The sequence below is a fragment of the Desulfobaculum xiamenense genome (assembly GCF_011927665.1).
Classification (GTDB): domain Bacteria; phylum Desulfobacterota; class Desulfovibrionia; order Desulfovibrionales; family Desulfovibrionaceae; genus Desulfobaculum; species Desulfobaculum xiamenense.
Genome location: NZ_JAATJA010000005.1, coordinates 1 through 56,343 on the forward strand (window position 1 = coordinate 1; position 56,343 = coordinate 56,343).

The 56,343-nt window shown below is 63.6% G+C and carries 54 protein-coding genes and 3 tRNA genes; 23 read left to right on the forward strand and 34 right to left on the reverse strand.

Features of this window, described 5'->3' with window-relative positions:
• Positions 1-235: 235 nt before the first annotated feature.
• Positions 236-1,045: a pseudouridine synthase family protein gene (locus GGQ74_RS15095; protein ID WP_245168328.1), complete on the reverse strand. Its 810-nt coding sequence runs from the start codon at positions 1,043-1,045 to the stop codon at positions 236-238.
• A gap of 386 nt (positions 1,046-1,431) precedes the next feature.
• Between GGQ74_RS15095 and GGQ74_RS15100 the strand changes: the two genes are divergently transcribed.
• Positions 1,432-1,677, forward strand: coding sequence for a hypothetical protein (locus tag GGQ74_RS15100; RefSeq protein WP_167942438.1), 246 nt, complete (start codon positions 1,432-1,434; stop codon positions 1,675-1,677).
• On the opposite strand, the gene GGQ74_RS15105 is transcribed toward GGQ74_RS15100, so the two are convergent.
• Both GGQ74_RS15105 and GGQ74_RS15110 read right to left on the reverse strand, forming a co-directional pair.
• On the reverse strand, positions 1,674-2,282 hold the full coding sequence (locus GGQ74_RS15105) for a DUF8043 domain-containing protein (RefSeq protein ID WP_167942439.1): 609 nt from the start codon (positions 2,280-2,282) through the stop codon (positions 1,674-1,676). The genes GGQ74_RS15100 and GGQ74_RS15105 overlap by 4 nt on opposite strands.
• 46 nt (positions 2,283-2,328) lie before the next feature.
• Positions 2,329-3,954 (reverse strand): glycosyltransferase family 9 protein, encoded by a 1,626-nt coding sequence (locus tag GGQ74_RS15110; RefSeq protein ID WP_167942440.1) that lies wholly within the window; start codon positions 3,952-3,954, stop codon positions 2,329-2,331.
• A 375-nt stretch (positions 3,955-4,329) separates the two neighbouring features.
• On the opposite strand from GGQ74_RS15110, the gene GGQ74_RS15115 reads away from it, so the two are divergent.
• Positions 4,330-5,646, forward strand: coding sequence for a malic enzyme-like NAD(P)-binding protein (locus GGQ74_RS15115; protein WP_167942441.1), 1,317 nt, complete (start codon positions 4,330-4,332; stop codon positions 5,644-5,646).
• A 166-nt stretch (positions 5,647-5,812) separates the two neighbouring features.
• On the opposite strand, the gene GGQ74_RS15120 is transcribed toward GGQ74_RS15115, so the two are convergent.
• Together GGQ74_RS15120 and GGQ74_RS15125 are read right to left on the reverse strand one after the other, a co-directional pair.
• Positions 5,813-7,180: an amidohydrolase gene (locus GGQ74_RS15120; RefSeq protein WP_167942442.1), complete on the reverse strand. Its 1,368-nt coding sequence runs from the start codon at positions 7,178-7,180 to the stop codon at positions 5,813-5,815.
• Between the two features lie 43 nt (positions 7,181-7,223).
• Positions 7,224-8,531 (reverse strand): nucleobase:cation symporter-2 family protein, encoded by a 1,308-nt coding sequence (locus GGQ74_RS15125; RefSeq protein WP_167942443.1) that lies wholly within the window; start codon positions 8,529-8,531, stop codon positions 7,224-7,226.
• Between the two features lie 267 nt (positions 8,532-8,798).
• Here GGQ74_RS15125 and GGQ74_RS15130 point away from each other — a divergent pair, with 267 nt between their 5' ends.
• Together GGQ74_RS15130 and GGQ74_RS15135 are read left to right on the forward strand one after the other, a co-directional pair.
• On the forward strand, positions 8,799-10,763 hold the full coding sequence (locus tag GGQ74_RS15130; RefSeq protein WP_167942444.1) for a hypothetical protein: 1,965 nt from the start codon (positions 8,799-8,801) through the stop codon (positions 10,761-10,763).
• A 123-nt stretch (positions 10,764-10,886) separates the two neighbouring features.
• On the forward strand, positions 10,887-11,045 hold the full coding sequence (locus tag GGQ74_RS15135; RefSeq protein WP_167942445.1) for a transport-associated protein: 159 nt from the start codon (positions 10,887-10,889) through the stop codon (positions 11,043-11,045).
• A gap of 110 nt (positions 11,046-11,155) precedes the next feature.
• Here GGQ74_RS15135 and GGQ74_RS15140 read toward each other — a convergent pair whose 3' ends face one another.
• The 8 genes from GGQ74_RS15140 to GGQ74_RS15175 form a co-directional block, all read right to left on the reverse strand.
• Complete coding sequence (locus GGQ74_RS15140; protein WP_167942446.1) at positions 11,156-11,692, reverse strand: GNAT family N-acetyltransferase; 537 nt, start codon at positions 11,690-11,692, stop codon at positions 11,156-11,158.
• A gap of 59 nt (positions 11,693-11,751) precedes the next feature.
• Positions 11,752-12,309: a Fe-S-containing hydro-lyase gene (locus tag GGQ74_RS15145; protein ID WP_167942447.1), complete on the reverse strand. Its 558-nt coding sequence runs from the start codon at positions 12,307-12,309 to the stop codon at positions 11,752-11,754.
• Positions 12,309-13,145 carry a fumarate hydratase gene (locus GGQ74_RS15150; RefSeq protein ID WP_167942448.1) on the reverse strand — a complete coding sequence of 279 codons (837 nt, stop codon included), beginning with the start codon at positions 13,143-13,145 and terminating at the stop codon, positions 12,309-12,311. The genes GGQ74_RS15145 and GGQ74_RS15150 overlap by 1 nt, the downstream gene beginning before the upstream one ends.
• A gap of 16 nt (positions 13,146-13,161) precedes the next feature.
• Complete coding sequence (locus tag GGQ74_RS15155) at positions 13,162-13,905, reverse strand: fumarate reductase iron-sulfur subunit (RefSeq protein WP_167942449.1); 744 nt, start codon at positions 13,903-13,905, stop codon at positions 13,162-13,164.
• The gene (locus tag GGQ74_RS15160) at positions 13,902-15,743 is read right to left on the reverse strand and encodes a fumarate reductase flavoprotein subunit (RefSeq protein ID WP_167942450.1); all 1,842 of its coding nucleotides are present in this window, start codon (positions 15,741-15,743) and stop codon (positions 13,902-13,904) included. The genes GGQ74_RS15155 and GGQ74_RS15160 overlap by 4 nt, the downstream gene beginning before the upstream one ends.
• 18 nt (positions 15,744-15,761) lie before the next feature.
• Complete coding sequence (locus GGQ74_RS15165; protein WP_167942451.1) at positions 15,762-16,418, reverse strand: succinate dehydrogenase/fumarate reductase transmembrane subunit; 657 nt, start codon at positions 16,416-16,418, stop codon at positions 15,762-15,764.
• A 367-nt stretch (positions 16,419-16,785) separates the two neighbouring features.
• Positions 16,786-17,550 (reverse strand): exodeoxyribonuclease III, encoded by a 765-nt coding sequence (locus tag GGQ74_RS15170; RefSeq protein WP_167942581.1) that lies wholly within the window; start codon positions 17,548-17,550, stop codon positions 16,786-16,788.
• Positions 17,551-17,566: 16 nt separating this feature from the next.
• Entirely contained in the window at positions 17,567-18,241 is a 675-nt protein-coding gene (locus GGQ74_RS15175; RefSeq protein ID WP_167942452.1) for a metallophosphoesterase family protein, read from the reverse strand.
• 127 nt (positions 18,242-18,368) lie between these two features.
• Between GGQ74_RS15175 and GGQ74_RS15180 the strand changes: the two genes are divergently transcribed.
• Positions 18,369-18,956 carry a 5-formyltetrahydrofolate cyclo-ligase gene (locus tag GGQ74_RS15180; protein ID WP_167942453.1) on the forward strand — a complete coding sequence of 196 codons (588 nt, stop codon included), beginning with the start codon at positions 18,369-18,371 and terminating at the stop codon, positions 18,954-18,956.
• The gene (locus GGQ74_RS15185; protein ID WP_167942454.1) at positions 18,947-19,693 is read left to right on the forward strand and encodes a purine nucleoside phosphorylase YfiH/LACC1 family protein; all 747 of its coding nucleotides are present in this window, start codon (positions 18,947-18,949) and stop codon (positions 19,691-19,693) included. Before GGQ74_RS15180 ends, GGQ74_RS15185 begins: the two co-directional genes overlap by 10 nt.
• A 145-nt stretch (positions 19,694-19,838) precedes the next feature.
• On the opposite strand, the gene GGQ74_RS15190 is transcribed toward GGQ74_RS15185, so the two are convergent.
• Genes GGQ74_RS15190 through GGQ74_RS15210 form a run of 5 tightly spaced genes read right to left on the reverse strand, consistent with a single transcriptional unit; the run spans position 19,839 to position 26,434 of the window.
• Positions 19,839-21,224 (reverse strand): sigma 54-interacting transcriptional regulator, encoded by a 1,386-nt coding sequence (locus GGQ74_RS15190; protein ID WP_167942455.1) that lies wholly within the window; start codon positions 21,222-21,224, stop codon positions 19,839-19,841.
• The gene (locus GGQ74_RS15195) at positions 21,221-22,636 is read right to left on the reverse strand and encodes an HD domain-containing phosphohydrolase (RefSeq protein ID WP_167942456.1); all 1,416 of its coding nucleotides are present in this window, start codon (positions 22,634-22,636) and stop codon (positions 21,221-21,223) included. Before GGQ74_RS15195 ends, GGQ74_RS15190 begins: the two co-directional genes overlap by 4 nt.
• Before the next feature lie 53 nt (positions 22,637-22,689).
• The gene (locus GGQ74_RS15200; protein WP_167942457.1) at positions 22,690-23,625 is read right to left on the reverse strand and encodes a TIGR01777 family oxidoreductase; all 936 of its coding nucleotides are present in this window, start codon (positions 23,623-23,625) and stop codon (positions 22,690-22,692) included.
• 44 nt (positions 23,626-23,669) lie between these two features.
• Positions 23,670-25,919, reverse strand: coding sequence for a sensor histidine kinase NtrY-like (locus GGQ74_RS15205; protein WP_167942582.1), 2,250 nt, complete (start codon positions 25,917-25,919; stop codon positions 23,670-23,672).
• 8 nt (positions 25,920-25,927) lie between these two features.
• Positions 25,928-26,434 carry a DUF4390 domain-containing protein gene (locus GGQ74_RS15210; protein WP_167942458.1) on the reverse strand — a complete coding sequence of 169 codons (507 nt, stop codon included), beginning with the start codon at positions 26,432-26,434 and terminating at the stop codon, positions 25,928-25,930.
• Positions 26,435-26,702: 268 nt separating this feature from the next.
• On the opposite strand from GGQ74_RS15210, the gene GGQ74_RS15215 reads away from it, so the two are divergent.
• From GGQ74_RS15215 to GGQ74_RS15230, 4 genes are all read left to right on the forward strand, one after another.
• Complete coding sequence (locus GGQ74_RS15215) at positions 26,703-27,173, forward strand: 23S rRNA (pseudouridine(1915)-N(3))-methyltransferase RlmH (RefSeq protein WP_167942459.1); 471 nt, start codon at positions 26,703-26,705, stop codon at positions 27,171-27,173.
• Positions 27,174-27,267: 94 nt separating this feature from the next.
• Positions 27,268-27,648, forward strand: a complete 381-nt coding sequence (locus GGQ74_RS15220; protein WP_167942460.1) for a hypothetical protein — start codon at positions 27,268-27,270, stop codon at positions 27,646-27,648.
• Between the two features lie 15 nt (positions 27,649-27,663).
• Positions 27,664-28,095, forward strand: a complete 432-nt coding sequence (locus GGQ74_RS15225) for a phosphate-starvation-inducible PsiE family protein (RefSeq protein ID WP_167942461.1) — start codon at positions 27,664-27,666, stop codon at positions 28,093-28,095.
• Positions 28,096-28,158: 63 nt separating this feature from the next.
• The gene (locus GGQ74_RS15230; RefSeq protein WP_167942462.1) at positions 28,159-28,383 is read left to right on the forward strand and encodes a hypothetical protein; all 225 of its coding nucleotides are present in this window, start codon (positions 28,159-28,161) and stop codon (positions 28,381-28,383) included.
• Here the strand turns inward: GGQ74_RS15230 and GGQ74_RS15235 are convergent.
• Positions 28,344-28,997, reverse strand: coding sequence for a 16S rRNA (guanine(527)-N(7))-methyltransferase RsmG (locus GGQ74_RS15235; protein ID WP_167942463.1), 654 nt, complete (start codon positions 28,995-28,997; stop codon positions 28,344-28,346). The two genes, GGQ74_RS15230 and GGQ74_RS15235, sit on opposite strands and share 40 nt — an antisense overlap.
• 147 nt (positions 28,998-29,144) lie before the next feature.
• Here GGQ74_RS15235 and GGQ74_RS15240 point away from each other — a divergent pair, with 147 nt between their 5' ends.
• From GGQ74_RS15240 to GGQ74_RS15255, 4 genes are all read left to right on the forward strand, one after another.
• Positions 29,145-30,095 carry an ACP S-malonyltransferase gene (locus GGQ74_RS15240; RefSeq protein ID WP_167942464.1) on the forward strand — a complete coding sequence of 317 codons (951 nt, stop codon included), beginning with the start codon at positions 29,145-29,147 and terminating at the stop codon, positions 30,093-30,095.
• A 64-nt stretch (positions 30,096-30,159) separates the two neighbouring features.
• Positions 30,160-31,815: an arginine--tRNA ligase gene (argS, locus tag GGQ74_RS15245; RefSeq protein WP_167942465.1), complete on the forward strand. Its 1,656-nt coding sequence runs from the start codon at positions 30,160-30,162 to the stop codon at positions 31,813-31,815.
• A gap of 55 nt (positions 31,816-31,870) precedes the next feature.
• Positions 31,871-32,587, forward strand: a complete 717-nt coding sequence (locus tag GGQ74_RS15250) for an SPOR domain-containing protein (protein ID WP_167942466.1) — start codon at positions 31,871-31,873, stop codon at positions 32,585-32,587.
• 272 nt (positions 32,588-32,859) lie between these two features.
• Positions 32,860-34,650, forward strand: coding sequence for a long-chain-fatty-acid--CoA ligase (locus GGQ74_RS15255; RefSeq protein WP_167942467.1), 1,791 nt, complete (start codon positions 32,860-32,862; stop codon positions 34,648-34,650).
• 107 nt (positions 34,651-34,757) lie between these two features.
• Here GGQ74_RS15255 and GGQ74_RS15260 read toward each other — a convergent pair whose 3' ends face one another.
• On the reverse strand, positions 34,758-35,387 hold the full coding sequence (locus tag GGQ74_RS15260; protein ID WP_167942468.1) for an FMN-dependent NADH-azoreductase: 630 nt from the start codon (positions 35,385-35,387) through the stop codon (positions 34,758-34,760).
• Positions 35,388-35,507: 120 nt separating this feature from the next.
• On the opposite strand from GGQ74_RS15260, the gene GGQ74_RS16545 reads away from it, so the two are divergent.
• Entirely contained in the window at positions 35,508-37,883 is a 2,376-nt protein-coding gene (locus tag GGQ74_RS16545) for an ATP-binding protein (protein ID WP_167942469.1), read from the forward strand.
• Positions 37,884-37,943: 60 nt separating this feature from the next.
• On the opposite strand, the gene dxs is transcribed toward GGQ74_RS16545, so the two are convergent.
• The 9 genes from dxs to GGQ74_RS15310 all read right to left on the reverse strand — a co-directional run bounded on the left by dxs (position 37,944) and on the right by GGQ74_RS15310 (position 47,647).
• Positions 37,944-39,854: a 1-deoxy-D-xylulose-5-phosphate synthase gene (gene dxs, locus GGQ74_RS15270; protein ID WP_167942470.1), complete on the reverse strand. Its 1,911-nt coding sequence runs from the start codon at positions 39,852-39,854 to the stop codon at positions 37,944-37,946.
• A 51-nt stretch (positions 39,855-39,905) separates the two neighbouring features.
• Entirely contained in the window at positions 39,906-40,808 is a 903-nt protein-coding gene (locus GGQ74_RS15275) for a polyprenyl synthetase family protein (RefSeq protein WP_425338096.1), read from the reverse strand.
• Positions 40,795-41,028, reverse strand: coding sequence for an exodeoxyribonuclease VII small subunit (xseB, locus tag GGQ74_RS15280; RefSeq protein WP_167942471.1), 234 nt, complete (start codon positions 41,026-41,028; stop codon positions 40,795-40,797). The genes GGQ74_RS15275 and xseB overlap by 14 nt, the downstream gene beginning before the upstream one ends.
• Positions 41,029-41,032: 4 nt before the next feature.
• Complete coding sequence (locus GGQ74_RS16445) at positions 41,033-41,929, reverse strand: M23 family metallopeptidase (protein WP_167942472.1); 897 nt, start codon at positions 41,927-41,929, stop codon at positions 41,033-41,035.
• Positions 41,929-43,329: an exodeoxyribonuclease VII large subunit gene (gene xseA / locus GGQ74_RS15290; RefSeq protein ID WP_167942473.1), complete on the reverse strand. Its 1,401-nt coding sequence runs from the start codon at positions 43,327-43,329 to the stop codon at positions 41,929-41,931. Before xseA ends, GGQ74_RS16445 begins: the two co-directional genes overlap by 1 nt.
• A gap of 10 nt (positions 43,330-43,339) precedes the next feature.
• On the reverse strand, positions 43,340-43,948 hold the full coding sequence (locus tag GGQ74_RS15295; RefSeq protein ID WP_167942474.1) for a LysE family translocator: 609 nt from the start codon (positions 43,946-43,948) through the stop codon (positions 43,340-43,342).
• A 1-nt stretch (position 43,949) separates the two neighbouring features.
• Entirely contained in the window at positions 43,950-45,707 is a 1,758-nt protein-coding gene (locus GGQ74_RS15300) for a proline--tRNA ligase (protein ID WP_167942475.1), read from the reverse strand.
• On the reverse strand, positions 45,708-46,805 hold the full coding sequence (gene ispG / locus GGQ74_RS15305) for a flavodoxin-dependent (E)-4-hydroxy-3-methylbut-2-enyl-diphosphate synthase (protein ID WP_167942476.1): 1,098 nt from the start codon (positions 46,803-46,805) through the stop codon (positions 45,708-45,710).
• A 128-nt stretch (positions 46,806-46,933) separates the two neighbouring features.
• Entirely contained in the window at positions 46,934-47,647 is a 714-nt protein-coding gene (locus tag GGQ74_RS15310) for a phosphoadenosine phosphosulfate reductase family protein (protein ID WP_167942477.1), read from the reverse strand.
• Positions 47,648-47,824: 177 nt separating this feature from the next.
• Between GGQ74_RS15310 and GGQ74_RS15315 the strand changes: the two genes are divergently transcribed.
• From GGQ74_RS15315 to GGQ74_RS15330, 4 genes are all read left to right on the forward strand, one after another.
• Positions 47,825-47,901, forward strand: a tRNA-Arg gene (locus GGQ74_RS15315).
• A 130-nt stretch (positions 47,902-48,031) separates the two neighbouring features.
• The gene (locus tag GGQ74_RS15320) at positions 48,032-48,526 is read left to right on the forward strand and encodes a DUF3124 domain-containing protein (RefSeq protein WP_167942478.1); all 495 of its coding nucleotides are present in this window, start codon (positions 48,032-48,034) and stop codon (positions 48,524-48,526) included.
• A gap of 84 nt (positions 48,527-48,610) precedes the next feature.
• A tRNA-Arg gene (locus tag GGQ74_RS15325) sits at positions 48,611-48,687 on the forward strand.
• 209 nt (positions 48,688-48,896) lie between these two features.
• Positions 48,897-48,973: transfer RNA gene (locus GGQ74_RS15330), tRNA-Arg, on the forward strand.
• Between the two features lie 112 nt (positions 48,974-49,085).
• Here GGQ74_RS15330 and GGQ74_RS15335 read toward each other — a convergent pair.
• Complete coding sequence (locus GGQ74_RS15335) at positions 49,086-51,797, reverse strand: PAS domain S-box protein (RefSeq protein ID WP_167942479.1); 2,712 nt, start codon at positions 51,795-51,797, stop codon at positions 49,086-49,088.
• Between the two features lie 233 nt (positions 51,798-52,030).
• Here GGQ74_RS15335 and GGQ74_RS15340 point away from each other — a divergent pair, with 233 nt between their 5' ends.
• Positions 52,031-52,858, forward strand: a complete 828-nt coding sequence (locus GGQ74_RS15340; RefSeq protein WP_167942480.1) for a tetratricopeptide repeat protein — start codon at positions 52,031-52,033, stop codon at positions 52,856-52,858.
• Positions 52,859-52,905: 47 nt separating this feature from the next.
• Positions 52,906-53,124, forward strand: coding sequence for a hypothetical protein (locus tag GGQ74_RS15345; RefSeq protein ID WP_167942481.1), 219 nt, complete (start codon positions 52,906-52,908; stop codon positions 53,122-53,124).
• A gap of 9 nt (positions 53,125-53,133) precedes the next feature.
• Here the strand turns inward: GGQ74_RS15345 and GGQ74_RS15350 are convergent, their stop codons facing one another.
• From GGQ74_RS15350 to GGQ74_RS15360, 3 genes are all read right to left on the reverse strand, one after another.
• A complete protein-coding gene (locus GGQ74_RS15350; RefSeq protein WP_167942482.1) occupies positions 53,134-53,886 on the reverse strand; it encodes a DUF3108 domain-containing protein in 753 nt (250 codons plus the stop codon).
• Positions 53,887-53,926: 40 nt separating this feature from the next.
• Positions 53,927-54,400: a cyclic nucleotide-binding domain-containing protein gene (locus tag GGQ74_RS15355; protein WP_167942483.1), complete on the reverse strand. Its 474-nt coding sequence runs from the start codon at positions 54,398-54,400 to the stop codon at positions 53,927-53,929.
• A gap of 136 nt (positions 54,401-54,536) precedes the next feature.
• The gene (locus tag GGQ74_RS15360) at positions 54,537-54,716 is read right to left on the reverse strand and encodes a ferredoxin (RefSeq protein WP_167942484.1); all 180 of its coding nucleotides are present in this window, start codon (positions 54,714-54,716) and stop codon (positions 54,537-54,539) included.
• A gap of 341 nt (positions 54,717-55,057) precedes the next feature.
• Between GGQ74_RS15360 and GGQ74_RS15365 the strand changes: the two genes are divergently transcribed.
• Positions 55,058-55,414: a response regulator gene (locus GGQ74_RS15365; RefSeq protein ID WP_167942485.1), complete on the forward strand. Its 357-nt coding sequence runs from the start codon at positions 55,058-55,060 to the stop codon at positions 55,412-55,414.
• A 167-nt stretch (positions 55,415-55,581) separates the two neighbouring features.
• Entirely contained in the window at positions 55,582-55,878 is a 297-nt protein-coding gene (locus GGQ74_RS15370) for a hypothetical protein (protein WP_167942486.1), read from the forward strand.
• 161 nt (positions 55,879-56,039) lie between these two features.
• Here the strand turns inward: GGQ74_RS15370 and GGQ74_RS15375 are convergent, their stop codons facing one another.
• Positions 56,040-56,324 (reverse strand): hypothetical protein, encoded by a 285-nt coding sequence (locus GGQ74_RS15375; protein ID WP_167942487.1) that lies wholly within the window; start codon positions 56,322-56,324, stop codon positions 56,040-56,042.
• Between the last annotated feature and the right edge of the window lie 19 nt (positions 56,325-56,343).

Genomic DNA, 56,343 nt, shown 5'->3' on the forward strand with positions numbered 1-56,343 from the left:
GCAGAACTAACCGGCTTAGCCGTCGTCGTCAACCCGTTTTTTCACCTTTTTTCAAATTGCCGTTTCGGAGTGGCTGTTGCCTTTTCCGTGCGGCGAAGTTTCTTTCTATGCAAAACGCTCCCGTCAGTCAACCGGTTTCGCACATTTCACCAAAAGAAATCCACTGAAAGTCCGGGAAACTGCACAGGTGCTCAATCCCCGGGCACTTTTCCGCCACTCGCCCGAAGCATGATCGTCACCGCGCATAACTATCAAGGAGAGTTGCCCACCCCGTCCACTCCGGCCAATCGGGAGCGACGCGCGCCTCGAAATCCGGAAGCGAGACCCGCCAATGGTGCAGATAGAGCCGCTCGCCCTCCTCCGCCGCCCCATACACAAGGTCGCCGACGATGGGATGTCCGGCGCTGGCGCAGTGCGCACGAATCTGGTGCCGCGCTCCCTTGGCTATCTCGGCCAGTACGAGAGTTCTATCCGTACCGACTTCGCCAAGTGGACGCACGCTCGTTGCTCGCACGGGGTTATCGTCATCCTCATCAAGCACCCGCACAACCTTCCTGCGCGCCATGTCCAAACGACGCCGCACGACGAACTCCGACTCAACCCGGCCATGAAGGACGGCGAGATATGCCTTGCTGACGCGCCCCTCATCCTCCAGCTCGCGGTATTCCTCGCCTGCCGTAGGCGACAACGCCACAAGCACGATGCCAGAGGTCAGAAAGTCGAGCCTGTTGACGAGCGTAGCCTCTCGCCCCGGCCAGAACAGGGGGAGCGCATTCTCGACGCTCGGAACCGGTCGCCCGGCTATATTCTCGGTATGCACGCCCGCAGGCTTGAACAAGGCCGCCATGTACCCCGTACGCTGCGCCACGACGCGCACTCCGTCCGGGACAGACATATCCTGCCGATCCATCGCGTCGGCGGCGTCATCAATCTCGATACGCTGCCCAGTCCGCACACGGTACCCCTTGGGACGTGGAACGCCATCCACACGGACAGCGCCCAGCTCCCAGAGCCTGCGTCGTTCGCGCAAGGGGGCATCGGGCATGACAAGCATGATTGCGTGGTCGAGGCGAGTGCCTTCGAAGTCATCAGAAACGAGAGCTGATTTTCGGATTTGAGCCATGCGCAGGCTATAGCGTTTCGCATGGCGCATGCCAAGGGCTTGGCGAGGCCCCGGACGGGGCGAGTTGATATGTGGTTCCGTGGTGGGGCAGCAAAGCCTCTTCTTCCCTGAAAAGGCTTCGATGTCGCTGGCGTCCCTGCCGGCCAACCGACCGCTACGGCGGGGCTCCACCCCCGCGGTCGGAATTGCTACCCACGCTTGCTTATGAAACGGCTTCGAAACAATGGGGTCACCTTGGTCGAATTCCCGTACCCCACCATTCGCCGCCCTTCACTCTTGGTTCGTGCGAGGTCTTCCCGGAGGCTGGCATGCAGTCGCTTGGCCTCTGTGGTCAACTGCCCCTGCAGGCTGCGCAGACGGCGCAGCTTGGCAAGAACCAGATCGACATCAACGGAGCCTTCCTCCCGCATCGCCCAGGCCTGCTCAATGAGCCGTCCTCGCTGAACAGCCAGATCACCGGTCTGATCGACGTCACCGCCCACAAGACAATCGAGTTCCCTCTGCCCGATGTCCAGGGCCTGATCGAGAAGAAGCAGGCAGTCGGACATGGCTAGGCCGCCTTTGCCTTCTGACGGATGTCCTCACGCAGTTGCGCGATGACGCCCTTCCACTTCTCGACGGCGGTGAGGAACTCGTATTCGAGCAGGTCGGCAAGCAGAATCCAGTCCTCGTTCTCGCTGACCTCGATCATCTCAGTGAACAGGCTGGTGATCTCCTCAAGGCTGTCGTTGAGTTCCTGCGATTCGCGCAGGCCGAACTCGTCGCGCAGCACGGCGATCATTCCAAGGAAGTCGCGGGTGACGTCGAGCAGATCCTGATAGAGTTCGAGGGCCTCGGCGTCGTCGGCCTGCCGGAAGAGGTCGGCAACGGTACGGCTGCCGTGGGCCATGAGCCGCACGACCTTGTACAGCTCGCGGGTGATGTTCACGGCCATCTCGGGAACGGCCATGGTCACGATCTCGACACTCTCGATTTCCCCGGAGGGAATGTCTTCCGCCTGATGGGGGTAGATCTCGGAAAACGGCTCTTTGTTCACGATCACGTCGGTGACCATGCGGTTGTCGAGGTTCTCGTCCTCCATGACCCGCACCAGAAGCTCTTCGAGGTTGGCGAAGTTGTTGACGCTCAACCCTGTTTCACGACCGTCAATGACAATCATCTCTCTCCTCCTTGTAGGAAAAAATGTGCGCACGGCACACGTCGATTCAATCTGTTTCAAGTTGCATGCCAAGCGGCGCAAGATGGCGGCACCACTGACCGCACAGCCGCTGATACCGCTCCGCAAGTGCTGGCATGCGGGAAAAATCGTCGCCAAGCCCATGGGCCTGCTCGCGCCACATGTCGCCAAGTACGGAAAGGTATCGACTCTCGCACAGAAGGCCCGTCAACCGCTCGAAGCTGGCCATGAACCGCTTCTTGAGCGGCGGTAGCGGCACCTTGGAGAGCGCCACAGCCTGCTCGCCAAGCAGATGGAACAGGCGTTCGGCTTGCTCCAGTTCGGCGCGGACGGTTTCCGCCACGCTCGAATCCCCGGCGAAACGCGGTGCTCCCGCCTCGGAAATCGGCTCGCCGTCAAGGAACCGACAGTAGAAATGGCGCTGCTGCCTCACCCACACTGTCCTATCGGCATCTTCGTGGCCGGAACGAGAGACAAGCCCCATAAAACCGTCTGCTCCGGGGCGCATCTCCCATACTCTGATACCTTCGGGCCGCGACGCGCCAGATTCGAGTTCCCACCGCCCGCGATCGAGACGTGCGTGCACGAACGCCGCGACGGCCTCGGGCTGCACGGCATGGCGGCAGGAAAATCCCGTGGGGCACGTCTTGCCGAATCCGCAAGGATGGCACGGCATATCCGGTTCAATACACAGGGCGTCCGACGAATAGGGACCGGTATCCCACGGCTGGGCCGTGGCGAGAAACACCGCGCACACCGGCACGCCAAGCCCTGCGGCGAGGTGCATCGTCCCGGTGTCGTTGGTGACGAGCATGCGCACCAACCCGAGGGCCGCAGCCAATTCGACAAGGGACGTGCGTCCGACAAGGCTGGCCGACGGCACACGACAGGCGGCCCTGAATCGCTCGGCGAGTGGAGCCTCGTCCCCACTGCCGAGGAGCACGGGGCACAGGCCCGTACGCTCGTGAACCAATTCGGCCAATCGGGCGAAATGCGCCACGGGCCAGCGCCGAAAATCCGCGCTGGCTCCAAGTTGGATGGCTATGTACCCCGGGGCGTCGGCCGGTCCCTCGGCAGTCAGCACCCCACGCACGGCAGCGGTTGCAGCCGTATCGGGTTCGCGCAGGCGATATACGGGATGCGCGGGGCCATCGGACTGCGCCCCCGGCTCCTGCCCATACCCGGCGACGTGATGGAACAGATCGACGAGATTGAACGGACTGCATCCGCGATTGCGTGACGAAGCGACCAGAAAGGCAGCCCACGGCGAGGTGTTGTCCGCAAAGCCGAATTCGTCGAGCGCGTAGCCGACCACCTCGCACGGGGCGAGGTAGCGTGCGAGCAGTCGTCCGGGCAGCGTGGACGTGAGATTCACAACCTGATCGGCCCCGAAGGATGCGAGGTCGTTCCCGGCCCAGTCGCAGAACGTGCCGAGTCCCCGCCGCCAGTCGTCGTCCAACTGCGAGAGCAACGCCGCGCCCGGCAGAGCGAAGACGGCGTCCACATCGCGCATGAGCTTCGCCGCCGATGCGAAATTCTCCAGACAGACAAGGGCCGTTTCGCGCCCCCGCGCCTTCAGCGCCGTAAACACGGGCTGTGTTTGGAGGAGGTCCCCGAAGCGGGTCAAATTGATGACGATGGTTTTCTGATTCATGAATGCACCGTGGTGCGCGGCATTCCGGATGATTCGACACAGGATGGAGCATGTCGCCGCGCAAAGACATTCCCCCGCAGGCGGTCCTTTCCAAGAAGCGGACCAATGGCCACACATGACGTCGGCAAAATCGAAACCCACTCAATCGGCTACACAGCCACATTGTCCGCAATCCGCCGATGCCCAAAGCCCGCCAACACAGCCAGTTCCCCCGCCGCCCTGCCCCGCTTTGGCCTTGCTTTCCTCCAACGGGTGCAATAACTTGCAAGTTTTAGGTCAGAAACGCATGGGCCACGCCGTGCGGCGGCATCCCGGACGGAGCGCCCCGCAGCGACGAGACGCAGCTTCAACTATCAACTCCGGAGGACCACTCCAATGGCACTGTTCACCAAGGAAGAAGCGCTCGACTACCATTCCAAGGGAAGGAAGGGAAAAGTCGAAGTCGTTCCCGTCAAGCCCTGCAAATCGCAGAAGCACCTTTCGCTGGCCTACTCTCCGGGCGTGGCCCAGCCCTGTCTGGCCATCGCCAAGGATCCGTCCCTCGCCTACGAGTACACCGCCAAGGGCAACCTCGTGGCCGTGGTCTCCAACGGCACGGCCGTGCTCGGCCTCGGCAACATCGGTGCACTGGCCGGAAAGCCCGTCATGGAAGGCAAGGGCGTGCTGTTCAAGATGTTCGCGGACATCGACGTCTACGACATCAACATCGGCACCGAGGACCCGGACAAGCTCATCGAATGCGTGAAACTGCTGGAGCCGACCTTCGGCGGCATCAACCTCGAAGACATCAAGGCCCCCGAGTGCTTCCGCATCGAGGAAGAACTCAAGGCCCAGATGAACATCCCCGTGTTCCATGACGACCAGCACGGCACGGCCATCATTTCCGGCGCGGGCATCATCAACGCACTCGCCATCACCGGAAAGCGCATCGAGGACCTGAAGGTCGTCGTCTCCGGCGCTGGCGCTGGCGCGACCGCCTGCACGAAGTTCTACATCGGCATGGGCGTGCGCCGCGAAAACGTGTTCATGTTCGACTCGCGCGGCCTCATCCATCAGGGTCGCGAGAAACTCACGCCCCAGAAGCGCTACTTCGCGCAGGACAAGGATTACGGCACCCTCGCCGAGGTCATCCGCGGCGCGGACATGTTCCTCGGCCTGTCCACCAAGGACGTGCTGACGCAGGACATGGTGCGCTCCATGGCCGACCATCCGATCATCTTCGCCTGCGCCAATCCGGACCCGGAAATCACCTACGAGGATGCCAAGGCCGCCCGCCCCGACTGCATCATGGGCACGGGCCGCTCGGACTTTCCCAACCAGATCAACAACGTGCTGGGCTTCCCGTCCATCTTCCGCGGCGCGCTGGACACCCGCGCCACCGCCATCAACGAGGACATGAAGCTCGCCGCGGCCAACGCGCTGGCCGCACTGGCCAAGGAACCCGTCTCCGAGGACATCAACGCCCTCTACGGCCGCACCTTGAGCTTCGGCCCGGACTACATCATCCCCAGCCCCTTTGACCCGCGCGTGCTCGAATGGGTGGCCTCCGCCGTGGCCAAGGCCGCCATGGACAGCGGCGTGGCCACCGTGCAGCTGGACCTCGACGCCTACCGCGAAAGCCTGCGCGCCCGCCTCGCTGGCGTGAAGGAACGCATCGCCCTCGTGGTGGACTACTACGGTCTGGACTTCTAGCCGCAGGCCGCACCCGCAAACACCACAAGGCCCCCACAGTCTCCGGACCGTGGGGGCCTTTTCGTATCGCACCTGCGCCCCGCGCCCCTCCGCGCCACAGACGCAAAAAGGCCCCGAACCTTACGGTCCGGGGCCTTATTAATTGAAGAGCAAACGGATTGCGGGGCTAGCGCACGCGCACCGTGGGGAAGCGGTCCGGCAGTTCGATGCCAGCCTTTTTACGCAGGAAGGCGGCACGGCTCTTGGCCTCTTCCAGCACGGCCTTTTCGTCCACGGTCAGCACCTTGCCATCGCGCATGAGCCAACGGCCATCGCACATGGAGGATTCCACATCCGAGGAATGCATGGAGTAGACCATGGCCGACACCGGATCGTGCACGGGCAGGGTTCCGGCGCTGCGGGGATGAACGATGACGAGGTCGGCCTTCTTGCCGGGCTCCAGCGAACCGATCTCGTCCTCCCACAGCATGCAGCGCGCGCCGTGCAGGGTGGCCATCTCTAGAATGGTCACGGCGGGCAGCGTGGCGGGATTGAGGGTGCGGCCCTTGTGGATGAGGGTGGTCAGCCACATCTCGTCAATCATATCCATGCGGTTGTTGGACGGCGCACCGTCGGTACCGATGGACACGGCCAGTCCGCGCGAAAGCAGCTCGGGCACGTAGGCGAATCCGAGCACGCGCATGGCGGCGGCAGGGTTGTGGGACACCTTCACGTCGTGCAGGCGGAAGAGGTCCATGTCGCGCGGGGTGAGCCACACGGTGTGCACGGCCAGCAGATTGGGGCTGAGCGCGCCGATGCGGTTCATGTGCTCCACGGTTCCGGCTCCGCGGGTCTTCTGCGCGAACTGCACTTCCTCCAGCACCTCGGCCACGTGCATGTGGATGCCGATGCCGCGTTCCTCGGCCATCTCGCGGGAACGAACGAGCAGCTCGTCCGAACAGTTGAAGATGGTGCGCAGGCCAAACTGCATGCGGATGCGGCCATTCTCGGCACCATGCCACTTCTCGTAGTGGGCCACCTGCCGCTCCATGCACTCGTCCGTGGAGCGGACCCAGCCCTTGGGCAGGCCTTCGCCACAGTCCATAATGGATTCGCACAGTGCGGCGCGCAGGCCGATCTCGGTCACGGCGCGGCCCATGCCGTCAACGTGCTGACCGCCCGCCTCGGCGAAGGTCGTCACGCCGGAGTGGATGAGTTCCAGTCCACAGGCCAGCGAGGACAGGTAGGAGTCCTCCTCGGTCAGGGCGCTCTCGAAGGGCCAGGTGCGCTCATGCAGCCAGGTCAGAAGGTCCACGTCGTCGGCAAGGCCGCGTTCGAGCTGCTGCGAGGTGTGGACATGGGAGTTCACGAGACCGGGCAGGACGATGCAATCCGTGGCGTCGACGATGTCGGCATCCGGAGCGATCAGCTCGTCGGCGATGACACCGACGGCCTTGATGCGGTCGTCCTCGACCAGCACGTCTCCGTTCTCGAATGCCTGACGTCCGGCATTCATGGAAATGACAAAACCGTTTCTGATGAGAGTCTGAGCCATGATTTTCGCTTCCTGTTTCCTGATATGTCAGGAGATTTGGGAACTAGTCCCTGCTCTCGGGCAGGATGAGATTGAGGATGACGGCCGACAGCGCGCCGACGGCGATGCCGGAGGCCACGAGATAGCGGGCCAGTTCGGGCAGGCGGTCCACGAGTTCGCGAGGCATGAGCACGGCGGCGAGGGTCAGGAGCACCGGCAGGCCGATCACCAGCATGTTGCGCTCGTCGAGCTTCACGCCCTTGACCACGCGGAAGCCGTTCATGGAAATGATGACGCAGATGACGGCGAACACGCCGCTGATGACCACGCCGGGGATGCAGGCGATGACGTTCATGAGCTTGGGCATGAGGCCGAGCACCATGAGCACGACACCGCCGCCCATGATAGCCCAGCGGCTGGCCACGCCGGTCACGGCGATGATGCCTGCGTTGGTGGAGTATCCGGTAACGGGCGTGCCACCGAACAGCGCGCCGATGAAGCAACCGATGCCCTCGCCCACGGCACCGCCATTGAGACGCTTGTCGGTGAGTTCCTCACCAGTCACCGCGCCCACGGCGAACCACGTGCCGGTGGTTTCGACGAGCACCACGAAATAGATGAAGATGAGCGTCAGGGACGATGCCAAGTCGAACTGCGGCATGCCGAAGGGGAAGAACCTCGGCAGAGCCAGCCAATCGGCCTTGGCCACGGGCGAGAAGTCCACCACGCCGTACATGGCGGCAACGGCGGTGCCGCAGGCCATGGAGAGGATGACGGAGGTCAGGCGCAGCACGGAACCGGCTCCGGGCAGCCGCGTACCAAGGACCATGAGCGCGACGAGCATCGAACCGGCCACGAGGGCGATGACGCAGTTGCCGACCATGTCGCCGGGCGCATGATACACGCCATTGAGGGCCACCGGCATGAGCGCGATGCCCACGACCACGATGACCGTGCCGCCCACCAGCGGAGGAATGATCTTGCGCACGATGCTGCCGAGGGCCTTGAGCGGCCAGCCGAGCACGGTGATGAAGAGTGCGCCGCTGAAAAGCGAGCCGAACACAACCGGCAGCCCCATGCTGCTACCGATGGCGGCAAGCGCACCGATGGGCACATAGGACGGTCCCTGCATCACGGGCAGGCGAATGCCGAAGCCCGTCTGGATCAGGGTGGCGATGCCGGCGGCGATGAAGGTCATCTGGATGAAGAAGGCCGTCTCGGTCACGGTCATGGACAGGATGCCTGCAAGCACGATGGGCGCAATGTACAGGTCCATGGCCAGAACGTGCTGGAGGCCCAGCAACAGCGCCTTGCCCGGCGAAAGCGGGTCGTTGACGCCAACCGTGAGATGCAATTCGTTTTGCTCTTTCATTGGAACTCCTTGCGGGTGGAGGAAGCCCGAACGGGCCGGAAGCGGGCTTGCTACCGCAGCGTCCGGCTCGCGTCAATTGCTAATGCATGCCATTTGACGGCGTGCAACGCGGAAATCCACGGCTCCGAATCCGGAAGCGACTCTTGTGACCCATGCCGCCAAACGCACGGGAATCTTCCTCTATCGCCACGCACATGCTAGGCTCTCGCCAGAGTGGACATCCCACACGCACCCGGCCCCCTGAACACGCAGCGATAATGTTACGCCATGACCAGGAATATGGAAAAGGCCAACACCCTCCTCGCCGACAGATTCGAACGCTTCACGGATCGGCACGGACACCCCGAAGCCTCACGCGACCTCCGGGAGATCGTGGACAAGGGCGTGTCCATCGTCGCCGCGCGCAAGGCGTCCCCCCAGAGCGAAGGCGTGCGCCATGTCATGACCTTCGTCACCTCGGGCCGCAGGGCGCAGCTCGTAGAGGAGATCGCCGCCGACGTGCAGGATCTCGTGAAGGTCCGGCGCGGCGAGCATCTGGCGGGCATAGCCACGGCGCACGGCGGCCTGCTCTTTTTGCCCGACGTCCTCATCCCGAACACGCAGGAGACCATCGACCGCTGGCGCGCCTTCCTCGATTCCCTCGACCACTCCTGCATCGCGACCAGCGATCCCCGCACCGGCCTGCATGGCCGCATACCGTTCCGGGACGGGACATGGCTCTCGGACATCAGGTTCCGCCCCGATGCTCCGGCAGCGATCATCGCCGACATCGAAACGGTCGAAGGTAGCCTGTTCCTGCGCGGGCACTCCGGCACGAGCGGCGCGGTGACCGTACGCGGCACCCTGTACGCGGACGTTGACCAGCTCGCAAAACAGCCCTCCCCCGTGCGCGAGGCAATCGGCCCGGTCCGCCTCCTCGCCGAAAAGGCCCACTCCGCGCAGGACATCGCCCTCGCCCCGGAGCGCTTTGCTGCGTGGGGCATCGGACATGGCGCGTCCCTCTTTTTCAATGACAAGATCGAATACGTCATGCACGCGGAACAACTGAGTGGGCACACGGTACATGCGCTCATCGAATGCCCCGGCGGCAAACGCATCGACGCGAAATCCCTACGCTTCGTGTGGAATGGCGAACGCTGGACGCGCTTCAACCGCGAACTCCCGCCCGAATTGGCCTATGCGCTCGGCAAGAAGCTGGAGCGCGCCTGCGCCACCCTCGGCATTGGCCAAACATGCCTCGTCGAGGGCCGCGACGCGTCGGAAACGCTGTCGGAAAACATCTCGCGCATCGCCACGCTACTGGCCATGGGCCGCGGCGAGCACAGCGCCGCCCTCGCCCGCACCATTCCCGGCGAAGCCCGCGAGGCCGTACAGGAGGTCGAAAACCTGCTGGTGCACATCCGCGCGCTGGCCATCGGCGAAGGCGCATACTTCTACATGGGACCGGAAGAACTGACCCAAACCCTCACCGTGGAAATGGACCGCCTGTCGGACATAAAACTCACTCACGCCCGCGAGGCGTTCGACGCCCACTGCTCGCCCGTGCCGCTCTCCGCCCTGAAGGCGGACAGAACATACCTCGAAGGCCTTCGCTCCGCGCAGCTCACGCTCGACGAGGTACTCGGAACGGCGGGCAGGACGCTGGTCTTCCTGAATAACATGTTCACCTCACGGCAGGCGCGGGCGCGCGCGGCGGAATCCATCGCCCCTATCCGGGCCAACCTGCGCGGCCTGCTGGGCACCAAACCCCGCGACGATATGCTGCTCACCCTGCTCAAGACGGCCGGGGCCAACACCATGGACAACCTCAAGCGCCGCTACGGCGACCACCCCGGCGCGGTGCAGGCGCTGGGCAAGGATCTCGAAGCTCTCGCCGCCGACCGGCCGCTTCGCCTCATCCGCGAATTCCTGAACGCGCCCTACCGCGACGTGGACGAGGCCCTCGAAGAGGACCGCGCCCTGCTCTCGCGGCTTCTCGAATACGGGCGCGGCCCCCTGCGCGACGTGCTGCGCCCCACGCGCTCGCGGCCGGACGGCGAACTGGATGGCACAATCTTTCGCAACTGCCTGCTGGTGAACCTCCAGTCCTTCCTTGCCGAGGACGCCCGGACCGCGACGATCAATCTGGACACGCGCGAGGCCGACGACATCGTCACCGAACTACTCGACCGGCTCACACGCTTCGCGCCCATCGTCCCGGAATACAATCGCCGCTGCGGCGCGAAATCCTGACACCGCAGGGCTGCGTTCGCAGCGACTGCCATTGCAAAATCGCCAACACTTTCGTAAACGGAAGAAAATTCGCACGCCGCACCGGCGGAGACACTCCGCTGCGGGCGGCATAGGGAGGTTTTCATGTCGATCTGGAAGAAACTGGTGATTGTGGCCTGCGCCCTGCTGATGCTCGTCTCCGCCTTCGGCTGCAAAGAAGAGGGGCCTGCGGAAAAGGCGGGCAAGTCCATCGATCAGGCCGTGGACAACATGAAGGATCAGGCGAAGAAGCTGCTGGACTAGCCGGACGGCTCGTCAGGGTGACTGCCTCGGATGAGATTCAAAGCGCGGACGCGGCGAAACGCCCGGCCCCGCTGTCACGTGAACGGCCGCCAACGCGGCCGTTTCGCTTTTCAGGGACACGCAGCGCAGTCGCACAGCACCTTGCGCATGGCATAGACCTTCGCCCCCATCTGGCCGATGAACTCCCGTTCCACCTCCCAGCCACAGGCCTCGTAGAAGCGTAGCGCAGGAACGTTGTCCGCATAGACCTCTAGCGTGGCGCTGCGGAATCCGCCCTTGGCCACCCGCCGCTCGGCATCCCGAAGCAGCAGGAGCCCCGCGCCCTTGCGCCGATGCGGGGTATCGACCCACAACAGGCTCACGTGACTGCCATTGACCACCAGCGCCATCCCGGCCAGACGGCCATGCGTGAAGGGTGCCAACGGATCGTCGGCATCGGGCCACGCGTGTGCGGGCCAGGGCGGGGCGACCTCGCAGATGCGAGCATTCGGCCAATGCAGCATCAACGTCTCGACCACGTTGCCCACTCGCCCGGACAGCTCATGGGCGGGAACGATGTCGCGATAGACCTCGGGAATGGTGCGGGCGAACATCTCCGCAAGAAAGGGTAGGTCCGTGGCAGCGGCGGGACGAATGCGAAACGTCATGGCTTTCTCCGCACGAAGGAAAACGGCCCCCGACATGCGCCGGGGGCCGGGGAAATCGGCTAGTCCAGCCCCACGGCAGCGAGATCCGGCTTCGCGTACAGCTCGCCGCCCTTCGTGTCGTTGATGACGAGGACCGGGAAGTTCTCCACCGTCAATTCGCGGATGGCCTCGGGACCGAGATCGTCAAAGGCGATGACCCGCGCGGCGGTGATGCACTTGGACAAAAGCGCTCCCGCGCCGCCAGTGGCACCGAAGTAGACGGCCATGTTCTCGCGCAGAGCGGCCTTGACCTCGTCGCTGCGCTTGCCCTTGCCGATGGATGCCTTCTGACCGAGGGCATGCAGGCGCGGGGCATAGCTGTCCATGCGATAGCTCGTGGTGGGTCCGGCGGCACCGATGGGCCGTCCCGGAGGCGCTGGGCTCGGGCCTACATAATAGATAATGGAGCCTTCGAGAGGAAACGGCAGTTGCACGCCGGAATCGATGAGGTCCATGAGCCGCTTGTGGGCAGCATCGCGCGCGGTATAGATGGTGCCGGTGATGAACACCACATCCCCGGCCGTGAGCTGCGTCGTATCCGCGTCGGTGAGCGGCGTCGTCAGATGGAATTCAGCCATCAGATCACGACCTCCCTGTGCCGGATGGAATGGCACTGCACGTTGACGGCCAGCGGCAGGCTGGCGATGTGACACGGGGCCATCTCGATCTTGACGCCGAGACAGGTCGTCGCGCCGCCAAGGCCCATGGGACCGATACCGAGCCGATTGATGTCCGCGAGGAGCTCGTCCTCCATCTTGGCGACGGCGGGATCGGGATGCCGATCCTCCAGCCCACGCAGCAACGCGTGCTTGGCCATGACCGGAGCTTTCTCGAAGGTGCCGCCAATGCCAATGCCGAGCATAATGGGCGGACAGGGGTTCGGACCGGCCTCCACCACGCGCCGCAGCACGAATTCGCGGATGCCCTTCCAGCCCTGCGCCGGGGTCAGCATGGTCACGCGGGACATGTTTTCCGAACCGCCGCCCTTGGCCATGAACGCTATGCGTATCCTGTCGCCGGGGACGAAATCGAAATGAATGATGGCCGGGGAATTATCGCCGGTGTTGGCGCGGGTCATGGGATCGCAGGACGACTTGCGCAAATAGCCTTCGGCATAGGCGCGAATCATGCCCTGCTCGATAGCCTGCTTGAGGCTTCCCTCCACCCGCACGTCCTCGCCTATCTCCACGAAGAACACAGCCAATCCGCAATCCTGACACAGAGGCAGACCGGTCTCCTCGGCCAGTTCGGCATTCTCCAGCAATTGCCGGAAAATCTCCTTGGCCGCGGGGGTGGTCTCTTCCCGCATGTGCCGCCGGAAGGCCGCCTTCACGTCGTCGGGCAGCCGCACTCCGGCATCGCGGACCATCGAGGCGACGGTATCCGTGATGTCGGAGGCCTGAATCGTTCGCATCGCGTTTCTCCTTCTCTCACTTGCCGCCGGGCAGGAAGCTTCTGATGGCCGCCAAACCCATTCTGCGGCGCAAAAAGCCCAGCTGATCCTGAAGCGGGAGTCCCTTGGGGCACACGTCCTCGCAGCCGAGCAGGCCCATGCAGCCGAAAATGCCTTCGTCGTCACCGATGATCTCGAAGAAATCCTTCTCCGTGCGCTGGTCGCGCGGGTCCAGCATGAAGCGAGCCACGCGGTTCAACCCCGCCGCGCCGAGAAAATCCCGACGCATGCGCGCCGTGGCACAGCCCGCGATACAGCATCCGCACTCGATGCAGCGCTCCAGTTCGTAGATCTCGTTGGCGAGGGCATTGTCCATGCGCTCCTCCTCGGCCAGCGGATCGAACTCCCTGTCGGTGTGTATCCACGAACCGACGCGGGAATACATTTCCCGGAACCACGTGCCGGTGTCAACGGACAAGTCCCCGACAAGGCGGAAGATCGGCAGCGGAAGCAGGGTCACAACGTCCGGCAGCTCCTTCGTCTTGGTCTTGCAGGCGAGATTCGGCCGCCCGTTCACCAGCATGCCGCAGGCCCCGCAAATGCCCGCCCGACAGCAAAAATCGAACTGGAGCGAGGGGTCCTGCTCCTCGCGAATGCGTGTAAGGGCAATAAACAGCGTCATGGACGAGGTCTCCGGAACGACGAAGGTGTCCATATGCGGGGTCGAAGTCCGGTCCATGGGGTTGTAGCGGAATATGCTGAAGGTGAGATTGCGCGTCATGAGTTGTTCTCCCCCGCGTCCATCGGAATGATCGTTCCGTTGCCATAGCCCCTGTCTCCCGGAGGCATCTCCATGACCCGCGTGGCGGGTTCGTAGGTCAGCGTCGGCAGCTCGTCGCTCTCGCCGGGCCATGTGGCCAGCGTACGATTCAGCCAGTCGCGGTCGTTACGCTCGGGATGGTCCTCGCGCGCATGGCTGCCACGGCTCTCGGTGCGCATGAGCGCGCCATGGGCCACACACAGCGCCAACCGCACCATTCCCGGCAGCTTGAGCGCCATCGCCAGCTCGGGATTGGCCCCCACGCCGTTGGACCGCAGCCCGAGGCGCTTGGCGCGGGCGTGAATCTCCCGCAGGCTGTCCACCGCGCGCCCAAGGCCATCGGCATTGCGGAAGATATGCACGCCGTCCTGCAGGGCGTCCTGCATGGCGTCGCGCACGGCGTAGACATTCTCCCCGCCGTCCGTCCCGGTTCGCAGGCGCTCAATTCGATCTTCAACGCGGAGCACCGCGTCACGCACAGCGGCGGTGTTCCACACGGCCTCGCGTCCACGCAGATATTCGACGAGCTTTGCGCCCACCAGCATCCCCGCCACCACCGTCTCCGCCAACGAGTTGCCGCCAAGGCGATTGAAGCCGTGCATGTCCCAGCAGGCGGCCTCGCCCGCCGCGAACAGCCCCTCCAATCCATAGGCCTTGCCATCCTTATTCGTGCGGATGCCGCCCATGGAGTAATGCTGCACCGGCTTGACCGGAATGAGGCTCTCCACCGGATCTATGCCGAGGAAATTGTGGCAGATTTCGTCCACCTCGCGCAGTTTCACGCGGATGTGCCGTTCGCCGAGGTGGCGGATGTCCAGCCAAAGATGTTCGCCGTAGGGGCTTTTCACGCCCTTGCCCTCGCGGATGTGGTGCATCATCCAGCGCGAGACCACGTCGCGCGAGGCAAGCTCCGCCTTTTCCGGCTCGTAGAGGTGCATGAAACGCTCGCCGTTGACGTCGAGGAGCGTCCCGCCGTCACCACGGCAACCCTCGGTAACGAGGATGTAGGTGGGCACGATGCCCGTGGGATGGAACTGCACGGCCTCCATGTTGCCGAGCGGCACCACGCCCGTGTCGAGCACGGCGGCATGCGCTCCGCCGTCGTTGATGACCGCGTTGGTCGATTCGCGGTAGATACGGCCGAACCCGCCCGAGGCCACCAGCGTCGCCTTGGCGAGATAGACGCGCAGTTCGCCCGTGCGCAGACAGCGGGCCACGGCCCCGAGGCACTGCCCCGCGTCGTGGATGATGGAGACGACCTCCACCTTGTCGTGCACGGTCACGCCAAGCTGGGCGGCGCGGTTGTCCATGGTGTAGAGCACGGTGTGCCCCGTGCCGTCCGAGGTATAGCAGGTGCGCCATTTGGCGGTTCCGCCGAAGGCGCGGGCGGTGATGAGACCTGCCTTCTCGGCCTTTTCCTCCTTCTCGAAGCGCTCGCCGCCCTTGTAGTAGTGTCGCTTGCCCGGAACGACGCGGTTCCACGGCACGCCCCAGTGGGCCATCTGGCGCATGGCGATGGGCGCATTGTCGCAGAACAGACGCGCCACCTCCTGATCGCAGCCCCAGTCCGAACCTTTCACGGTATCCACGAAATGGACGTCCGGGCTGTCGCCCTCGCCCATGGAGCAGTTGCCCAGGGCCGCCTGCATGCCGCCCTGCGCGGCGGCGGAATGCGAACGCCGCGCGGGGACGATGCTCAAGCACGTGGCGTCGAACCCGGCCTCGGCCGCGGCGATGGCCACACGCTCCCCGGCAAGCCCCGCGCCGATACACAACACGTCGGTAACGAATGTCTGCATGAAGCGCTCCTCGCGAGGCTAGTGGAAGTCCATGAAGTAGAACCGCAGCAGGGTCGCCAGCCCAAGCAGGATGAAGAACAGCGTCAGCAGATTCTCGCGCCTGCGGAAGATGCCCCGGTTGGCGCGGCGGATGAATCCCCACTTCACGCCGATGCGGTAAAAGCCGATGCCCACATGCAGCTCCACCATGGGCAACAAGACGAGATACAGCGGCATGAGCCAGCCGCTCTGGATACGTGCAGCGCTCTTGACCGAGGTGATGGGCAAATCGGTCAGCACGATCCACATATGGATGGAGCCGAGCAGGAGCACCACCATGGCGGAGACGACCTGCACCAGCCACAGCCACGTGTCGCGATGGCGCAGGGTGCGCGAATGCGCCCACACCACGCGCTGCTCCGCCGTGCGGAAAGGAATCTTGCGTGCGCCGAGGGCGAAGTGCAGCAGAAAGACGAAGGCCACCAGCGGCCCGCCCACCTGCGCCACGTAGGTGTATTCGAAGAACCACGCCAACGCGTCCATCACGCGCGGCCCCACAAGGACGCTGGAGACGAGGATCATGTGCGACCACATGAACAGGATCAGCCCCGCCCCGGTGAGCATCTGCAGCCAATCCAGATAGGCCGACGCCCTTCCGGGATGGGGAACATGCATGGTCGAATCGACAACCGCCATGGCAACCTCCGCTTGATGGTTTCCGACAGCGCCCGCGCATACGGCATTTTCATCCATGCACAGCCATCACGCCATGCATCACACAGGCACATCCGCACACTGCCTTCGACAAGCATCGGAATTGTTGAACACCACGGCCACATTGTCAATCGAGTCAACGCATTATGTGCAAAACATCGCCTATTTCCCCAGACGATCAATCACGACTGGTCACGCCATACACATGCCGCGCACAACTATGCATCACGAGTCACCGTCACACGCCGCCATTTGCCGAGCGTGAGTCAACGGAGCCAATCCAAAACAAAAGCCCGTCCGGACATGCCGGGCGGGCTGCGAAAGAGCGAAAAGAATGCGCAAGCTCTGATCAGAACTCCAGCTCCACGCCAAGGGGGCAGTGGTCGGAGCCGTCCACGGCGGGATCGATCCATGCGGAACGCACGTTGTCTCGCAGTTCCTCGGACACGAAGAAATAGTCGATGCGCCACCCCACGTTTCGCGCACGCGCGCCAGCCCGATAGGACCACCACGTGTAGTTGTCCGGACCATCATCGAACATGCGGAAGGTATCCACGTAGCCAGCGGCCACGAACCGGTCCAGCCATGCGCGTTCGATGGGCAGGAAGCCGCTTATGCCCTCGTTCTCCTTGGGACGCGCAAGGTCGATGGGCTTGTGCGCGGTATTGAAGTCGCCGAAGACGACAATGGGCTTGTCGCGCCGCAGGGTCTCGGCATGCTCCAGAAAAGCGTCGTAGTAGCCGAGCTTGAACTGCAAGCGCTCGTCGCCGTTGCCGCCGTTGGGAAAATAGATGTTGAACAGGTGGAAGTCCTCATACTCCAGCCGGATGCAGCGCCCTTCGCCACGATAGCGCTCGTCGGGCAGGCCGTAGGTCACCGAGAGCGGCGCATGGCGGCAGAAGCAGGCCGTGCCGGAATAGCCCTTACGCACCTGTGAGGAATTCCAGAATGCAGACCAGCCCTCGGGGTTTCTATCCTCACGATCCAGCTGGGCGGCATCGGCCTTGGTTTCCTGAATGCCGACCACGTCCGCACCCGAGGCATCGAGCCATTCCCGAAAGCCCTTCTTCACGATGGCCCGATATCCATTGACGTTCCACGAGAGGAGTTTCATTTTCACGATGGAACCCTCAATCCAGCACGCGCAGTTTTGCGGTGAAACGACCGTCGACGAGGCCGATGACGGCATAGCCACCATGAGCGAGCATGCCGGGATTGACGATGCGCGTCCGGCCGATCATATCCTCGGTGCGGGCCTCGTGGATGTGTCCGCACAGACACACGTCCGGCTGGACACGTTCGATGAACGCGCGCACGGCGCGGCTGCCCACGTGCATACCGCCGGGCAGTTCATCGGCCGACGTGCCATAGGGCGGATCATGCGAGACCAGAAGCAGCGCCGCCCAATCGGGCATGGCGGAATGCGCGGCGTCGAGCCACGCCGCAAGCTGCGAATCCGGCACCTCACAGGGCGTCCGAAAAGGCGTGGGCGATGAGCAGCCAACGCCGATAATCCCTGCGCCGGGGGCCAGCTCGCGCACGCGGGCATGGATGTTCATGTCACGCTCTTCCAGCCAGTCCGTGACGGCGTGGGCGTCCATGTTGCCAATCTGGGCATATATACGCGGGTTGCTGCCCCGCACGGTCTCTATGACCTCACGGGCGACCTTCAGCCCACCATTGGTGGTCAGATCGCCACTGAGAATTATCCCTTCGGCTCCGGCGACTCCGGGGATTTCGGCGAGCCGCCGGGGGTCGCCGTGGATGTCGCCGCAACCGATCCAGAATCTTTCGAATTTGTCCATCAGCGGTCCCTTTCAAGAACAAAAAAGAAGGTGTACAGTCCTGCCGCACATGCAGATCGAATCGGTGTCCGCACGTGACCGGGCCGACAATAGTACAAAACCTTGCAATCATAAACAGCCAAGTCCCATGCACGGCACGCAAATACCCAAGGCTCGCCTGCGGGCCGACCTGCTAGCGCGGCGCAAGGCGCTCCTCCCAGCCGAGGTCGCCAGCCACAGCGGCAGAATTCTCGCCCACCTGCGCACCCTGCCCGTCTGGAACGACGCGCGGGAAATTCTCATGTACCTCCCCGTGAAAAACGAGGTGGACACCACGCCCCTTCTTGACGAACTGTGGGGGCGAAGCGTACGCCTCCTCCTCCCCCGCTGCCGCCCGGATCAACCCGGAGTCATGGACGTGGCCTGCGCCACCTGCGCGGAGGAGATCGCACCGGGCATGCACGGCATCCGCGAACCGCAGCCGGAGCAATGCCCCAGTCTCGCCACATGCCACCCGGACCTCATTCTCGTTCCCGGCGTGGGGTTCGACCGCAGAGGATTCCGGCTCGGCTTCGGTGCCGGATTTTACGACAGATTTCTCGCAGGGGAATGCTCCACCGGGGCAACGGTCATCGGTCTCGCCTACGGCTTCCAGCTCGTGGACGAACTTCCCGCCGACCCGTGGGACATCCCCATGCACGCCATAATCACTGAGGACGGCATCCTATGGATCTAAGCTACATACCTTTCCGCTTTCCGGGGCTCGACAAGGTCAACTGCTATTTCGGCACCCGCATGGGTGGAGCCGAAAAGGGCCCCTACGACAACGCGAACATCTCCCTCGAAGTGGGCGATGCTCCCGAGCATGTCATCAATTACCGCCGCAACCTGCAACGCGAACTCGGCTTCGAAACGTGGCAGGAAGTGCGGCAGGTCCACGGACCGCAGATGATCTTCGAGCCGGAACCCACGGACATCGCCGTTGAGGGCAGCATCGAGGCCGACGGCATCGCGACCTCCTGCCCCGGCCGGGCGCTCATCATCAAGACAGCCGACTGCCAGCCCATCCTGCTGGCCCACGCCAGTGGCAAGTACGTCGCAGCCCTGCATGTGGGCTGGCGCGGCAACGTCCTCCACTTCCCCACCACGGGCGTGAAGGCCTTCTGCCGCGAATACGACCTGCCGCCCGAAGAGGTGCTGGCCGTGCGCGGCCCGAGCCTCGGCCCCGCATGGAGCCAGTTCGTCAATTTCCATGACGAGTTCGGCAAAAACTTCCGCGACTACTACGACCCGGACACCGCGTCCGTGGACCTCTGGCGGCTGACGCGCGACCAGCTTCTGGCCGCCGGCGTGCGCCCCAGCCACATCTTCGGGCTGGACCTGTGCACCTACAGCCTGCCCCAGCTCTTCTTCTCGTACCGTCGCAACAGGAACTGCGGCCGCATGGCAAGCATGATCTGGATCGAGAAGTAGCCGCTCACGGTAGCGACGCTCCGCCAAACGCACAAGGGCGGCGCGGAACCTTTTGGTTCCGCGCCGCCCTTTTTTCGCAGTAATGACACATCGGCGTCCGCCGGACGCACGGAAAGCTGACACCCCGGCACACCGGCCCGTCGCGCTAGTCCGCCTGAATGCCGTAGGCCTTGAGCTTTCGCGACAGATAGGAGCGCTCAAGCCCGATGGACTCCGCCAAACGCGTAATATTGCCGTTGAATTCGCGGAGCTTCTGACGCAGGAACCGCGCCTCGAACTCGGAACGCGCAGCCTTGAAATCCGCCGCGCCGGACTGGATGCCCATGTCGTCGGCATCGTCGTCAAAATCGAGCGCGCCGACACTGCCACGATATTCGGCGGGCAGTGCCTCCGGGCCGACCTCGGACCCACCATGCATGATGAGCATCCGCTCCACGAAATTCTTCAGTTCGCGAACATTTCCCGGCCACGGATACCGCTTCAGGCTCTCCAGCGCCGCTGGCGAGAAGGTCAGCGGACGGAATCCATGCATCCGCGTGAGACGCGAGACGAACTCGTCGATGAGTAACGGCACGTCCCCGGCGCGAACGCGCAGGGCGGGAACCTCCAGCGGAAAAACGCGCAGGCGATAGTAGAGGTCCTCGCGGAACTGTCCGGCCCGGATTTCCTCCTGAAGATTCTTGTTGGTGGCGGCGATGACCCGCACATCCACGGTGATTGTCTTGCGCCCGCCGACCCGCTCGAACTTCTGCTCCTGCAGGATGCGCAGAATCTTGGCCTGCGTCTTGAGGCTCATGTCGCCGATCTCGTCGAGGAACAGGGTGCCCGTGTGCGCCAGCTCGAACTTTCCGGCCTGCGACGATTCCGCACCGGTGAACGCGCCCTTCACGTGCCCGAAGAGTTCACTCTCGATGAGTTCCTCGGGAATGGCCGCGCAGTTCACAGCCACCAGCGGTCGATCCGCGCGGCGGCTCTGCTGGTGGATGGAACGGGCCACGATTTCCTTGCCGGTTCCGTTCTCGCCGGTGATGAGCACCCACGCGTCGGTGGGGGCCACCTGCTCGATCTGGTGGCGCAAAATGGCAATGGCTTCGGACTCGCCGGTAAGGCGATGCGCCTGATCGGACTCCAAGCGCTCGCGCAAGACACGGTTTTCCTGCCGGATGGAGTTGAACTCCAGCGCCTTGTTCACGCAGACGATGACCTTTTCAAGGGACAAAGGCTTCTCGATGAAATCGAAGGCCCCCTTCTTGATGGCCGTGACCGCCGTTTCGATGTTGCCATGGCCGGAAATCATGACCACGGGCAGATCGGGCACCCGCTCCTGCAACCTGTCCAGCACCTGCAATCCGTCAATGCCCGAAAGCCATATGTCCAGCAGCACGAGGGACGGCATCTGCCCCTCGATGAGTTCCAGCGCGGCTTCGCCGCTTTCGGCCTCCGCCACCTCGTAGCCCTCGTCCTCGAGGATGCCGCGCAATGAAAAGCGGATGCCGTCCTCGTCGTCGACGACAAGTATCAGGTTCTTCACCCGTCATGCTCCTTGTGATTGGCCGAAGCATACTCCCCTTCGGCCTCTTCGAAATCATAGCCCGAATCGAAAAGTGCAAGGCAAGCGTCCACGACCGTGGCATCGTAGAGTCCCCCTCGCCCGGCGCGAATCTCGTCCAGCGCACTCGGAAGGCCAAGCGACGCCCGGTAGGGCCGATGCGACGACATGGCCTCCACCACGTCGGCCACGGCCAGCACTCGGGCCTGCGGCAAAATGGCCTCCCCTGCGAGTCCGCGCGGATAGCCGCTGCCGTCGAGGCGCTCGTGATGCTGGTGCACAATGTCCGCCACAGGCCACGGAAAGGGCACCCCGCGCAGAATGTCGTACCCCACGCTGGGATGCGCCTGCACCATGCGCTGCTCGATGTCGGACAGTAGCGCCGGTTTCGAAAGAATCTCCGCCGGAATGTAAATTTTGCCGAGATCATGCAGCTTCGCGGCGACCTCGATGCCCTCGACGACCTCGGCAGGCAGGTCCAGCCGCCTCGCCATGGCCACCGCCAGCCGCGAAACTCGGGCCTGATGCCCTGCGGTGTAGGGGTCGCGCTTCTCAGAGGTGACGATGAGCGCACCGACGGTGGCGTCGCGCGCCTGCCGCAGTTCACTCACGCTCCGGCGCAGCGCGCTGACCGCCTGCCGCCGTTCGGTGATGTCGCGCAGCGCGACGACCACGCCGAGGATGTCCCCCCGCTCGCCCCGCACCGCCGTCACGGAAATTTCCACGGGCACCTCGCCGCCGCTCCGCCGCTTCAGCGAAAGCGCATCAGTCCGCACGGCTTCGCCGGACGCGAGCACCGCACCGACAAGATCGACCGGCTCGTCCCCGTCCGCACCGCCAAGCGCAAGCAGATCGGAAAGTCCGCGCCCCGCGGCCTCGTTCAACGCCCAGCCGGTCAACGCGGCGGCCGCGCCGTTCATGTACTTCACGCGGCCCTGTCCATCGGCGGAAATGACGCCTTCGCCCACGCTTTCGAGAGTGGACTCCAGCCAGCGGGCGTTGTCGCGCACGCGCCGCTCCGAGCGGTGCTTGTAGCAGGCCATCTCTATGGCCGACTGGAGTTCGCGATCCTCGAAGGGCTTGAGAATGTAGCCGAACGGCTCGGTGACCTTGACCCGCTGGAGCGTCTCGTGATCGGCATAGGCGGTGAGATACACGACCGGGACATCGAAACGGTGGCGGATTTCCTCTGCGGCCTGCACACCGTCCATGGCCCCGGCCAGATGGATGTCCATGAGCACGAGGTCCGGCGCACTCTCTCCGGCCATGCGCACAGCGTCCTCGCCCGACGAGACCAGCGCGGCGGCTTCGTAGCCAAGCGCCTTGAGCCTGTGCCTGATGTCCAGCGAGACGATGGACTCGTCCTCGACCACCAGTATCCGCTTCTTCGTCATGGTCACCCGCTGCCCTGCCCGGCACCGCGCGTCACACGTGCGGTCATCCGCGCCTAATCATTGAAAATATTTCCCAAGGCCACTCGGAGGTCAGGATAGCCGAAAACGAAGCCCATTTCCAGCAGACGCGCCGGAACGGCCCTGTGGCTGGCGAGCACCACCTCGCGGGCCATGTCACCGAGGACGAGACGAAGAGCGAACCCCGGCACGCCAAGCCACGACGGCCGCCCGAGGACACGCCCGATCCCGGCACAGAAATCGCCCATGGTCACAACGCCCGGCGAGACGAGATTGAACGCGCCCCGCGCGTCCTCGCGCTCCGCCAAAAAGGCGAGGGCCGCGACCTCGTCTGCGGCGTGGATCCACGGAAACCACTGCCTGCCGCTGCCAAGCGGCCCACCAAGGTACATGCGAAACGGCGGAACAAAACGCTCCAGCACGCCGCCCCCCGGCCCAAGCACCACCCCGGTCCGCGCCAGCGCGAGGCGCACGCCGCATTCGGCAACGGCGGCCACGCTCCCCTCCCACGCCTCGCAGACGTCGGCGAGAAATCCGCGCCCCTTCGGGCTGTTCTCATCCACGGGCCGATCATCCGCCGAGGCGTCGTATCCGTAGTAGCCCACGGCCGAGGCCTGCACAAACGCGGCAACGGGACCATCGGCAATGGCCACGGCCCGCGCCAGCGCACGGCCGGGGACGACACGGCTATCGAGAATGCGGCGCTTCTTGGCGGCGGTCCAGTAGCCGTTGGCGATATTCTCGCCAACGAGATTCACCACCACCTGCGGCTGCGTGGCCTCGTCCAGCAGACGGGCAAAAGACTCCGGGTCGCGTCCATCCCACGCCGCCGCACCGACGCGGCCGCCGAAAAGGCGCTCCACCCGGTCGGGGCAGCGCGAGGTGACCACAACGTCGTGCCCGTGCGCAAGCAAGGCCACGCACAGTTCCCGTCCGATGAATCCCGTACCGCCAACAATGATGACCCGCATGACGATCCCCCACGATGCGGCCTCCCTGCGGAAAGCCGCCCTCTCTAGACGGGAAGTTCCACGACGAGCGTCGTCCCCCGAGGTTCGCGCGGCATGGCGCGCACGTAGCCGTGATGATCGCTGACGATGGATTTGACAATGGTCAGCCCGAGGCCCGTGCCGCCCTTCTTACGCGAGAAATACGGTTCAAACAGGCGCGAGCGTTCTTCCTGCGTCAGCCCCTCGCCGTTGTCGCGCACCTCGATGCGCACCCAGCCGAGCAGCCTGTCGCAGGAGACGACAACCTCTACGGCGGGCTCGGCCTGTTCGCGCACCGCGTCCGCCGCGTTGGTCAGAATGTTGATGAGCACGCGGCGCATGCCCTCCACATCCAGCTTGAGGCGGGGAATCTGCCCGTCATAGGTCAGTTCCCAGTCGATGGACGTATGGCTATTGCGGAACATGGCCACGATCTCGTCCAGAAGCGGAGCGAGATAGCCCCACTTGAGATCGACCTCGGGCAGCTTTGCGAAGGAGGAAAACTCCTGCACCATCTGCTGCAAGTGCTCCACCTGATTGACGATGAGTTGCGTGCACTGGGTGAAGACCGGGTCCTCCACCTGCGGGCCGAACTTGCGCTCCATGCGCTGGGCGGAAAGCTTGATGGGCGTCAGCGGATTCTTGATCTCGTGGGCGATGCGCCGGGCCACTTCGCGCCACGCGGCGACACGCTGCATCTTCTCCAACTCCGTAATGTCCTCGAACACGGCCACGATGCCGTACTCGGTGCCGTCCGGTCCGGTCAGCGTCACCACGTTGACCAGCAGCTTGAGATCGCGGCTACCGAGGGTCAGGTCAATCTGACGCTGCCACTGCGAACCGGGGCTTGCGCCCATCTGCTCGAATACCTCGCTGATGAGTTCCGCATAGCGGCCCTGTAACAGTTCGAGTGGCCTGCGTCCGATGATCGTCGAGCCATCGAGGCAGAGCATGGTTTCGGCGGCCTTGTTGACGGTGCTCACGCAGCCTGCGCTGTCGAGCGAGATGACGCCCGCGCCGATGTTGTCCAGAACGGCCTCGATGTAGCGCCCACGTTGCTCCAACTCGCGATTGTTGCGGTTGAGTTGCTCGTTGGCCTCGGTGAGTTCCGCGCGGGAAAGTTGCAGGTCGCGCGCCATCTCGTTGAAGCTCTGCACGAGGAATCCCAGCTCGTCGCTGGAGGAGTCTTCGAGGCGCACGGTGAGGTCGCCGCGTGCCACGCGCTGGGTGCCGTCGGCCAGCGCCTGCACCGGCGCGGAGAGTTCCTTGGCCAGCCGCATGCCGAACCAAATGGCCCCCATGACGATGAGCATGGTCACCACGGCCAGAAGCACATAGAGCGCCAGTTTCCACTGGTGCTTCATGGTCCGGATCTGCTTGTACTCGCTTATGCCGTGGACGATCTTGTCCAGCTTGTAGAGTAGCCCGTGGCCGATGCTCTCGCCGAGGACGATGTAGCCCGTGCGCCCGCCGTCAACCGGTTGCAGGCCAAGCACCATGTCCGCCCCGGAACCGGCGCGGATGGTGGACCAGAACTCCGGGCGGTCGCGCAGGCTGTCCCAGTTGATCTTGTTGCGCACGTCCTCCCACACGCCCTCCCACTCTGGCCCGGTGTGCCAATTCTGTTCGGACAGGTCGGGATTGATGATGCCGATGAGGGAGAGATCATACTCCGCGCGCTTTTCCTTGAGAAAGGCGTCCATCGCCTTGCCGCCCCATGCGAACCTGCGTTCCAGAATGCGGCCGAGGATGTAGTCGGAGCGCCGCTCCAGACGTTCCTGCGACGAGGCGTAGAACGCCTGACCGACTTCCAGCGCCTCCTCCAGCGAGTCCTCGACCTGCGTCTTGAACCAGAAATCCACGGAGGTCTGGACGAACTTGGCCCCAAGGGCGAACATGAGAAAGGTCGGCACGATGGACAGGGCGACAAAGGAAATGACCAGCCGCGTTCGCAGTTTCGAGCCAAGCACGTTGCGCCGCCGCTCCAGCACGAGCTTGATGACGTTGCGCAGCACGACGAAGACGATGGCGAACAGCAGGATGACGTTCAGGTTGAACAACCCGAGGAAGATGAACGAGTTGACCTCGCCGAAATACTTGAGCTCCACCCACGTGAGCATGAGCACCACGAGCAGCGCGATGAACGCCATGAACAATTCGTGCTGGCGGCGCTTGCGTTCGCGCGTGGTTCCGGTGCCGACCCGTATCGTGCGGCCGTCCTGCGCGTTCTGCCCGTCGGCCGACGGCTCCTGCGGGGTTTCGATGGGTTCCTGCATGGACATGGCTAGTAGCTGAAGTCGAGTTGATAGCTCACGGGGGGCAGGACGTCCCAGGACTTGAAGAACACCACGTAGCGTAGCCACACGGGCACGTCGCGCCGGGCGAGGGAGATGTTCAGGTCCAGACTGTATTCGTTGCCCGGGGACAGCGAGGCCCACGGGCCGACAACCATGGACAGCCGCCCCCACGCCTCGTCGAGCAGCGTGCGCAGATCGCGCGAGCGCAAGGGTTTCTCCGTTCCCGGCAGAATCAGCACATAGTCGCGGGCAAGCACATCCCGCGAGAGGGTGGATTCCCAGCGCGCCGAGGCGATTTCCGCATCCGGCCACATGCGTTTGCGACGCGACACGCCGCTTTCGCAGACGAGACCGACCACGGTGCCCTCGTCGAGCACGGCTTCGAGGGTCTCGATGTCCTCCACGCGGACGCCGAAGCGTACGGTGATGTTGCCCGCCTGATTGTCGAGGATGAGGTTGCCAAGCTCCAGCGTGCCCGCATGGCTGCTGGGCATGGGCACGGCGAACAGGACAAGCGCCACTAGAAAGAGGACATGTAGGATGACGCGGCGGCCGCGGCCGGAAGGCGTGCGTTTCACTGTTTCGGCGTCACTCGCACTTGGCATCGGGACGAACCTCGGGATGTCGCGGTAAGATATGGGGAAACGGCTCCCGCCATGAATGCGGGACTCCGGACTTGAACATCGGAAACTTCTCTGACAAGTAAACCAAGCCCCGCACTTTGACAACCGGCGGCGGCAACACCCAACACACGGAAAGCACATGCGAAAGATCAAGTTCATATGGGTCGGCAAGCTCCGCAAGGGGCACTGGAAGGACGCGGCGGAGCACTACATGACGGCCCTGTCCCGCCATTATCCGGTCACGGAAGTCATCGTGAAGGACGCTCCCTCCCATCTGGCGGAAACGTCCAAAAACGACTGGGAAGGCGAAAGGATTCTGGAAAAGCTCGAACCGCAGGACTTCCCGGTGGCCCTCGACGAGCACGGCAAGACCATGACCTCCGTGGCGCTGGCCGACCGACTCACGGGCTGGGCCGAGGACCCGTCCACATGGCCGTGCTTCATCATCGGCGGAGCGTACGGACTGTCGAGCGCGGTGCTGGAGCGCTGCCGCTTCACCATGAGCCTCTCGCCCATGACCTTCCCGCACGAGTTGGCGCGGGTGCTACTTCTGGAGCAGCTCTACCGCGCGGCAAGCATCCAGAAGGGCCTGCCCTACCACCACGTGTAAGGCAGGCCAGCGCGCCTCCCGACTTTCACGCATACGCCACCAAACCGCAACGCGGGCAGGCTAGCGTGCGTCGAAACGAACACGGGAGGTTCCAATGCTCGAAAACGGCATCATTGTCCTCATGGGCTCCGGAATGTCTCTGGCGTGCGCCCTGCTCTGCACGGAGCGCCACACCACGGGTCGAGTCTGCGCCGTGGCCGACGACCTGACCATCTCGATCAAGACGAAACGGGGCGGCATCCGCCGGTTCACACCTCTTGAAGCGCCAAAGTCGCCGAGTCCGGAATTCATCCGCGCCGTGCGCGACATGCTCACGGGCTGCACCGTGCGCTGCCGCCATGCGCCCTTCACGCGCGGGGCCAAGCCGCTCGCGGCACACGTGCGCATCGTCTCCACCCCGGGGGGAGTCGCATGCAAGGCGAGCATCGCGGGCCTGCTGCTCTCCTCCCTCGAAACGCCCGGACGGGCGGCCTAGCACGGGGACGTCCGCATGCGCCTTCCCGCATCCAACAAGATATTCGACACGTCCCTCAGCTTCATCCTCAACGTCGTCATCGCCTATATCATCGTCGTCCTGAACGTCGGCCTCATCCGGACGCTTTTAGGCATGAAGAGGCTGTTCGGCGAGGGAGACCTGCGTTCCGCCTACAACGAGGCGATCATCGAAATCCTGACCTTCCTGGTGATCATCGAACTGTTCAAGGGGTTCGTGGAATACTTCAAGAACCAGCGCATCAGCCTGACCATCATGATCGACTCGGCCCTCGTCTTCGTCATCCGCGAACTGTTGGTTTCCCTCTACACCCAAGGCCATACGGAATGGCACCTGCTGGCCTCCTTCGGCATCCTCGTCCTGTGTCTGGGCATCGTACGCACCCTCGCCGTGCGCTACAGCCCGCAGGACGCACCACGTCAGGGCTGACCCCTTTACCGCGCCCGCCATTTGTGGCATCCCCCTTGTCACACGCATGCCAAGGAGAATGCCATGCCCCTTCTGGACATGAATTATCTGGAAAAACTTGAGGAATTTCTAAACTCGGGCGATCTCGCCTTCGAGTTTGAAAACGGGGACGAGGACAAGCGCTTCGCCATCCTCGAATTTCTCGACAAGCTCATGGACGTGGCCGAAATCGCTGACGCGCAGGCCACCAAGCTCATCTTCAAGGATGGCTATCTCGAAGCGCTCTCGGGCGTGAACGCCCAGAAGTAGCGGGACTTGCCGCCGGTCTCGTACTCGCGCGAGCCAACGGACCGCCAGCCCGGAGCCTCGGCCATGTCGTCCGGCATGGGCGCATTGGCGAGGATGATGCACAGCCCGTTCGCTTGCAGACGCGGCAGCGCGAAGGCCAGCACCTCGGGCCACGGTCTGAAGGCGCGGCTCAGGATGAGATCCACGGGAAAAAGCTCCTCCGGCAGCTCCTCGACACGGCAGCCAAGGGCGGACGTCCGCGCAAGACGCAGGCGCGAGAGCGCATAGCGCATGAAGGCCACACGCTTTTCGCGGATTTCGACCATGCGGTACTCGCCGCGCTCCCAGAACACGCGCAGCGGAATGCCCGGCAGCCCGGCCCCGGCTCCGAGGTCGAGGGTAGAAGGCTCCGCGGCCACGGGCAACTCGGCAAGAAAATCCGCAAGGTGCCAACTGTCCGCCACAAGGTCGGAGAGGACGCGCGTCCAGTCACCATGCGCCACGAGGTTCATGGCCTTGTTCCACTTGAGCAGGGCATCGAGATACAGCGAGAGGAGCCTTGCCTGTTCCGCAGTGATGGAGCGACCAAGGCGCGCAGCCTGTTCGGCGACATTTTCAGGGGTGGGCTTTCCCATGACAATCCTTTAATGAAGAGATGATTTTCGCGCGGGGCAGGCAATGGCATAGCCCGCCGCGAAAAGCAAGGCCCACGCCACGCACTTGACATCCACCGGCGCGGAGCGCTACGCCGCCGTGCTACACACCATAGTGGAGGGAACGCCATGAACGCAAACAATCCGCTTACCGCGGTCATCTTTCCGGGGCAAGGCTCGCAGGTCAAGGACATGGGCCGCGACCTCGCCGAGAGCGACAGCGATTACATGTACCTCTGGCAGCAGGCCGAGGCCATCTCGCGCCAGCCGCTCAGGGAAATCTACTGGGGTGGGGACGACCACGACATGGCGGACACGAGGGCCCTGCAACCGGCCATGACCGTGTGCTGCCTCTCGCTGTGGATGTACGCCTCCAAGCGGCTTGCCGCCGACTGCTTCGCCGGACACAGCCTCGGCGAATACGCCGCGCTGGCCGCCGCGAAGGTTCTTTCCGTGGATCAGACGCTGGAGCTCGTGTCCCTGCGCGGCCGCCTGATGGCCGAAGCGGGTTGCGAGGACGACGGCATGCACGCCATCCTCAAGCTCTCCCTGAAGAACACCGAGGAAGTAGTTCAGGCCGTGCGCGAACGCACCGGCCTCGAAATCGGCATTGCCAACTACAACACGCCCGGCCAATTCGTGCTGAGCGGAAAGAAGGAAGCCCTCGCCGCCGCCGCCGAACTGGTGAAGGAGCTCAAGGGCCGCGCCATCCCGCTGCCGGTGTCCGGCGCGTTCCACAGCCCGCTCATCGCCGAAGCCGCCGAGGAACTGCGCTCGCAGCTCGTCGCTGCGGAGTGGAAGGCACCGAGCGCCCCCGTGTATTTCAACGTCACGGCCAGCCCCGAGGCGAATCCCGAGGCCATCCGCGACATCATGGTCCGCCAGATGACCTCGTCCGTCCGCTGGATCGAGATCACGCGCAACCAGTACGAAGCCGGTGTGCGCACCTGGTACGAGCCCGGCCCCAAGGGCGTGCTCACCAAGATGCTCGGTCAGAATATGGCCGAGGTGAAGGACGAATGGACCGGCAGGAGCCTCGACTCCATGGCCGCCGTTCTGGACGCGGCCCCGGGCCTCTAGCGGACCCGCGACCCTGCACACAACACCACGCGCCGCCCGGCGCGGACATTGCGAGAAGAAAACGATGCGCGCACAGAAATACCTGAAAAGCCTGCTTGAGAAATTCGTCGAGGACAACGGCTACACCTGGCCCGAAAAGGCCTCCATCGAGCCGCCCAAGGATGAGAAGTTCGGCGACCTCGCCACCAACCTCGCCATGATGCTGACCAAGCAGGCGGGCAAGGCCCCCCGCGACGTCGCCGCCGCCATCGCCGACGCCATCCGTGGCAACGGCTCGGAGATCGAGAAAGTCGAGATCGCCGGTCCCGGCTTCCTGAACATCACCTTCAGCCCCGCCTTCTGGCAGCGCACCGTTCCCGCCGTGATCGAAGCGGGCGACGCCTTCGGCAACTCCGACATGGGCAAGGGCCAGAAGGCGCAGGTGGAGTACGTGTCCGCCAACCCCACCGGCCCGCTGCACATCGGCCATGGTCGTGGCGCTGCGGTGGGCGACAGCCTCGCCCGCATCCTGCGCGCAGCGGGCTACGACACGCACACCGAATATTACCTCAATGACGCCGGCCGCCAGATGCGCATCCTCGGCAACTCCGTGTGGGTGCGCATGCAGCGCCTGCTGGGCATCGAGGTTCCCGATCCCGAAGATTTCTACAAGGGCGACTACATCATCGACATCGCCCAGCGCCTGCTCGACATCGAGGGTGAGGGCATCAAGAACCGCCCCGAGGACGAGATTCAGGAAATCTGCCGCGAGTTCGCCATGAACGACATCCTCGACGGCATCAAGGCTGACCTCGCCGACTTCAACGTCGAGCATCAGGTGTGGTTCTCCGAAAAGAGCCTGCTGGCCACCGGCGCGGTGGACAAGACCTTCAAGCTCCTCGCCGAGAACGGCCTCGCCTACGACAAGGACGGCGCGTTCTGGTTCAAGTCCACCCAGTTCGGCGACGACAAGGACCGCGTGCTGCGCAAGTCCGACGGCTCGCTGACCTACTTCGCGTCCGACATCGCCTACCACGACAACAAGTACGATCGCGGCTTCGACCTCTGCGTGGACATCTGGGGCGCGGACCATCACGGCTACGTGCCGCGCATGAAGGCCGCCGTGGAAGCCCTCGGCAAAAATCGCGACAGCCTCGAAGTCATCCTCGTGCAGCTCGTCAACCTGCTGCGCGGCGGCGAGCAGGTGGCCATGTCCACCCGCGCTGGCGAGTTCGAGACGCTGGCCGACGTGGTCAAGGAGACCGGCGCGGACGCCGCCCGCTTCATGTTCCTGTCCCGCAAGTCCGACAGCCACCTCGATTTCGACCTCGAACTGGTGAAGCAGAAGACCATGGACAATCCGGTGTACTACGTGCAGTACGCCCACGCCCGCATCTGCTCCGTGATGGCCAAGGCCGCCGAGCGCGGTATCGCCCTCCCCGAGCCCAGCGCCGAACTCGTGGCCCTGCTCTCCACCGACGAGGACATCCGTCTGCTCAAGCTGCTGGCCCAGTATCCGGGCGCAGTGGAGTCCGCCGCCCGCAACCTGAGCCCCCACTTCATCAGCTACTATCTCCAGGAGCTCGCCGGAGCGCTGCATCGCTACTACCACGCCAACCAGATTCTCGGCGCGGAAACCCCCGAACTGGTGAACGCCCGCATGTGCCTGCTCGCCGCCGTGGCGCAGGTCGTGCGCAACGGCCTCGGCCTGCTCGGCGTCACCGCTCCGGAACGGATGTAGCCGCGGCTCCCCGAGCTTCGGAACAACTGCGCGACTCCACAGGAGGAGAAGCAACATGCCACTGAGCCTCAAGCTGAACGGCAACGACTCGAAGAACGAACCCCGCGAGAAGGATACGGTGAAGGAGCCCAAGCGCTACACCGTCACCTTCTCCCTTGCGGGTCTCGTCTCCCTGTCCGTGCTGACGCTGGTGGCCCTGTCGTGGATATTCATTCTGGGCGTGCTGGTGGGTCGTGGCTACAAGCCCGAGAAAGCCGTCCCCGAACTGGAGCGCATCATGCCCCAGGCCGAGGAACAGGCTCCCGCCACGCCCGAGGTCATCAAACCCGAGGAATTGAACTTCTACTCGGAACTGTCCCGCAAACCCGAAGAGGCGCAGGAATCGCGCCCCGAAAAGCCTGCGGTGAAAAAGGCGCCGGAGCGCCCCGCCCCGGTGAAGCCCGAACCCGTGCGCGAGACGGCCAAGCCCGCCCCCGCTCCGGAACAGAAGCCCGTCCACGTCGTGACCCCGGCCGAGGAGTCCTACCGCTACGCCTATCAGGTGGCGTCGCTCAAGGATCTCAAGGCCGCACGGCAGTTTCAGGACAAGCTGGCCCGCGCGGGATTGTCCTCGCGCATCGAGAAGGCCGACGCCAAGGGAACCACCTGGCACCGGGTCATCGTGAGTTTTCAGGGCACCCCCGAAGACACGCGCGACCTCAAGGCAAAGCTTGGGCAGCTCGGCATCGAAAAGCCTCTGCTCAAGGAAAAGACTCTCGTCAAGGCCCGCTAGTCACCACGGCCAGACGCCAAGCGGCCCCGCTCCCACAGGAGCGGGGCCGCTTTTCTTGTTTCTGCGGCGAAAGTTTCCTTCACAGCGCGGCCAAGGCAGAGTACACCCCTGCGCGGTGTCATTGCCCCGTCACTTGAAGGGAATGTTTTTCCATTGCATACGCAACGATAAGGCACTTCACTTCGAGTCGAATCCATACTATGAAAACCGACTCGCATCGTCCACGTCCGTACCGGACGGACACCGAACAAATCCGATCACAAGGATCGAACATGAAGGAAATGACGCGTCCCTGGCTGAAGAGCTACGATAAGGAAGTCAGCCATACCATAGACTACGAGGCCATCCCAGTTTTCGGCTATCTGGACCGCGCGGCCAAGCGCTTCCCCAAGCGCAAGGCCATCGTCTTCCAGAACTGGAGCATCACCTACAAAAAGCTCCACCACTTGACCGAGGTCATGGCCGCCAATCTGCGCGCGCTCGGCGTGCAGCCCGGCGAGCGCATCTCGATCATGCTCCCGAACCTGCCGCAGACCATCATCTCGTACTGGGCGGCCCTCAAGGCCGGTGCCACGGTGGTCATGACCAATCCGCTGTACATGGAGAAGGAGCTCATCCACCAGCTCAACGACGCGGATTGCCAGACCATGATCGTGCTGGACCACCTCTGGCCCAAGGTCGAGGAAGTCCGCGACAAGCTGCCGGTCAAGAAATTCCTCGTGGTCCGCATCCCGGACTGCCTGTCCTTCCCGCTGAATCTGCTCTACGGCTTCAACGCCCGCAAGAAGGGCTTGTTCACCGGCGTTCCCTTCGACGGCAAGACCGTCATCCCGTGGAAGCCGCTCATGAAGGGCGAGGAGCGCATCAGCCGTCCCCCGGCGGACCCCCGCGAGGACATCGCGCTGTTGCAGTACACCGGCGGCACCACCGGCGTGTCCAAGGGCGTCATGATCACCCATCAGAACATGACGGCCAACGTCCAGCAGTGCCGGACCATCCTGCACGCCCTCGGCGAAAGCCACGAGACGTTCGTGGCGGTCATGCCCTTCTTCCACATCTACGGCCTGACCACCTGTCTCAACCTGCCCACGTCCATCGGCGCGACCATGGTCCCCGTGCCGCGCTTCGACCCGCAGGAACTGCTGACCACCCTGCACAAGCGCAAGATTTCCATCTTCCCCGGCGCACCGGCCATCTATTCCGCGCTGCTGCTCCAGAAGAATGTGAAACCCTCGGACTTCGACTCCGTGCGCTACTGCGTGTCCGGCTCCGCCGCCATCCCCGTGGAGGTGCTCGAACAGTTCAAGAAGATGACCAGCGCCGAGATCATCGAAGGCTACGGCCTCACCGAGGCCTCGCCGGTCACGCATCTCAACCCGCTAAGCGGCGTGAAGAAGTACGGCTCCATCGGCCTGCCCTTCCCGTCCACCGATGCCCGCATCGTGGACATGGAGGTCGGCGAGCTGAACCTCGCGCCCGGCAAGCGTGGCGAACTGGTCATCCGCGGACCGCAGGTCATGAAGGGCTACTGGAACCGCCCGGACGAGACGGCCAACGCCGTGCGCAACGGCTGGCTCTACACCGGCGACATCGCCATGATGGACGAGGACGGCTACTTCTTCATCGTGGACCGCAAGAAGGACCTCATCATCACCAGCGGCTATAACGTCTACCCCCGCGAGATCGACGAGGTGCTCTACGAGCATCCCAAGATCAAGGACGCGGTGGCCGTGGGCATCCCCCATCCCTCGCGCGGCGAGATCATCAAGGTCTACGTGGTGCTCAAGGACGGGGAATCCATGACCAAGAGCGAGGTCATCTCGTGGTGCCGCCAGAAGCTTGCCAAGTACAAGCTGCCACGCAAGGTGGAATTCCGCCCCGAGTTGCCCAAGACCATGGTCGGCAAGGTGCTGCGCCGCGCCCTGCGCGCCGAGGAAGAGAAGAAGATGCAGCGCATGGCCGAACGCCATGCGGCCCGTCAGGCCGCCAAGGCCCGTGCCGGCGCTGCGGGAGACGACGACTCCTCTCCCGAGGCCGATCTGGAGACCGAACCCCGGGATTGAGCCGCAATCCCACGCCAAACGCATGAAAAAAGCCCCCGGACCAAACGGTCCGGGGGCTTTTTTCATGCACACAATCCGGCCTCGCCTCGGCGTGCTCAACGCAAACGCTAGAATTCAGCCACAAGGTCACGCACCTTTTCCATGGCCACAGCCCGGGCGGCATCACGCACATCCGGTCCCATGAGGGCCCCCTCCACGGCCACGCTACGCACGTCGGTCACACCCATGAAGCCAAGAATCATCTCCAGATACGGGGACTGGTGGTTGTACCCCTCGGCCGGGGTCCCCGGAGTGTAGACGCCCCCACGCGCATAGACCACGGCGGCCCTGCGCTTTTCCAGCATGCCGAAGTACGAGCCGTCCGCCTTCATGCCGAAAGTCAGCCCCGGCTGGGCAATAATGTCGATGTACTGCTTGAGGATGTAGGGAATGGAAAAATTCCACATGGGCACGGCGAAGAGGTAGCGATCATGTGCCTTGAATTCGTCGATAATCTCCTCCACCCGCCCCCACGCCTCGCGCTCGGTGAGGCTATGCTCGCGCCCGTGCATGATGTTGTACTTGGCCTGAATCACGAAGCCGTCAAAGGCAGGAAGTTCCGCATCGAAAAGATTTTTCGTGGTCACGGTGGCGCCGGGATTGGCATCCCGCCACGCGGCGGCGAACGCATCGGCCACGGCCAGCGAATGGGAGCGTCCTCCACGCGGAGAGGCCTTGACGTACAAAAGCGAACTCATGGACTCCTCCTTCACGACAATCGGTCATGGTTACAATCCCCATCCAATCTGTTATGACAATGGAAAACGACGTCTGTCAAAAGCATTCGCGCAGAAGGCAAATATCGCACCGGAGGCTTCGTGCCACATCCCCGGCCCAACCCGCAACACGCCCGGCGCATAGTCTGGTCCACGTCAGTTGCGCTCGCCGTCCTCACGCTCGTCGCGCTGGCGGGCTGCGTCATTGCGTGGACCGGCCAGCTTCACGCGGAAACGCTTTCCCGCCCGAACGTGCTCATCCTCAATTCCTACCACCGCGGCTACCAGTGGTCGGACGACATCATGAACGGCATGGACTCCGTTCTTCGGACCTCATCCACCCGGCCAGAACTGTTCACCGAATATCTCGATTCGAAGCGCATCCCGGTACAGCAGGCCTTTTCCTACATGGCACAACTCATTGCCCTGAAATACGGGGCCAGACATTTCGATGCCATCCTGACCTCGGACGACAACGCCCTCGACTTCGTGCTCGCGCACCGCGCCGACTTGTTCCCGAACCTTCCGGTCGTCTTCTGTGGCATCAACGAATTTTCTCCCGAGCGAGTCCACGGGGACACGATGGTCACCGGCATCGTCGAACGCCGCAACTACAGCGGCACGGTGGAACTCGCCCTACGCCTGCACCCCGGTACGAGAAAGATCGTGGCCGTCAGCGACGCCACCACCACCGGCCGTCTGATGCTCGACGACGTGTGGCGGGCCGTGTCCTCGCTGGAACAGGCCGTGACCTACGAGGAACTCTCGGGCCTCACGCGGGCGGAACTCCGTTACTCGCTGGGCACGCTACCGCCCAATACCGTCATCATCTTCGTCTCCTACTTCCTCGACCGCGAAGGCCGCTCGTACACGCTGGAGGAAGCCTTCGAAATTCTGAACTCCGCGCCACACATCCCCGTCTATACGGTGGTGGGCACCTATCTCGGGCTTGGTGCCGTGGGCGGAGAACTGCTCAGCGCACGGCTGCAAGGCGCATACGCGGCCCGGATGCTGGACCGCATCCTCGGCGGCACGCCCATCGAAAAGATTCCCCCGTACACGGAAAGCCCAACCCAGACGGTACTCGACTGGAACGCCATGCAGCACTTTCACATCGACGAACAACGTCTGCCGCCGGGGAGCGTCGTCATCAATCGCCCGGAATCCTTCTACCTGAAATACAAGTACCACATCTGGGCCGCAGCGGGCTTCACCGCGCTCCAGACGGCGGTCATCCTCATTCTGCTGGCAAACATCATCCGCCGCAGGGCCGCAGAACTGCGCCTGCGCGAGAGCGAAGAGAAATTCCGCCGGATATTCGAAAACATTCGCGACGGCTACTTCCTCACCCGCATGAATGGCACCCTGCAACTGGCCAACAAGGCCCTCGCCGACATGTTCGGCTACGACAGCCCCGAGACGATGCAGGGCATCGACGTGCGGGAATCGCTCTACAATTCCCCGCGCGACAGGGACCGAATGCTCTCGCGCCTCATGGAGACGGGCGACCTCTACGGCTATGAAATGACCTTTCGCCGCAAGGACGGTTCCGTATTCCTCTGCGACTGCAACATTCACCTGCTCTACGACGATGCAGGCACCCCCTTCGCAACGGAAGGACTCCTGCGAGACGTCACCGAACGCAAGCTGACCGAGGCCATGATGGTCCAGAACCAGAAGATGATGAGCCTTGGCGGTCTGGCCGCAGGCATGGCGCACGAGATCAACAATCCGCTAGGGGCCATCACGCAGGGTGCGCAAAACATCATGCGCCGAGTCTCACCCGGACTGTCCGCCAACGAGAAGGCTGCAACCGACGCAGGCACCAGCCTTGAAGCGGTTCACGACTACCTCGAACGCCGGGGCGTCATCCGCATGATCCGAGGCATTCAGGAATCCGGCGCACGCGCGGCGCGCATCGCCTCCGACATGCTGAACTTCAGCCGCCGTAGCGAATCCGAACACGCGCCACACGACATCCACGCCATCATCGACGACACCCTCACCCTCGCCGCCAACGACTACGACCTCAGCAAGCGCTATGACTTCAAGAAAATCGAGATAACGACCGACTACGCAAGGGACATCCCTCCCGTGATCTGCTCGCCTTCGGAAATAGGCCAAGTATTCCTGAACATCTTCAAGAACGCCACGCAGGCCATGACAGCCCAGCACACCGGAGACGCACCGCGCCTCTCGCTCGGCACGAAGCGTAACGATGGACATGTCGTCATCACCATTTCCGACAATGGTCCCGGCATGGACGCCGATACACTCACTCATCTCTTCGATCCCTTCTTCACCACCAAGCGCATGGGCGAGGGAACGGGGCTCGGAATGTCCGTCTCCCGCCACATCATCGAGAATAACCACTGTGGCACCATCCGCGCCACATCCGCCCCGGGGCAGGGTGCCACCTTTGTCATCACCCTTCCCTTCGGGGAGTGCCTGCGAAAGGACGACGCCACCGCGCCATGAGCACAAAAAAGCCCCGCCGGGATATCCCGACGGGGCCGAAAAAAGTCCGCTCCATTCGCTCTAGGCCGAGGCCAGCAGCTCCTCAAGATTTCGACGAATGCCAACCTTGTCGATGCCCAGACGCGCACGCAGCTCCTTCTGCTTGCCGTGCTCGACGAACCCGTCCGGCAGGCCAAGGCGCTTCACCGTCACGCCAGACAGCGCGCCGTTGTCGGAAAGCACTTCGAGCACTCCGGAACCGAAGCCGCCCTTAAGTACGTTTTCCTCCACCAGCAGCATCTTGCTGAACCGTCCAGCCAGTTCGATAAGCTGAGCCTCGGGCATGGGCCGGATGAAACGCGCGTTGAACACGGCGACGCTCGCCCCGGTTTCGCGCTCCAACTCCTCTGCTGCGGCGAGCGACGGATTCACGCGGCTGCCGATGGCGACGACCACCGCGTCGGTTCCGTCGCGCAGCAGGCATCCCTCACCAAGGGGCAACGGCTCGGGCTTCTCAACGGTGGGCGTACCCAGTCCGACGCCGCGCGGATAGCGCAGCGCCACCGGGCCGTCATGCCGAATAGCCGTCACCAGCATGCGCTGAAGTTCGGCCTCGTCCGCCGGAGCCATGAATACGAGGTTCGGAATGTGACGAAGGTAGCTCATGTCGAACGCGCCATGATGCGTGGGGCCGTCCTCGCCCACCAGACCGCCGCGGTCGAGACAAAGCACAACCGGCAGGTTCTGGAGACAGACGTCGTGCACGATCTGATCGTAGGAGCGCTGCATGAACGTGGAATAGATGACGACCACGGGCTTGAAGCCCTCGGTGGCCAGACCGGCCGCGAAGGTCACCGCGTGCTGCTCGCAGATGCCCACGTCCACGAAGCGGTCCGGGAAGCGCTCGCGGAAGCGGTCCAATCCCGTTCCTTCGGGCATGGCGGCGGTGATGGCGATGATGGACTGGTCCTCCTCGGCCATGCGGCACAGGGTCTGGCCGAAGACGTCCGTGTACGAGGGCAGGCTGCATCCGCCGAACTTGCGGGCGAGGCCGGTTTCCGGCTCGAAACAGCCCACGCCGTGGAAATAGGTCGGGTTGTCCTCGGCGGGCTGGTACCCCTTGCCCTTCTTGGTCAGCACATGCACGAGCACCGGTCCGGACAGCTTCTTCACCTGCTCGAACACGCTGGTCATGAGGTCGATGTTGTGGCCGTCGAAGGGGCCGAGGTAGTTGAAACGGAAGGCCTCAAACAGCATGCCCGGCGTAAAGAAGTGCTTGAACGCCTCCTCGGACTTGCGGGCGTAGGTCGCGAGGTCTTCGCCGATCTTGGGCACGGACTTGAGGATGCTTTCCACGTCCTTCTTGAAGCGCACCACCCAACTTTTGGTCAGGTTGCGCGAGAAGAACGAGGACAGCGCACCCACATTGCGCGAGATGGACATCTCGTTGTCATTGAGGACGACGATCATATCGCTGTGCAGGCCGCCAGCCTGATTGAGGCCCTCGTAGGCCTGCCCGGCGGTCATGGAGCCGTCGCCAATGACGGCCACCACGCGGTTGTCGCGCCCCTTGAGGTCGCGGCCGCAGGCCATGCCAAGGGCGGCGGAGATGGACGTGGAGGAGTGCCCCACGCCGAAATGGTCGTACGCGCTCTCGGACATCTTCGGGAATCCGCTGATGCCGCCAAGGCTGCGCAACGTGCCGAAGCGGTCACGCCGTCCGGTGAGGATCTTGTAGACGTAGGCCTGATGCCCCACGTCCCACACGATCTTGTCCCGGCTGGGGTCGAAGGCGCGAAGCAGGGCCAGCGTCAGTTCAACCACGCCAAGCGACGGGGCAAGGTGGCCGCCGGTGGTGGCCACGGTATCGATGATCAGCCGGCGCAGTTCACCGGCAAGCTGAATCAGCTCCGGCGAAGAAAGCTGCTGCACGTCCGTGGGACGCTCTATGCCGGAGAGAACCGTCTTTTCCTGTAGCTGGGTGGCATCCATGCCGACTCCTTGTCCGTCACGCTTGGTTGCGCTGTTTGAAATGTCGGAAGATCAGTTGGCGCGCTGGACAATATACTCCGCCAAAGACCGAAGGAAATCCGCCTGCGTGCCGGAATATCCCCGGATGGCCAGACAGGCTTCGGCAATGACCTGCACGGCCATGTCGCGGCTTTCGTCGAGGCCGACAAGACTCGGGTAGGTGTTCTTGCCCTGCCCCTCGTCACTGCCGACAGGCTTGCCGAGTTCCTTCTCGTCGCCGACCACGTCGAGAATGTCGTCCACGATCTGGAAAGCCATGCCCACGTGCTTGCCGTAGGCGATGACGTTGGCAAGGTCGTCGTCCGTCGCTCCAGCGAGAATGGCACCGGACAGGCACGACGCGGTGATGAGCGCACCGGTCTTCAGGGAATGCATGCGCTGCAATTCGGCAAGCTCCACGCCCGCCTTCCCGGTCAGCGCCATGTCGAGCATCTGGCCGCCGACCATGCCATTGGCACCCGCCCCGTACGCGACGACAGCCGCAGCCTGCAACACGCGCTCGGCGGCAACGCCACGGGTGTTGAGCATCAGCCCGAAGGCCTCGGTCAGAAGTGCGTCACCGGCCAGAATGGCCGTAGCCTCGTCGAACTGGCGATGGTTGGACGGCTTACCGCGCCGCAGGTCGTCATCGTCCATGGCGGGAAGGTCGTCGTGGATGAGAGAATAGGTGTGGATCAGCTCGATGGAGCACGCAAAGGGCATGGTCACATTGAAATCCAGCCCGAAATGCGCGGCCCATGCGAGGCACAGCGCGGGGCGAAGCCTTTTTCCGCCTGCAAGCAGGCTGTATTCCATCGACTCGCGGAGTCGGTCCATGATGCCGCGATCCGCAAGGCAGGTCTCAAGGTAATCGTTGACGGCCTGTCCGTAGTTGCCAAGGGTCTTCTTCGCGTCCACCATTCTATGCTGCGTCATCGTCATCTTCCGTTTGAAATTCCTTGAGTCCGTCCGCGGTGAGCAGGCTGACCTCGTTTCGGGCCTCCTCCAGCCGCTTGCGGCAGGCCTTGGCCAACTCCACGCCCTCCCTGAACAGGGCGACGCCTCTTTCCAGCGGTTGTTCACCACCTTCGAGTTCCTGCACGATCTGCTGCAACCTCAAGAGCTGCGCCTCGAAATCATCCTTTCTTTTCGCCATGCTGTCATCCTTGCGTGTTCGGAACGCCTGCGCCCTCGAACAGGGGCATCGGGTCCACCATGTGCCCCATGACCGACAGGCCGAAATGCAGATGCGGACCGGTCACACGGCCCGTGGAGCCGACCTTGCCGATCTCCTGCCCGGCGGAGACGAACTGCCCCTCACGCACGCCGAAGGCCGACATGTGGCAGTACATGCTGATCATTCCCTGTCCATGATCGATGTACACGACATTGCCGGAAAAGTAATGGTCCGCCACGAGGGCCACCTCACCGGCGGCAAAGGCATTGATGGCAGAACCGGCCGCTCCGCGCAGGTCCACCCCGCGATGCGGGGCGCGCGGCTCGCCGTTGAAGACGCGACGCAGGCCGAAATCGCTCGACACGCCTCCCGGAACAGGCCGCACGAAGGGCGTCTCCCAGAAGCGCTCACCGGACCTGCGAGCCAGCACGCGCTGCACCGCCTCGCGCTCAAGTTTGTGACGTTCTAGCGCCTTGGGGGCCGGGTGGACCATCTTCTTGGCCACCGTGAGATGCTGCTCAGGATACTTGCGGGTCACGACGGTCACGTCGCGCCGCACGGCGCGGGTTCCGCCGGGCAGCTCGAAGGCCACGTCCAGCGCCTTGCGCCCGGGCTTGGTCGTCAGGTCCGCAGCCAGCGCCACCCACGTTCCGTAGCCTGCGGCCTCGGGGCGCAGAACCGGAGAAAAGGTCTCACCAAGCCACGACACGCGCACGGCCTTCGCCTCCACGGGCGAGGCAAGGCGCACGAAAAAGGCGCATCCGATGCCCACACTGTCCACGGCGTCCACAGCGGGCGACGCGGCGGCATACGCCGCTCCCGGGGCGACACACCATGCGGCGACGCCGGGGGCCAATGCCAGAAAATTTCGTCTATTCATTATTCCGTTTCCTGAATGTCCCTGACCGTATCGGTCACGTCGGCTCCGACGCGTCCATCGCGAACGCGAATGGTCACGCGCTCGCCGGGGCCTATCTCATCCACGCTGCGCAAAAAGCGTCCCGTGCGTTCCACGGTCACCAAACCATATCCACGCGTCAGCGGCTTCTCTGGGTCCACTGCGTCAAGGCGTGCCTCGGCAAGGGCCAAGGCCTGCGCCCGCGTGCGTACCTGTCCCGCTGCGGCAAGCTCCAGCCGATGCACCAAGGCGTCGATGCCGTCGCGCCGACGCGCCAGCGCCTCGGGCCCGAAGGCTCGGGGCAACGCTGTCTCCGCGCGCGAAATGACCTCGGCCCTGCGGTCCAGCTGAACGCGCATGGCCTGCTCCAGCGCACGGGCGGCATCGGTGAACCGTTCCAGCCAATGCTCCACGCGCCGTGCCGGCGACAGCCACGCCAGCGCCTTCTCAAGATTGCCCAGCCGTTCGTCGGCCGCGCCAAGCGCCCGCCCAGCGGCCCGCTGCAAGGCGATGTCGAGGGCGTCCACCTGCTGCACCAAAGCCGCCCGTTCAGGCCACAGCAACTGGGCGGCATGCGATGGCGTCGCCGCCCGCAAATCCGCAACGAAATCCGCGATGGTCGTGTCCACCTCGTGCCCTACGCCGGAAAGCACCGGAAGGCGACAATTGAAGATGGCGTCGGCCACGGGTTCGGTATTGAAGGCCCACAAGTCCTCAAGGGAACCGCCGCCACGAATGAGCACGACCACATCGGCCCAGTCGTCGGCGTCCACCTGCGCAAGGGCATGCGCAATCTGGGCCGGAGCCTGATCGCCCTGCACCAGCACGGGATGGATGCGGATCTGCGCACCCCATCCGCGTTCGGCGGCAATGCGCAGGAAATCGCGAATGGCCGCCCCGGTGGGCGCAGTGATCACTGCCACCCGTGCGGGATGCCACGGCAGGCTCATCTTGCGAGAGGGGTCGAAGTAGCCCAACCCGGCCAGCTTGGCCTTGAGGGCCTCGAACTCCGCGTGCAGACGCCCCACGCCCTGATCCTGCACCAGTTCGGCAACGAGCTGGTACTGGCCGCGAGGAGCGTAGACGTTGAGCCGCCCGGCGCACACGACCTCCTGCCCTTCGGCAAGACTCGGCCGATAGCCGTTCTCGTGCACCTCGCCGGTCAGCGGGTCCACGCCGCCGCGCTCGATGATGCGCTGGCTGCCGCGAAACCAGACCACGGACAGTTGGGCGTTCTCGTCACGCAGGGTGAAGTAGATATGCCCGCTGCCGGGGCGGGTGAGATTGCCCACCTGCCCCCGCACCCACACGAAGGGGAACTGGCTTTCCAGCACATCGCGGACCGCGAAGGTGAGTTCGGATACGCCGAAGATGTGCGGCACGCCAGCCTCCCTACTCCGCAGCCACGGCCGCGCCCGCGCCGATCATCACGGCACCGGCGGTGCGGTTGGCATTGCGCCATGCCCGGCCGGACGAAAAAAGCCTGCGGCCTCCGGCGGCCAGCCACGCATAGGCGACGACCACCGCATAGACCACCACGCCCACCACACAGGCGGCGAGCAGGCCGTCCGTGGGCGTCAGGGCCGAAAGGTCCACGAAGGCGGGCAGGAATCCGCAATAGAAGCCGATGACCTTGGGGTTGCCAAGGGTCAGCGCCAGCCCGGAAAGGAAATTCCGGCTCCGACACGGCGCGGCGGACACGGCGACGGGGCGCGCTGGCGGGCGAAGCAGGCAGCACAGCCCCATCCACACGAGATAGGCCGCGCCTGCCCAGCGGATGACGGCAAACAGCCAGCCGAGCTCTCGCGCCACCACCCCGAGTCCGCCCATGGCGAACCCGAGGTAGCACAGGTCGCCCGCCACGATACCCAGCCCAAAGACCAGCGTGGGACGCAGACCATGGGCCATGCCCCGCGCCAGGACGGCCATGATGGCCGGTCCCGGCGTGGCGGACATGACGAACAGCGCTGCGGCAAGCGCGAGAAGCCCGGCGGCGGTCATGTTATCTGCACTCCTCGGTTTCATCGCAATTGGCAAGGCCCCAACCGGCCCACACGCACTTGCGCCATTCGAGGAGTTCGCGTTCGAGGTTCTCGATGGAGAGTTCGGACTTCTCGCCGCTACGACGGTCCTTGACCTCCACGATGCCGTTCTTGAGGCCCTTACCGCCCACGACGATCTGCATGGGCATGCCGATGAGGTCGGCGTCCTTGAACTTCACGCCGGGACGCTCGTCGCGGTCGTCGAGGAGCACGTCCATGCCCCAGCTGCGGAGCATGCCGTAGATTTCCTCAGCCTTGCCCAGAATGTCCTCCTTGCGGGGGTCGAGGCACAGCACAACGGCCTCGAAGGGCGCGATGGGCGGCGGGAAGGCGATGCCGTCCTCGTCGTGGTTCTGCTCGATGCAGGCCGCAACGACGCGGGACACGCCAATGCCGTAGCAGCCCATGATCATCGTCTGCTCCTTGCCGTTCTCGTCAAGGAAGGTCGCGTTCATGGATTTGGAGTACTTGGTGCCAAGCTTGAACACGTGACCGACCTCGATTCCCTTGGTCAGCTCGATACGACCACCGCACACGGGGCAGGGGTCGGACTCGGTGATCATGCGCAGGTCGGTGAAGGTCTCAATCTTGGCGTCGCGGGCAAGGTCGAGGTGCAGGATGTGCGTCTCGGCCTTGTTGGCACCGGCAACATAGTCATTGGCGGCGAGCAGCTCGTTGTCCGCGAGGATGCGCTCCACCTTGAGGCCCACCGGTCCGGCGAAGCCGACGGGAGCGCCGGTCCATGCGACGACCTGCTCGGGGCTGGCCATCACCGGCTCTTCCTGCGCGCCAAGGGCGTTCTTGAGCTTGACCTCGTTGAGTTCGCGGTCACCACGCACGAGTACGGCCACGGGAGCGCCATCCACCACGTAAAGCAGGGTCTTCACGAGACGCTCGGCGGGCACGCCCAGGAACTCGGCAACCTCTTCCACGGTGTGCTTGCCGGGAGTGGCGACTTCCTCGATGGCGGGGCACTCGGCGGTGCAGGCAGGTTGCCCGCAACGGACCACGGCCTTTTCGAGGTTGGCGGAATATTCGCAGCCGTGACACACGGCGATGGTATCCTCGCCGGTGTCGGCCAGCACCATGAACTCGTGCGAGAAGCTGCCGCCGATGGAGCCGGAGTCAGCATCGACGGGACGAAAACGCATGCCGAGGCGCGAGAAGATGCGCTTGTAGGCCTCGAACATGCCCTTGTAGGACTCGTCGGCACCGGCGTCGTCGGCGTCGAAGGAGTAGCCGTCCTTCATCAGGAACTCGCGGCCACGCATCAGACCGAAGCGGGGACGGATCTCGTCGCGGAACTTGGTCTGAATCTGGAACACGTTGATGGGCAGCTGACGGTAGGACTTCACCTCGCCGCGCAGCAGGTCGGTGACGACCTCCTCATGCGTGGGTCCGAGGCAGTAGTCACGGCCATTGCGGTCCTGAAAGCGCAGAAGCTCCTTGCCGTAGAACTCCCAACGGCCGGTTTCCTTCCACAGGTCGCCCGGCTGCACGGAGGGCATGAAAATTTCCTGCGCACCGGCGCGCTCCATCTCCTCGCGCACGATGGCGGCAACCTTGTTCAGGCTACGCAGGCCAAGGGGCAGGAAGGTGTAGATGCCGGAGGTGAGCTTGCGGATCATGCCCGCGCGCACAAGCAGCTTGTGGCTTATGACCTCGGCGTCGCCGGGGGCTTCCTTCAGTGTGGGAACATACATTTTGCTGAAACGCATTCAGTTTTCCTCGCTTCGTCTTTCTGAGAGAAATCTATCCAGTTCCTCAAGGAACACGGGAACAAGGTTCTCGTTGCCGCGAACCTTGCGGATCACCTCGCCCTTGCGGAATATGATGCCCAATCCACGGCCCCCGGCGATGCCGATGTCGGCTTCGCGGGCCTCGCCGGGACCGTTGACCACACAGCCCATCACCGCCACGGTGAACACTTCGGTCACGTGGCGCAGATGGCGCTCCACCTCCTGCGCGAGGCCAACGAGATCAATCTCCGTACGCCCGCAGGTGGGGCAGGACACGATCTCGGGCCCACGGGCCCGAAGGCCCAGCGAACGCAGAATTTCCCACGCCACGCCCATCTCGTCCACCGGATCGCCGGTCAGCGAGACGCGCATGGTGTCGCCGATGCCCTCGGCCAGAAGCAAACCAAGGCCGACGGACGACTTGACCGTGCCCCGGATGAGCGTCCCGGCCTCAGTCACGCCGATATGCAGCGGATAGTCGCAACGGGTTGCCAGCAGCCGATACGCGGCCACCGTGTTCAGCACCGATGACGACTTGATGGAAATCTTGATGTCGTGGAAATCGCGCTCCTCCAGCAGGCGCACGTGACCAAGGGCGCTTTCGACCATGGCCTCCGGCGTGGGACCGCCGAAACGCCGCAAAAGCCCCTTCTCCACGGAGCCGGAGTTGACGCCAATGCGGATGGGCACGCATGCCGCACTGGCGGCGCGCACCACGGCGTCCACGGCGTGCTCGTCTCCGATGTTGCCGGGGTTGATGCGCAGACCGTCCACTCCGGCATCCACCGCCCCAAGGGCCAGCCGATGGTCGAAGTGGATATCCGCCACGAGGGGAACGCTGACGCGCTTGCGGATTTCAGCCAGCGCGCGGACAGCGTCGTCGTCCAGCACGGCCAGCCGCACGATCTCGCACCCCGCCGCGGCGAGGGATTCGATCTGCGCAAGGGTGGCCGCCACGTCACGCGTGTCGGTATTCGCCATGCTCTGGACCACCACGGGATTATCCCCGCCAATGGCCACATTTCCCACCCGAATCACGCGCGACCGACGCCGCGCGGGCAGGACTGCCTGTTCCATGCTCATGCGCCTCCTTGGAAGCGTACACTTGTTATACGATTTCCCTCCGCAAGCCAAGGCCCGCACGGCACCGCATCCCGGTCCGAACCCCGCGCCACTGTGCACCGCGAACCGATTCGCGCATGCATTCAAAAGTAGCCGAGACTGTGCAGCATCTCCAGCTTGGCTTCCTTGTCCTGATCACGCCCGGCGCGTTCCGGTTCCGAAGCGTCCGACCTGCGCGTGCAGGGCATGCAGCCGAGCGAACGGTAGCCATCGGCGTAGAGCGAGCAGTATGGGAGAGCTTTATCAATGATATATGCCCACACGTCCATCTCCGTGAATGCCAACACGGGATGCGCCAACAGATGCTCAGGATGTTCCCGCCGCTCGACGCATGGCCTCTCCTGCCGGGACGCGTGCTCGTCGGCACGGATGCCGGTAAACAGCACCCGCACGCCGTTTTCGGCCAGCGCGCGCTGTAGCGGACGGACCTTGAGATCACGACAGCAGGCCACCTTGTCCACGGCCAGCGGATACCCGGCCAGTTCGACCTCGGGCCGCGCCACGACAAGCTCCACGTCCCACTGTCGGGCCACCTCGTCGCGCAGGGCGATGACCTCGGGAAACTTGCATCCGGTATCGATATTCACCGCCCGCAGCGGCGCTCCCGGCGCATAACTGCGCAGACACTCCCGCCACAGGGCAAGGGCCACCGTGGAATCCTTGCCGCCGGTCCATGCCACGGCAATCTCCTCCGGCGCGGCCAACTCCGCCATGGAGCGCATGAAGGCCACACAGGCCTCAGCCTTTTCGGCAAGCGTCTTGGCAGTGCGCTCCAGTTGCGGTAGACTCGTCTTCATAACGACATATCCTCTGTTCGGTATTCGCGCCTTGCGGCGCAGGCACAGGGATAGCGCAGCGGCCCGCCGCCGACAACCCGGCAGGGACCGAAGAAGCGGGGATTTTTCCACCTTTCGAAAAAAAGCGCTTGACGGTGAAGACGGAAAACCATACACACCTTTTCGCGCCAACGACGTGGGCCCGTAGCTCAGCTGGATAGAGTGCCTGGCTACGAACCAGTAGGTCGCAGGTTCGAATCCTGCCGGGCCCACCACGCAAGTACAGCCTCGAAGCAACCGCTTCGAGGCTTTTTCATTTTCCGCCCCCGCGCAGCCAGTGACAAGCGCCGCCACCGCTGATACTCTTGCCTCGCTTCCGAAAACCAGCCATCAAGCGAGGCTACGATGCTTCACGTATTCCGTTCAGTCCTTGCGCTCCTCATTCTCGCCGCCTTTCTGACGGCCAGTCCGGCCATGGCCGAAGATTTCCTCGGCAAAAGCCGCGGCCAGACCATCTACGTGCCGAGCTACTCGCACATCTACCACGGCATGAAGAACCGAAGCGTCCAGCTCACCACCATGCTCAGCGTGCGAAACACCAACCCCCGCGAGACCATCACCCTGACCGCCGTGAAATACTACGACACGGACGGCAACCTCGTGCGCAACTACCTGCCCGAGCCCGTCTCCGTGGGCTCGATGGCCACGCGCGAGTTCATCGTCGCCCTCAAGGATACGCAGGGCGGCTCCGGCGCGAATTTCATCGTGGAGTGGACTTCCGACAAGCAGGTGACCAACCCCATCGTCGAAACGCTCATGATCAGCACGGAATCGAGCCTTGGCATCTCCTTCCTGTGCGAGGGACGAGTCATCGCGGAGCGCGACGGCACCAAGAGGTGATCTGCGTCGCCCTTCCATGTTTTTTCAGAAAGTTCTTGACGGCGAGGGGTGAAACGCCTAAATCCCCTTTCGCGCCAACGACGTGGGCCCGTAGCTCAGCTGGATAGAGTGCCTGGCTACGAACCAGTAGGTCGCAGGTTCGAATCCTGCCGGGCCCACCACGAAAGTCCGCCCCGAAGCATCAGCTTCGGGGCTTTTTCATGTTCGACGTCCAGAATGGCGTGTTCGCGATGCATCAACCGGGCGGGCACCCCTACACTGAGCCTCGCGAACCTCACGTGCAGAAAATTGCCTCGTTGCGAAATTGTTTCACAAAAGTTCTTGACGGCGAGGGGCGAAACGCCTAAATCCCCTTTCGCGCCAACGACGTGGGCCCGTAGCTCAGCTGGATAGAGTGCCTGGCTACGAACCAGTAGGTCGCAGGTTCGAATCCTGCCGGGCCCACCACGAAAATCCGCCCCGAAGCATCAGCTTCGGGGCTTTTTTATGTTCAACGTCCTAAATGCACGCCATCACGCCACCCGCCCGGCACGCCGCGCACAGAACCGCACACCGCTCATCATTCTAAACACACCCCGCCGACGAGAGGGAGCCGCACCACGAAGCGCGCCCCCGGCCCGGCGTCCTCCACACGCAACTCCCCGCCATGCTTGCGCGTGACGATGAAGTACGACACGGAAAGGCCAAGCCCAGTCCCATCTCCCGGCGAGCGCGTGGTGTAGAACGGCTCGAAGACGCGCCTGCGCTCACTCTCGGGAACGCCGGGACCATTGTCCTCAACCTCGATGACGGCAAAATTCCCTTCCTTGCGCGTGCACACGCCGATGACAGGCTCCGGCACGCTGGCGACGGCCTGTGCGGCATTGCGCAACAGGTTCAGGACCACCTGTTCGATGTCGGCCCGCACGCAGGGCACGCACTCCACGCCCGCCCCATTCTCGCGCTCCACACGAACCATGGAAAAATCCACCTGCCGCGCAAGGCTCTCGTCCGTAGCGACCAGCTCCAGCGAACGCGACACGCATTCCGCGAGGTCGCACGGCTCAAGCCGGATAGCCCCCACGTCGCCAAGCTCCAGCATCCCGCGCACGATTCCCGCCGCTCGATTCCCGGCATCGCGTATACCGTCGAGCATGCGGAAAATCCCCCGCTCGTACAAATAGGCCCGCACCTGCGGCAAGCCCACCCCCACCCGTTCGGCGGCAATCAGATTGCCCTTCACAGCATCGGACAGCCTGCGCTCCACATTCTGGGCGCTCTGGAGGATGGCCCCCAGCGGATTGTTCAGCTCATGCGCCATACCCGCAGCCAGCCCCCCAAGCGCCTGCATCTTCTCGTTCTGGACCATCATGTCTCGCATGCGCCGCGCTTCGGTGACATCACGCACAATGGCCTGCACATACTTTCCGTCGCCCACCGCATATCCCGCGAGCGAAACCTCCGCCTCGAAGGAAGTTCCGTCCGCGCGCACATGCTCCCAATCAAAAACGCACGCCTCGCCGCGCTCGGCCATGTCGAACAGCTCGCCAGCGCGCACGGAGGACAACTCGCCTCCGGGCTGCCTACGAACCGAAAGCGATGCTGGCGTACGCCCCACAAGCTCCTCGAAATCAAGCCCAAACAGCCGCTGCGCACTGCTGTTGCAATCGACGATACGCCCTCCGCGCACGATGAGAATGGCGTCGTGCGCGGATTCGAACAGCAGACGGTAGCGGGCCTCACTCTCGCTGAGCGCCTTTCGTGCGGCCCGCCGTTCCGTCACGTCATCCCCGAAGCCGACAATCTCGACAAGATCGCCACGCGGCCCGTAGCGATTCATGGACGTCCAGACGACGGTGCGCCGCATTCCGTCCGCCGTGGTCAGCACCATTTCATATCCGCCCACATCGCCGCCTTCCATCCGCTCGAAGAGTCTGTCGATCTGCGCCCGCTCATCACCGGGGTAGAACGTGTCCCACCAGTTGCGCCCGACAAGCTGCTCCGTGGTCCACCCGGTCACCTGTTCGCCGAAGGGATTGATGAAATTCGTCGTGCCGTCGGGCGCGACACCGCAAATGACGGCCGGAGTTCGCGCGATGAGATCGGCGGACCGGTCGCGCTCGTACATCACGGCCGCTCGCGAGCGGCGAAGAATGATGACTGATGTCGAAAGAACAAAGGTCATGACCACGGCCAGCCCGAGTGTGCCGCCGAACATGAACGCCGCCGCCCGCTTGATGCGCACCTCGTCCGGCGGCCGACCGATGATGCGCGAACCGGCGGGAAGATCGGCCTCGGCCAGACCATAACGATGCAATTGGGCGTAATCGAAGGTAAACACGCCGGCGACATCTCCAACCACGGGGATGTTCGCAGGCGATTCCCCGCCGAGGATTCGGGCCGCCAGCCGCGCCGCAGCCCGTCCCTGCTCGTATCCGCAAGCGCACTTGCCGCCAAGCACACCCCGCCCAATGAGCAATTCCGTCCTGTCGAAGACCGGCACGGGACTCGTTCGGAGAATGGCCGAAATCTGCTCCTGCGAGACATCATCGCCGACCATATCCTTCCAAAACGAAAGAAAGAACACGAAGGAATCGCGCGGAAGTTCCGGAATGCGCGCCCGCAGATCGCCCACAGTGACATCGCGCAGCAGCAGAACGGGAAGATCGGAATGCTCCTGCGCCACCACGTCCATAAAGGCTTCGAGATTTATCTCGCCGGTCGGGGTCCGGTCCGCAATCACGTAGACCCACGCGACATCCGGCAAAAGTCGACGGGCAAGGTGCAACGTTTCCGAATACTCCACGCGCTCGACAACGCCGGTCACGTTGCCCGCAGTGCCGAGCATTTCAGGCGAGTATCCGTTCACCCCGCAGAAGACGATGGCGGCGTCCGGAAACAGCGTACGGCCATGCTCCACGGCAAAACGAAGCGCCGTGTTGTCTGAAACGAGGACCACTGCGAAGCGCGTTCGACGATATTTGCGGTAATAGGCATCCCGCAAGGCATGCAGATAAGCGGGGCTGTGGTCGCGCTTGGTGTCCATATACTCGACGAACACGTCCAGATCGCCGAAGTCGTCGAGCACCTCGCGATACCCGCGCATGATGTTCTCGGTCCACAGCGACGGATGGTAGGAATGCAGGAAGAGCACCGCCCGCCGCCCCTGAAGATCGGACGAAGCGGCGCAGGGCAGGATCGTCGAAACGATAACGCACGCGGCACAAAACGCAATGAAACCACTCCAACCGCCGTGACGGCGAATGAAGACCGGCCAGGGAAAATAATCCATCCGGTGAGCCTCCGAGCGGAGAAATCGTCAAGTCGGCATGCACCAACCGCATGTTCCGAACCGAGCACCCGATTCTATCGAACAAGTTGTATCGCAAACCAAAACGCTCGACAACACGGATGGCCGTCAAACATTGCCTTTCGCCCGACGCTGGGATAGAAAAAAGTCAGCGGCTCGTTTCCCATCCGGGGAAAACGCTCTTGCTTCACCATACATTTCAGGCGACTACGACAATGCACAGCGACCCGATCGGCACACCTTTCCAGCGCGTCAAACGCAACATCGCGCGAGCCTCGAACCATTTGAACAAGAACGACTTCCTGAAGGCGGTGGACGCCGCCCGGACCGCCTTTGCGCTCGTCCCAGCATGCACTACCGTCGTCGGCCAGCAGAAGATCGAACTGCGCTTCATGCTCGAGGAATTCTGCGACAAGTTCAGCAACACGCCAGGCATCCTGCTCATCCTCTCGCGCATGAAGATGCGCGCCAGACCCTACCTGAAGTTCGTGAACGGCAATCACGAGATGATCGCCAGCAGGCTTGAGATCTTCGGTACGCGCCTTGAGGACATGGAGCGGGAAAAGGTGGAGCGCCACGAACTCCAGCGCGATGCGCGCCGAAAGGAGCTTCTGGACAAGGGACAGCAGTGCCTCGACTCCGGCGAAACGCCTCGCGGAAAGGCCTACCTGCGCCGTGTTGCCGAAGAGTTTGGCGACGAACCCGGCGTAGTGACCGACGTGGGCAAACGCATGCTCGCCGCGGAGCTTTTCCCAGAGGCTGCCGAAATTCTTGAGGAAAGCCGCAGCCGCTTCCCCGGGGATAGCGAGGCCTATCAGCACTGCGTGCACGCCTATCTGGGCATGGGCGAGTTCGCCAAGGCGGAGGCCGTCTACAAGGACGCGCTACGCCAATTCGGCAACCACCCCATCACCCTGCTCAACTTAAGCAAGCTCTACCTCGCGTGGCGAAAGCGCGACGAGGCCTACGACTACGCCCGCCGCGCCCTAGAGGCCGACCCCTCGCTCGACGAGGCGCGGGCCATCATGGATAGGACAGCCTAGCCCCGCGCTGGCCACATCACTCATTCCAGACACAACGGATCGAACGCATGGATCTTAAGGCGAGCATCGCTCGTGCATGGCGCACGGCCAAGGAAGAAGGCCGCGACATGGTCGTCGGCAAGGAACGCGGAACGGGCTGGATCATCCTGCCCATGGACGACTCCCGCTCGGACATGATGGACCCGAGCATCATCGTGACCCCCACCGGACTGCGCTACCCGGACGACCACGACACCGTGGCACAACTCATCGCGCGGGGAGAGTGAGGCCTCGCCTCAAAACGGCTGCGCCCGCCCCAAGCGTTCCACCCGCACCAGCTCTGCGGTGAAATGCCCGGCAAACCCGGCAACCACGGCCTGAACGCGAATGCGAAGCGGCAGGCGCAGTTGATCCCCACTCGCCCAGATGAGCCATTCGCCATCCCCCCACGGCACGAACGGTCCATCCAGCCCAGCCATACGCACGGCGAAAAGCTCGGCGTCGCGCCAACCGCCACGGGTACGGATGCGCTCGCGCCCCATGCGGACAACGGCCATGTCGTCGTCCCGCAGGCCGTCAGACACACGGGCACCAAACACATCCCCACCTCCGCCGACCGCCCGGCGTAGAAGATACAGTACCGCCAGCGGATCGGACACCGCGCCCACATCCTCGCGCCGCGTCACGTCGCCGTTCTCGTCGTGCCGGACGCTCCCCGTCCCCTCGACATCGAACCACGTCTCGAACCCGCTTTGCACACGCCCCTCACGCACCTGTCGCGCATAACGGCACGAGCGCGCGAACCCGTCGCGGGACTCGGACTCCACCCGATCACGCACCTTCGCGAACATGTCCGCCAGCGCGTTGGAACGGGCCTGAAGCGTCACCCGGCAGCCCCCGCACACCCCGTCGACGGCGCTGGTCTCCAGCGTGGCGGAACCTACGGGCAGCGGCCCCCAATGCAAGTAGAATTCAAGACGTTCGGACACGCCGCCGCAGTCCCCGGCACGGGCGCAGGGCACCAGCCACAGCGCAGCGACAAGCGCCACCGCGCACGCGCAGGCCAGGCACCGCGCAAACCCGGCGCACCTAGACCATGGCAAGCCGACTGTCCGCACGGGCAAGGCGACGCGCCGCAATGCGATAGAAATGAACCATGAGCGGAAAGACCACGGACAGGTCGAGACCGGACAGGGCCGTCACATGCATCCGAAACAGCAGGCTCGGCTCCACAGTCTCGACGTCGGCGGTACGCGGCTCATGCATGAGCGCCCCCATCTCGCCAAACACGGCCCCACGGGTCAGTTCGTCGAGAGGGCGGCCGCCCTTGGCGATGCGCACACGCCCCTCCACCACCACGAAGAAATCATGCCCGGCCTCGCCCTCGCGCACGACACGCTCCCCGGCTGGGCAGCGCAGCCACGCCCCGCTGGCCAGCACCTTTTGCCGCGCCTCGGACGCCGCGAAGACCTCGAAGAACGGGATATCGCCAAGCCTCTCGATCACATCGCCCCCAGGATCAGAGACGACAAAGCGCTCCATTCCCCGCTCGTCAATCTGCATCACGCACCTCCCTCGCCGTCGTCGCCTCTTCGGCGCTACGTCAGGCCCCATTTCGCACCCCACACAGAGCCGCGCCATGGGCCCGAAACACGAAAGGCCGGCTAGGCCGGCCTTTCGTCGCGTTCCTTGTGGGCCGCTACCGCGAAATCGCTTCGGCAGGGCAGGAATCAATGGCTTCCTGCACGCATTCGTCGGTACTGTTCGGATTCTTCACCACAGCCTTCTCGCCATCGGCGTCCATTTCGAAAACGTCGGGGCACAGCTCAACGCAGGACTCACAGCCCATGCAAGCTTCCTCGTCAATCCTGATAGCCATAACATTGCCTCCATGCACGTTTTTTTGAAATACACACCATTCATACATGCAACGAACCGTTCTTGACCAGTGGAATTTTTCATTTCGCAAAACACTGCCCAGCCGCCGATTTTCTTCCGCCGTACCCACCTCGCGGAGAACGCGCCCCCTCACCGTTCGAGCCGAAACCCGCCCAAACGCCCCGCCCTGCCCACCTCCTTGGCCGAGGCAGAGCAACCGCTGCAACACCCCGCACCCCCTTGACAAAAGAGTTCCCCGTTTCTAGGATGCGCTACTCATCCATAGGCTCCGGCGTCCGATACGGCACCCGCTTCATGCAGTCCACGAGTGAGGCAACGCACATGCATATTCTGCTGGTCGAAGACGAATGCATCACGCGCGAAAGTGCACGCCTGTCCCTTGAGGACAGAGGCTACACTGTCACCGCCGTCGAAAACGGCAAGCGGGCCATCGAGGCGCTCTGCGCCCATCCCTGCGACCTCGTACTCATGGACATCAAGATGCCCGTCATGGACGGCATGGAGGCCGCCCGCAAGATCAGAAGCGAGTTGACCTGCGGCACCGCCATCCCGATCATCGCCCTCACCGCCTACAACAGCCGCGACTTCGACGACTACCGCGCCGCAGGCTTCACCGACTGGATCGAAAAGCCCTACAACAGCAACGACCTCGTCCGAAAAATACGCGAACTCACTTAATCCCCGCGCGCCTGCCTTCCACCGCAAAAAACATCCCCATCGAGATCGCCACGTTGGGGCACACACGCCAAAAAGCTTCCCCCACGGGGATAAACCCCGCGCCCAAAATGCCGATTCAGCATGATGAGGCGTCGTTTTCGGTTTTTCCCGCAAGGGAGGAAGCATCCATGAGCAGCTTCAGCATCGGGTCGGCGAGCGCATCCCCGTTCGTATCCAAAAACACGTTCGGGGCCGCCGTCGTCACTAAAACAATCGACACCATGAACCAGTCTGGCACAGCTTCGGCCAATGCACTCGCGCCGACGGACAAGACCACCTTCGGCGCACAGGTCGTCAGCAAGACGCTGGACTACATGAACCAGGGAGCTTTGGGAGGGAAAAGCGACCACAGCTATGATTTTCAGAAGAGCGTCCTTGGAGCCGCATACTCCGGCAAGGGCTCCCTCTTCTCGAAGATTGCATGAGTGCGGGCACAAACCGCCAATGACGCCATTCACGGAAAAACCCCGTCAGGCTGGGCCTGACGGGGTTTTCTCATCGGCAACCGGGGAAGGAAGCCGAAAATGCGACGCACCGCGCCGAAATGCAATGCGGGCCGCGCCAGTGGCGCGGCCCGCACAAAAAACTATTCCTCGTCCTCGTCCAGATCGATGAGGCCCTTGGAACCAGCGAACGCGACGAACTTTCCGAGGGCCTGCTCGCCATCGGAGAAGACCTCGATGATCTCGTTGGCGGAGCTGCCGCCATAGACGTTGTTCACGAAATCCTTGATGCCGAGGGCAACAGCCATCTGCACAAGCTGCTCGTATTCCTCGGTTTCCGTCAGGAGTGCGTAAAGGCCTCCCTCCAGCTGCTCAAGAAGCTCTTCCTTGTTCATCTCCTCAAGCGGCAAGCTTTCTTCCGTCACCATGCGACACTCCTTGGGGCAC

Coding starts and splice junctions, on each gene's coding strand:
- GGQ74_RS15335 (WP_167942479.1), bottom strand. CDS start 51,797: ATGGATTATTTTCCCTGGCCGGTCTTCATTCGCCGTCACGGCGGTTGG.
- GGQ74_RS15295 (WP_167942474.1), bottom strand. CDS start 43,948: ATGACCGCCGCCGGGCTTCTCGCGCTTGCCGCAGCGCTGTTCGTCATG.
- GGQ74_RS15230 (WP_167942462.1), top strand. CDS start 28,159: ATGCCCCTTCTGGACATGAATTATCTGGAAAAACTTGAGGAATTTCTA.
- GGQ74_RS15320 (WP_167942478.1), top strand. CDS start 48,032: ATGCTTCACGTATTCCGTTCAGTCCTTGCGCTCCTCATTCTCGCCGCC.
- GGQ74_RS15360 (WP_167942484.1), bottom strand. CDS start 54,716: ATGGCTATCAGGATTGACGAGGAAGCTTGCATGGGCTGTGAGTCCTGC.
- GGQ74_RS15375 (WP_167942487.1), bottom strand. CDS start 56,324: ATGGTGACGGAAGAAAGCTTGCCGCTTGAGGAGATGAACAAGGAAGAG.
- GGQ74_RS15345 (WP_167942481.1), top strand. CDS start 52,906: ATGGATCTTAAGGCGAGCATCGCTCGTGCATGGCGCACGGCCAAGGAA.
- GGQ74_RS15310 (WP_167942477.1), bottom strand. CDS start 47,647: ATGAAGACGAGTCTACCGCAACTGGAGCGCACTGCCAAGACGCTTGCC.
- GGQ74_RS15140 (WP_167942446.1), bottom strand. CDS start 11,692: ATGACGTTTCGCATTCGTCCCGCCGCTGCCACGGACCTACCCTTTCTT.
- GGQ74_RS15115 (WP_167942441.1), top strand. CDS start 4,330: ATGGCACTGTTCACCAAGGAAGAAGCGCTCGACTACCATTCCAAGGGA.
- GGQ74_RS15260 (WP_167942468.1), bottom strand. CDS start 35,387: ATGAGTTCGCTTTTGTACGTCAAGGCCTCTCCGCGTGGAGGACGCTCC.
- argS (WP_167942465.1), top strand. CDS start 30,160: ATGCGCGCACAGAAATACCTGAAAAGCCTGCTTGAGAAATTCGTCGAG.
- GGQ74_RS15195 (WP_167942456.1), bottom strand. CDS start 22,636: ATGACGAAGAAGCGGATACTGGTGGTCGAGGACGAGTCCATCGTCTCG.
- GGQ74_RS15340 (WP_167942480.1), top strand. CDS start 52,031: ATGCACAGCGACCCGATCGGCACACCTTTCCAGCGCGTCAAACGCAAC.
- GGQ74_RS15160 (WP_167942450.1), bottom strand. CDS start 15,743: ATGCAGACATTCGTTACCGACGTGTTGTGTATCGGCGCGGGGCTTGCC.
- GGQ74_RS15210 (WP_167942458.1), bottom strand. CDS start 26,434: ATGCCCAGCAGCCATGCGGGCACGCTGGAGCTTGGCAACCTCATCCTC.
- xseB (WP_167942471.1), bottom strand. CDS start 41,028: ATGGCGAAAAGAAAGGATGATTTCGAGGCGCAGCTCTTGAGGTTGCAG.
- GGQ74_RS15255 (WP_167942467.1), top strand. CDS start 32,860: ATGAAGGAAATGACGCGTCCCTGGCTGAAGAGCTACGATAAGGAAGTC.
- GGQ74_RS15135 (WP_167942445.1), top strand. CDS start 10,887: ATGTCGATCTGGAAGAAACTGGTGATTGTGGCCTGCGCCCTGCTGATG.
- GGQ74_RS15150 (WP_167942448.1), bottom strand. CDS start 13,145: ATGCGAACGATTCAGGCCTCCGACATCACGGATACCGTCGCCTCGATG.
- ispG (WP_167942476.1), bottom strand. CDS start 46,805: ATGGAACAGGCAGTCCTGCCCGCGCGGCGTCGGTCGCGCGTGATTCGG.
- GGQ74_RS15250 (WP_167942466.1), top strand. CDS start 31,871: ATGCCACTGAGCCTCAAGCTGAACGGCAACGACTCGAAGAACGAACCC.
- GGQ74_RS15370 (WP_167942486.1), top strand. CDS start 55,582: ATGAGCAGCTTCAGCATCGGGTCGGCGAGCGCATCCCCGTTCGTATCC.
- GGQ74_RS15170 (WP_167942581.1), bottom strand. CDS start 17,550: ATGAAACTCCTCTCGTGGAACGTCAATGGATATCGGGCCATCGTGAAG.
- GGQ74_RS15165 (WP_167942451.1), bottom strand. CDS start 16,418: ATGGCGGTTGTCGATTCGACCATGCATGTTCCCCATCCCGGAAGGGCG.
- GGQ74_RS15155 (WP_167942449.1), bottom strand. CDS start 13,905: ATGACGCGCAATCTCACCTTCAGCATATTCCGCTACAACCCCATGGAC.
- GGQ74_RS15365 (WP_167942485.1), top strand. CDS start 55,058: ATGCATATTCTGCTGGTCGAAGACGAATGCATCACGCGCGAAAGTGCA.
- GGQ74_RS15240 (WP_167942464.1), top strand. CDS start 29,145: ATGAACGCAAACAATCCGCTTACCGCGGTCATCTTTCCGGGGCAAGGC.
- GGQ74_RS15120 (WP_167942442.1), bottom strand. CDS start 7,180: ATGGCTCAGACTCTCATCAGAAACGGTTTTGTCATTTCCATGAATGCC.
- dxs (WP_167942470.1), bottom strand. CDS start 39,854: ATGGATGCCACCCAGCTACAGGAAAAGACGGTTCTCTCCGGCATAGAG.
- GGQ74_RS15185 (WP_167942454.1), top strand. CDS start 18,947: ATGGATCTAAGCTACATACCTTTCCGCTTTCCGGGGCTCGACAAGGTC.
- GGQ74_RS15110 (WP_167942440.1), bottom strand. CDS start 3,954: ATGAATCAGAAAACCATCGTCATCAATTTGACCCGCTTCGGGGACCTC.
- GGQ74_RS15180 (WP_167942453.1), top strand. CDS start 18,369: ATGCACGGCACGCAAATACCCAAGGCTCGCCTGCGGGCCGACCTGCTA.
- GGQ74_RS15220 (WP_167942460.1), top strand. CDS start 27,268: ATGCTCGAAAACGGCATCATTGTCCTCATGGGCTCCGGAATGTCTCTG.
- GGQ74_RS15205 (WP_167942582.1), bottom strand. CDS start 25,919: ATGCAGGAACCCATCGAAACCCCGCAGGAGCCGTCGGCCGACGGGCAG.
- GGQ74_RS15355 (WP_167942483.1), bottom strand. CDS start 54,400: ATGCAGATTGACGAGCGGGGAATGGAGCGCTTTGTCGTCTCTGATCCT.
- GGQ74_RS15200 (WP_167942457.1), bottom strand. CDS start 23,625: ATGCGGGTCATCATTGTTGGCGGTACGGGATTCATCGGACGGGAACTG.
- GGQ74_RS15130 (WP_167942444.1), top strand. CDS start 8,799: ATGACCAGGAATATGGAAAAGGCCAACACCCTCCTCGCCGACAGATTC.
- GGQ74_RS15215 (WP_167942459.1), top strand. CDS start 26,703: ATGCGAAAGATCAAGTTCATATGGGTCGGCAAGCTCCGCAAGGGGCAC.
- GGQ74_RS15100 (WP_167942438.1), top strand. CDS start 1,432: ATGCAGTCGCTTGGCCTCTGTGGTCAACTGCCCCTGCAGGCTGCGCAG.
- GGQ74_RS15275 (WP_425338096.1), bottom strand. CDS start 40,808: ATGACGCAGCATAGAATGGTGGACGCGAAGAAGACCCTTGGCAACTAC.
- GGQ74_RS15175 (WP_167942452.1), bottom strand. CDS start 18,241: ATGGACAAATTCGAAAGATTCTGGATCGGTTGCGGCGACATCCACGGC.
- GGQ74_RS15125 (WP_167942443.1), bottom strand. CDS start 8,531: ATGAAAGAGCAAAACGAATTGCATCTCACGGTTGGCGTCAACGACCCG.
- GGQ74_RS15225 (WP_167942461.1), top strand. CDS start 27,664: ATGCGCCTTCCCGCATCCAACAAGATATTCGACACGTCCCTCAGCTTC.
- GGQ74_RS15145 (WP_167942447.1), bottom strand. CDS start 12,309: ATGGCTGAATTCCATCTGACGACGCCGCTCACCGACGCGGATACGACG.
- GGQ74_RS15235 (WP_167942463.1), bottom strand. CDS start 28,997: ATGGGAAAGCCCACCCCTGAAAATGTCGCCGAACAGGCTGCGCGCCTT.
- GGQ74_RS16445 (WP_167942472.1), bottom strand. CDS start 41,929: ATGAATAGACGAAATTTTCTGGCATTGGCCCCCGGCGTCGCCGCATGG.
- GGQ74_RS15095 (WP_245168328.1), bottom strand. CDS start 1,045: ATGCCCGATGCCCCCTTGCGCGAACGACGCAGGCTCTGGGAGCTGGGC.
- GGQ74_RS15105 (WP_167942439.1), bottom strand. CDS start 2,282: ATGATTGTCATTGACGGTCGTGAAACAGGGTTGAGCGTCAACAACTTC.
- GGQ74_RS15300 (WP_167942475.1), bottom strand. CDS start 45,707: ATGCGTTTCAGCAAAATGTATGTTCCCACACTGAAGGAAGCCCCCGGC.